Here is a 56,972-nt window from a genome sequence, read left to right on the forward strand (position 1 = left end):
GTCACCCCGGTGGCCCGGGGTGCGGCGGCGCTGGTCCCGCCGCCGGCCACCACCGACCTGCCCTGAGTCAAGAACGGCCCCGGCCCACGAGCCGCGCTGACCCGCCGGCTCGGCTGGACGGGCCGACCCGCTTGAGGTCGAAGACCTGCTCGTCGGCGCCGGGGGTGGCCGGGGTCGCCGCGTCCAGGTAGGCGGTGGTCGGGCGCAGCGCCAGCAGCACGATCATCAGCACCGCGAGCACCACGATGGCGAGGCCGGTGCCGTACTGCAGGGGAGGGTAGAACGCGGGCAGCACGCCCTGGAAGTTGTCGCCCGAACCGCCGGCGAAGCCGAGCAGCTGGCCGCAGGCCGAAACCACCCAGCCGATCACGAGCCAGGTCTTGGCGTTGCGGCGCGGCCGAAGCAGCAGCCAGACCGACGCGGCGGCGACGACCAGGGCCACCGCGCCGAACACGGCGGTGATGACCGCAGCATCCCGCAGGTCTAGGCGGGGGTTGTGCGTGCCGGGGCCGACCACGATCGTCCCGATGGCGGACCGGGCGACCGGGTAGGTGACCAGCATGGCCAGCCCGGCGAGCCCGGCGACGGAGGCGGCGACCAGGGCCGCCAGCACGATGGGCGGGCGGCGCACGACGCCCCAGGGGGAGGTGGACACGCGGACACGATAGCGGAAACCGGCGCCCACCGGGGGTACCGTGTGTCGGTGACGGGATCCGTTGTGGCGAAACGGATCCCGCCAGATCATCCGGTGTGGACGGCGAGGGCGGCGGCGAACCACTCCCAGGCCGGGACCCGGGTCGGCACCGCCGGCCAGCCGTTGATGACCGCGAGCAACTGCCAGTACCGCTCGGCGCGGGCGTCGGTGCCGCCCCCGATCGAGGCGCGGATCCACGCCCGGTACTCGGGCGTGTCGGTGCGCTCGTCGTGCGCGGCGAACACGCCGACCAGCTCGGCCACCACCGGCGCCGCCGCGGCCGACGCCGGGTCGACACCGGCATCGAGCGCCGCCCCGGCCAGCGCGGCGACCCGTTCGGCCACCTCGGCCGAGGACCGGGAGTCCCGCCGGCCGGCCACCATCTGCTCGTCGGCCGAGTGCTGCTCGGCCATCTGCCTGACCCGCGCCCGGAAGTCGTTGTCGGCCAACAGATCCGCCAGTTCGATCCAGGCGTCGAGCTGCTCCGGCGTCGGATCGTCCGGCAGGTCGGGTCGAGCCCGGCGCATCAGCTGCTCGAACTGCGGGTCGACGCGCAGCCCGGCGAACACGTGGTCCAGGAACTCCTCGGAGATCCGGTGCCGCTCGGCGGCCGACGCGCGGGCGATGTCGTTCATTCGTTCCACCTCCGTGAGGTCGGGTTCGCGGACCGCGAGCGCGCGCAGCACCGAGCGGTGCAGCCGGAGGATCCGGATCTGCTGCTCCAGCGCGTCCGCGTGCGCCGCGGCGACGTCGGCGAGCGCGGCCTGCCGGTCCAGTACCCGGCGGATCGGCGCGAGGCCCAACCCCAGTTCGCGCAGGGTGCGGATCAGCGCCAGCCGGGCCGCCGCCGCCTCGTCGTACCGGCGGTACCCGGCGCTGGTGCGCCCGGCGACCGGCAGCAGGCCGAGGTCGGAGTAGTACCGGATGGTCTTGACCGGCAGCCCGGTGCGCCGCGACAACGCCCCGATGGACAGCGCCGCCGTACCGGTGCCCGGCTGGTCGTGCTCGCTCACGTCCTCGACCGTGCCCTCTCCCGTCGGTGGAGACTCCAGTGTGATCTTCGTCGTCGACGAATTGCCTGGTCGGGCCCGGGCCGGCCGGGTAGACAGTGCGCAGGTCCGGTGCGAGTGCGCTTCGGGCCCCGGCGAGAGGAGGTGTGGTGAGCGTGTCGAGTCTTCGCACCGCGCTTCCCGACATAGAGGCTGGAAGCGCACCCGGACAAGGAGCTTGTGGATGCATCCCGTAGTACGTCACATCACCGTCGACGCGGCGGACCCGTACCAGCTGGGCAGGTTCTGGTCGGCGCTGCTGGGCCGGCCGATGAGTGTCGAGGACCTGCCCGGTGACCCGGAGGCGCTGGTCGAGGCGCCGGACGGCGGCCCGGCGATCCTGTTCGTCACCGTGCCGGAGGGCAAGACGGTCAAGAACCGCGTGCACCTGGACCTGCAGCCGAGCGGCGGCCGCACCCGGGACCAGGAGGTCGACCGGGCGCTCGCGCTCGGTGCCACGCTGTTCGCCGACCACCGGCGGGAGGACGGGCGCGGCTTCGTCGTGCTCGCCGACCCGGAGGGCAACGAGTTCTGCGTGGAGCGCTCCGCGGCCGAGGTGGCCGCGACGCCCCGGCGGGACTGAGACGCCCCGGCGGGACTGACCGACCGGTTCGACCGACCGCCGGGCGGCCGGCCGGACCGCGTGACCGGGTCGGGCGGGGCGAGCGCGATCAGTCGTCCGTGCCCCGGCCGGTGGCCGGGTCGGGCGCCGGAGCGGCGCGGTGCCGGGTGGTGGTCGCCGGTCCCGGGCCGTCGGCGCCGGCGGCGAGTGCCAGCAGCAGCATGGCGTCGTGGTCCGGTGTCCCCGGCTCGGCCTGGTACGCGACGAGCCGCTGGCCGTCCGCGCGGGCAGGGGAGAGCACCTCGTAGTCCAGGCCGAAGCGGCCGACGTCCGGGTGCTCGTACTCCTTGCGGCCGGTCGCCTTGATCCGCACGTCGTAGCGGCGCCACATGGTGGCGAACTCGTCGGACTTGACGACGAGCTCGCCGACCAGTGCGGTCAGGTCGGGTGCGTCCGGGTCGGTACCGGCGACGGTGCGCAGGTGCGCGACGCTCTCCGCGGCGACCCGCTCCCACTGCGGGAACAGCGAACGTGCCGCCGGATGCAGGAACAGGTAGCGCACCGTGTTGCGCCGCTCGGCCGGCCACTCGGCCAGACCGGCGAACAGCCGCAGCGCGGGCGGGTTCGCCGCGAGGATGTCACTGGTGCGGCTCAGTACGTACGCCGGGGCCGGCAGCAGGCTGGTCAGCATCCGCCGCAGCACCGGCCGGACGGTACGCGCCGGGGTCGGCTGCGGCGCCGCCGTCGAGTGCCGGGCCGCCTGCTCGGCGAGCGCGTGCAGGTGCGCCTGCTCGTCGGTGTCCAGCCGCAGCGCCCGGGCCAGCGCGTCCAGCACCGCGGCGCTGGGCCGGGTCTCCTTGCCCTGCTCCAGCCGGATGTAGTAGTCGACGCTGACGCCGGCCACCGCGGCCAGCTCCTCGCGCCGCAGCCCGGGAGTGCGGCGCAGGCCGGGGCCCGGCGCGAGCCCGACCTCGGCCGGGGTCACCCGGGCCCGGCGGGCCCGCAGGAACTCCCCCAGCCCGGCGCGGTCCTGCGTTCGGCGACGGTTGTCGGCTGCCATACCGACCAGTCTGGCAGCGCCGCGCCGGCGGTGGGTGACCCTGCGGCACCCAGGAACGGCGTTGCTCGTCACGGTTCGCCCTGTCACCGGGCCGCGGGCCGGCGCAGAGTGGTGCCAGAACGCGGCGCTCGCCGCGATGGCAGGGTCGCGGCACCGGCCGTGACAGCAGGGAAGGACGTCCACGTGACTGCACAACCGACCCGCCAGCTCGGCACCGACGGCCCTCGGGTCCCGGTGGTCGGGCTCGGCCTGATGGGGATGAGCGAGTTCTACGGCAAGGGCGACGACGCGGCGTCCGAGCAGGTGATCAACGAGGCGCTGGACGCCGGCGTGCGGCTGCTCGACACCGCCGACATGTACGGCAGGGGGCACAACGAACGCCTGGTCGGCCGGGTGCTCGCGGACCGCCGCGACGACGCCGTGCTCGCCACGAAGTTCGCGATCGTGCGCGAGGGGGACACCCGGCGCATCGACACGTCGCCGGAGTACGTGCGGCGCGCGGTCGACGCGTCGCTGCACCGGCTCGGCATCGACCGGATCGACCTGTACTACATGCACCGCTGGGACGGCGTGACCCCGATCGAGGACACCGTCGGCGCGATGGCCGAACTGGTCGCCGCCGGCAAGGTGGCCCAGCTCGGCCTGTCCGAGATCGGCCCGGATCTGCTGCGCCGGGCGAACGCGGTGCATCCGATCGCCGCGGCGCAGATGGAGCTGTCGCTGTGGAGCCAGGACGTGCTGCACAACGGCCTGCTCGACACCGCCCGCGAGCTGGGCACCACGCTGGTGGCGTACTCGCCGCTCGGCCGCGGGTTCCTGACCGGCGCCATCGCCGGGCTGGACACCCTGGCGCCGGACGACTTCCGGCGCAGCAACCCGCGGTTCGCCGACGGTGCGCTGGACGCGAACCTGCCGCTGCTCGCCGAGGTACGCCGGGTGGCGCAGGCGCACGACGCGACGTCGGCGCAGGTCGCCCTCGCCTGGGTGCTGGCCCAGGGCGACAACGTCGTCGCGATCCCCGGTACGAAGCGGTCGAAGTACCTGCGCGACAACATCGGCGCCGCGCAGCTGCGGCTGACCGACGCCGAGCTGAGCGCGTTGACCGGCGCCTTCGACGGCAAGGCGACCGGCGAGCGCTACGTGCGGGCCGGCATGCCCAACCAGGGCTGACGCCGGCCCGACAGAGCCCGGCGGTGACCCCGGCCGACCTCAGCGGCTCGGCCGGGGTCGGCCGGCGGCCGCGGCGGTGAAGTCGGCGGCCGTGGGCGCCGCGACGGGTAGCGTGCGGGCGGACTCCGGTCGGAGACCGTCGAAGATCAGGTACAGGTAGCGCCGCCACAGGCCGGGCACCGCGGCGCCGAGGGGTGCGGCGGCCTGGGCCGCGGCGTTGAACAGCAACACGACGTCGTGCCCGGTGACGTCGGTACGGATGGCGCCCGCGTCGCGGGCCCGCCGGGTCAGCTCCTCGGCGGTCTCGGCCAGCCGGGCGCTCGCCGCCCGTACCCGGGTGTCGGTCCGCACGATCGAGGTGGCCGCCTCGCAGAACGAGCGGTCGTTGGCCTGCAACTCGATGCCGGCGGCCATGAACCGCAGCAGCGCGTCCGCCGGGTCGTCCGCGCCGCGCAGCCCGGCGCCGAGCGCGACCAGGCCGCCGATGCGGTCGGCGAAGATCTCCGCGACCAGGTCCTCCTTGGTGGGGAAGTGGTTGAACACGGTGCCTTTGGCCACGCCGGCCCGGGCCGCGATGCGGGCCATCGAGACGTCGAGTCCGTGGGCGGCGAGCTCTGCGGACGCCGCGCTCAGCACGGACTGTCGGTTGCGGGCGGCGTCGGCGCGGGGCATGCGCCCACCCTAGCGCAAGTTGACCGCGTGGTCATGTTCCGTGTTAGGGTCCGAAACAACATGACCGTGCGGTCAAGTTTCGGAGGAACAGATGAAGGCAGTGGTGGCTCACGGGTACGGCGGACCCGACGCGCTTTCCGTCGACGACGTCGCGGTGCCGCGGCCCGGCCCGGGGCAGATCCAGGTACGCATCGGGGCCACCGCGCTCAATCCCGCGGACCTGCGCACGCTCAGCGGGGTGCTCCGCGACCTGACACCGTTGCAGTTCCCGTACGTGCTGGGCAGCGACTTCGCCGGCGCGGTCACCGAACTCGGCCCCGGCGTCGACCGGTACGCGGTGGGGGAGCAGGTCTTCGGCGTCGGGCTGCCGCGCGCCACCGGCCGGATGGCCACCATGCTCGCCGATCCGCCGTCGCTGACCACCGGCACCATGGCCGAGTACGCCGTGTTCGAGGCGGACACCGCGGCGATCGCCCGGCGCCCGGCCGGGCTCGACCCGCAGCACGCCGCCACCCTGCCGATCGCCGGTCTCACCGCGCTCGCCATCCTGCGCGCCGCCGGCATCGAGCCGGTGTCCGCCGGCGACCCGGCCGGTGGTTCCGGCCCGGCCCGCCCGCGCGCCGGGCAGGACCGGACGGTACTGGTGATCGGTGCGGCCGGCGGCGTCGGCGGCGCGGTGGTGCCGCTGCTGGCGGCGGCCGGCGCGCGGGTGCTCGCCACCGGCGTCGCCGCCGACGAGGGGTACCTGCGCGCGCTCGGCGCGGCCGAGGTGATCGGCTACCGGGACGTCGACCTGGTCGCCGAGCTGCGGCGACGCCACCCGGAGGGCGTCGACGTGCTGGTCAACCTGGCGCTGCCCGGCTCGGCGCTGCCGGCCACGAGCCGGGTGCTGCGGGCCGGCGGCAGGGTGCTGAACGCGGCGTTCCCGAGCCCCGACCCGGCCGCGTTCGCCGGGATGGCGGTGCACGTCGACAACGTGTACGCCGCCGCCGGGCCGGGCGATCTGGACCTGCTCGCCCGGTACGCGGTGGACGGCACGCTGCCGTCCACCATCGGCCGGCGCTACCGGCTGTCGGAGGCGCCGCGCGCGTACGCCGACCTGGTCGGCACGCACGTGCGCGGCAAGCTCGTCGTCATGGCGTGACGGGCGCGCCGGCGGGGTCGGCGGAACGGTCGACCGGGTGCGCTCGGTCGGTCGTTTCGGCGCTGCGGGCTCGGTCGGTCGTTTCGGCGCTGCGGGCGCGGTCGGTCGTTTCGGCGCTGCGGGCTCGGTCGGCCGGGCCGGCGATGCCGGCCAGCATCATGTCGACCAGCCGCTCGGCCAGCCGTTCCTTGGGCAGGTGCGGATGCCAGCGCAGCGCGCTTTGCAGCGTCATCGGGCCGGTCAGCGCGGCGAGCGCCAGCTCGACATCCAGCTCCGGGTCGAGCTCGCCGGTGGCGATGCCGCGGCGCAGCACGTCCCGGATCACCTCGCGGCGCTTCTCCATCCAGTCCATGTACCGCTGGTAGAGGGCCGGATTGCGCTTGATCTCGGGCATCAGGCACGGCATGATCTTGCCGGCCCGGTTGTTCGCCCGGCCCACCAGCGTGAGCAGCGAGATCAGGTCGGTCCGGACCGATTCGCCCCGCGGCGTCGGGACGTCGCCCTTGAGGGCGACGATGGCGTCGGAGACCAGTGCCTCCTTGTTCGGCCAGCGGCGGTAGACGGTGGCCTTACCGACGCCGGCCCGAGCCGCGACCGCGTCCATGGAGAGCGCCTCGACCGTGGTGCCCTCGGCGATGAGATCGAGCACCGCGTCGACGATCGCCTCGTCGACGCGGGCGCTGCGCGGCCGCCCGGGCGGCCGCGCAGCGGTGCTCTCGCGCGTGCTCACGTCACTATTCTCGCCGGCTACCCGCCGTCTCGGCCACCCGGTCGGGTGCCGACCGCTGCGCGGGTACGTGCCGGTGCTGGGCGGTGTAGCGCCCGGGCAGCCAGCGCAGTACCACCACAGCGCCGAGTACCGCGACGATGGCCGAGCCGGCGGCCGCGGCGTGCATCGCGGACAGGAACGCCTGGTTGGCCGGTTCGATCAGGGCCCGGCCGGCCGGGCCCATCGCCGCGGCGACACCGTCGGTCGCCGGCAGCGACTCCGCCGCGGTGGCCCGGGCGGCGTCCGGCAGCCCGGTCAGGTGCGGGGTGATCTGACCGCGGTAGACCGAGGCCAGCACCGAGCCGAGGACCGCGACGCCGAGTGCGCCGCCGACCTGCCGGACGGTGTTGCCGATCGCCGAGCCGACGCCGGCGCGCTCCCGCGGCAGTACCGACATGATCGCCTCGGTGGCCGGTGGGGTCACGTTCGCCATCCCGACGCCCTGGACGAAGAACAGCACCTCCAGCACCCACAGCGGGGTGTCGGCGTCCAGCTGGGTGAACCCGGCGAGCGAGATCGCCACCAGCACCATGCCGATGCTGCAGACCAGCTTCGCCCCGCGCTGGGCGACCAGCCGGGAGCTCAGCGGCGCGAACACCACCTGGGCGGCGGCGAACGGCAGCATCAGCAGGCCGGCCTCGAGCGGTGTGAAGCCGCGGACGTTCTGGATGTAGAACACCGAGAAGAAGAACGTGCCCATCGCGGCGAAGAACATCAGGCCGGTGGCGCCGACCGCGGCGGAGAACCGCGGGTCGCGGAACAGCTTGACGTCCAGCGCCGGGTAACTGATCCGGCGTTCGTACGCGATGAAGGCGGCGAGGATCAGCACGCCGGCGGCGAGCGGACCCCAGACCGTCGGGCTGCCCCAGTCGCCGTGGTCACCGCCGTGCACCACGCCGTACACCAGGGCGACGAGGCCGACGATGGACATCAGCACGCCGATGATGTCGATCTTGCCCGGGTTCGGGTTGCGCGACTCCGGTACCAGCGTCACGATCGCGACCAGGCCGAGAGCCACGATCGGCACGTTGATCAGGAAGACCGAGCCCCACCAGAAGTGCTCCAGCAGGAAGCCGCCCAGGATCGGGCCGATCGCGATGGCGAGGCCGACCGAGCCACCCCAGATGCCGATGGCACGGGCGCGCTCGCGCGGATCGAACACGTTGGAGATGATCGACAGCGTCGCCGGCATGACGGCGGCGCCACCGAGACCCATCAGCGCTCGGGCGGCGATCAGCGCGCCGGGCGACGTCGCGTACGCCGAGACCAGCGACGCGAGGCCGAAGACCACCAGGCCGGCGATGAGGATGCGGCGCCGGCCGTGCCGGTCGCCGAGGATACCGAAGCTGAACAGCAGCCCGGCGAAGACGAGGGTGTAGGCGTTGATGGCCCACTCCAGCTGGCTCTGGGAGGCGCCCAGGCCGGCCTTGGGGTCGGCGATGACCTTCATCGCCACGTTCAGGACCGTGTTGTCGAGGACGACCACCAGCAGGCTGACGACCATGACCCCGAGGATCAGCCAGCGGCGGGGGTGCCCACTGTTCTCGGCCGTGTCCATGTCACTCCGATTCAGATACGAGACTGTGTCGTAACGAAATTAGACCGCCGAGCCAGATTACGAAACTGGTTTGTCTCGTAACCCACACCTGCGCCGGCGCGGGAATAGCCGTTCGGTCGATGCGTGACGACTATGTCGGCATTGACATACAGGTGTCGGCTGGACCATGCTGATCCGGTCGCGAGGTGCGATGTCCGTCGGGCGACGACGAGGGGGCGCACATGACCGCCGACAGACCTGGACGATGGCGCCGCGGCACCGGACACGCCGCGGTACTGGTGGCCGCCGCGCTGGTGGTGGCCGTCACTCCGGCGAGCGCCGCGCCGCCCGGACACCTGCCCGGCGCCAACGGTGGTGGCACCCCCGGCGCGGCCGGCATCGGCGACCCGCTGTTCCCGGACGAGGGCAATGGCGGCTTCGACGTCACGCACTACGACCTCGCGATGCGCTACCGGCCGGACGACCGTACGGTGACCGCCCGCGCCACCGTGTCCGCCCGCGCGACGCAGTCGCTGTCCCGGTTCGACCTGGACTTCGACGGCAACACGGTCACCGGCCTGACCGTCGACGGCCGGGCGGCCGGCTACCGGCGGGACGGCGACGAGCTGGTCGTCACCCCGGCCCGCTCGCTGCACCGCGGTCACCGCTTCCGGGTCACCGTCGACTACCGGGCCGACCCGGCCGCCACCCACCACTGCGCGCCGCCGAACAGCCCGATCACCTCGGGCTGGCTGCCCACCAGCGACGGGTTCGTCACCGCCGGCCAACCCAGCTGCGCCCGGTCGGTGTTTCCCGGCAGCGACCATCCCAGCGACAAGGCCGGCTACACGTTCCGGGTGACCGCGCCCGACGGGCTGACCGCCGTCGCCAACGGCGTGCCCGCCGGGCGCCACGAGCACGGCGGCGAGACCACCTGGACCTACCAGCAGCGGGTACCGATGGCCACCGAGCTGGTGCAGGTCGCGGTCGGCCACTACACGGTGCAGACCGCGCCCGGTCCGGACCACACCACGATCCGCAACGTGGTGCCGACCTCGATGGCCGGCACGCTGGGCAACGACCTGGCCGTGACCGGGCCGCAGCTGGCCTGGATGCGGCAACAGGCCGGCAGCTACCCGTTCGCCACCTACGGCGTGCTCGCGGCGCCGGCGAACTTCCGCTTCGCGCTGGAGTGCCAGACGCTGACGCTCACCTCGGCCGGGATGTTCGGTGCGCTGCCGCAGTCGTACTGGTCGCCGGTGCTCGCGCACGAGCTCGCCCACCAGTGGTACGGCGACTCGGTGGCCCCGGCGCGCTGGGCGGACGTCTGGCTCAACGAGGGCCATGCCAGTTACTACGAGGCGAGCTGGGCCGATCGCGAGGGCTACGCGAGCTTCGTCGACCGGATGCACACCGCGTACACGAAGGGCGACACCTGGCGCAGCCAGTACGGGCCCATCGCGCAACCGTCGGCGGCCAACCTGTTCAACGACAACGTGTACGACGGTGGCGCACTGGTGCTCTACGCGCTGCGGGAGAAGGTCGGCGCGGCCCGGTTCACCGCGATCGAACGCGCCTGGGCCGCCCGGTACGCCGGCGGCACCGGCAGCACCCGGCAGTTCATCGCGCTGGCCAGCTCGGTCGCGCACCGCGACCTGCACGGCTTCCTGACCGCCTGGCTGTACGGCACGCACACCCCGCCGATGCCCGGGCACCCGGACTGGACGACCGACCCGGTCGGCTGAGCCGGCCGCCGGAACCGACCGACCCGGGCCGGCTTGCCGGCAGGTGACACGGCCGGCGCTGCTGGCAGGCAGGATGTGGCGGGTGAACACGCTGGGATTCGCGATCCTCGGTCTGCTCGCCCGCCGCCCGCTCAGCGGCTACCGGGTGGCGCAGCTGATGCGGGAGCCGATCGGCTTCTTCTGGAACGCCGGTCACGCGCAGATCCACGGAACGCTGCGCAAGCTGGTCGAGGCGGGCTGGGCCGAGTACCGCACCGAGCCGGGCCCGGGGCCGCACGACAAGAAGCTGTACTCGGCGACCCCGGCCGGCCGGGCCGCGCTCGCCGAGTGGGCGGCGAGCCCGCTGCCGGCCCCGCAGCCGCACGACGAGCTGCTGCTGCGGGTGTACAACGGCTGGCTCGCCGATCCGGCGGCGCTGCGCGAGATGCTCACCGCCGAGCTCGAGCGGCGCGAGGCGTCGCTGGCGCACTACCTGGCGGTGCAGGCGGAGTTCGAGGCGGACGGCACGCCGGAAGACCCGACCAGCCAGCGGTTCGTCGACTACGCCACGGTGCTCAACGGCATCGGCTCCGAGCGGTACGTACTCGACTGGCTGCGCTGGCTGATCGGGCGGCTTCCGGACTGACCGGGACGGGTTGGTCGCTCCCGCGCCGACCACTGTCCACAAGGGATGGTTCCGCACCTTTCCGGGTGCCCTTACACTCCGGGCCATGCAAGATCCATTGACCGGCGTGGCGCTGGGTATCGACTACGGAACGTCGAACACCGTCGCCGTGCTGCGCTGGCCGGACGGCCGGGTTCGGCCGGTGCTGTTCGACGGCTCCCCGCTGCTGCCCTCCGCGGTGTACCGGGAGGCCGACGGCACGCTGCTCGCCGGCCGGGACGCCGTGCACAGCGCCCGGCTGGACCCGGCCCGCTACGAGCCGTCCCCGAAGAGCCGCGCCGCCGACGGCACGCTGCTGCTGGGCGACACCGAGGTACCGGTCGCCGAGGCGGTGGCGGCCACGCTGCGGCTGGTCGCCGGCGAGTCCCGGCGTTCGGCCGGCACGACCCCGGACCGGCTGATCCTCACCTACCCGGCCGCGTGGGCGGCGCCGCGCCGCGGGGTGTTGCACGAGGCCGCATCGCTGGCCGAGCTACCCGCGCCCCGGTTGGTCCCCGAGCCGGTCGCCGCCGCCGCGTACTTCACCTCGGTCCTGGGGCACCGGCTCGGACCGGGCCAGCAACTCGTCGTGTACGACCTGGGCGCCGGCACGTTCGACGTCTCGGCGGTGCGCCGCACCCCGGACGGCTACGAGGTGGTGGACGTGGACGGGCTCGCCACCCTCGGCGGGCTGGACCTGGACGAGGTGGTGGTGCAGCGGGTCGGCGCCGCCGTCTCGGCCGGCGATCCGGAGCTGTGGCGCCGGCTGACCGATCCGGCCAGCGCCGCCGACCGGCGCGCCTTCCGGACGCTGTGGGACGACGCCCGGGCGGCCAAGGAGATGCTGTCCCGGCGCAGCTCCGCCGGCCTGTTCGTGCCGCTGTTCGACCGGGACGTGCAGATCGCCCGGGAGGAGTTCGAGGCCGCGGCCGGCCCGAAGCTCGCCCAGGCGGCCGAGCTGACCGCCCGGCTGATCGAGCGGGTCGGCATCGGCCGCGCCGACCTGGCCGGGATCTTCCTGGTCGGCGGCTCGTCCCGGGTACCGCTGGCCGCCACCACCGTGCACCGCGCCACCCGGGTCGCCCCGGATGCCCTGGACCAGCCCGAAACCGTCGTCGCCGAAGGCGCCCTGCGCACCACCGCCGCCCGGCCCGAAGCCGACGCCGCCTGGCCGGAGGCCGACCGGGCCGCCTCGCCGGAGGCCGACCGCGGCGCCTGGCCGGGAGCCGACCGCGCCGCCCGTCCGGGGCCGGTCGTGGTGGCCGGTGACGGTGCCGCGGTGCCGGACACCGACGCGGTCGCGCCGTCCGGTGCGACGGCGGTACCGGCCGAGCACCCGCGGCGCGCCGTCGGCCCCGCGGCGACTGAGCCCCGGACGGATCCGGCCGCCGCGTTGCGGCTCGCCGGTGCAGCCGAGTCGACCGGGGTCGGTTCGGTCGCGACGGTCGGCACCCCGCCGAACACCGGGCGGACGGACGCGGCAGAGGACGTGCGGCTGCGGTGGCCGGCCTGGCGCTTCTACGCCGGCGCGATCGCGACCGCGCTCGGCATGCGGCTGTTGGAGCCACGGTTCGTGCTTCCGCTGTGGGTGCTCTACACGGCCACGTTCGGGGGTGTGCTGTCGCTGGCCGTCGCCGCCGCCGTGCGGTGGGTCCGGCCGTGGCTTCGCTGGCGCCCGCCGCCGGGTACCCCGAGGCCGGCGCGTGCGCAGCTGGTCGCCGGCGCGGTCGTGCTCTCGCTGTTCGGTGCGACCGGATCGCTCGCCACCGGGCTCCTGCTGCCGCTGCTGCGCCACGGGGTGCCGCCCTTCGTGGAGGATCCGGTGAGCACGGTGATCTGGCTGGGGTCGGCGGCGTTCGCGGCCGGCGCGATCGCGCTGGTGCAGCGGACGGTGGCGAACCTGCCGGCCGGGCCGGGTCGGCGGGCGTCGCGGCTGCCCGGGTGGGCGGGTCTGGGTTGGGCGCTGCTGCTCGGCACGATCCTGGAGCTGGCGTACCGCACGGACGACGGGTTCCCGCTTCCGGTCGAGATCGTGCTGATCCTGGCGGTGGTCGTTGCCGTGACGGTGCGGTTCGCCCGTCGGATGGGCGGCGACCCCTTCGCCCCCGAAGCCTCGGTACGACGATCGCCGGAGGGGCGCTGTTGGCGGTGTTCGGTACGGCGGCGGCGCTGTCCGGCGGGTTGCTGGCGGAGCAGATCCTGACCGGACTGATCAGTTACCGCCTGTGGGGGGAGCCGGTGCTGATCGTGCCGGTGACCGTGCCGGTGGCGGCCCTGGCGGTGTGGCTGGTCCGGCGCGGCGCCACCCCGGTCGCCGGCGGGCGCTGATCGCGCTGCCACGCCAGCGCGGCGCCCCGGTCGGTCGACCCGGGCGCCGCGCGACGTCGCGGCGTGGCTCAGGCGGGAAGGCTCGCCACGCCCCGAGGCTGGAAGCGCTTCCCGGTGACCTTCTCGCTGTAGCCGGTGCGGTCCAGGTACGGCGTGATGCCGCCCAGGTGGAACGGCCAGCCGGCGCCGAGGATCATGCACAGGTCGAGGTCGGCCGCCTCGGCGACGACACCCTCGTCCAGCATCAGCCGCGCCTCCTGGGCGAGCGCGGACAGGGCCCGGTCGCGTACCTGCTCGGCGGTCAGCACGGTGTCGCCGACCTTCAGCAGCTTGGCGAGATCCGGGTCGACCGACTGCCGCCCCTGCTCGTCCCACACGTACACGCCCGGCTTGCCGGCCTCGATCAGCCGGGCCAGGTTGTCCGACACCTTGAACCGGTCCGGGTACGCCGCGTGCAGCGTCTCGGAGACGTGGTGGGCGACCGGCATCCCGACGAACTGCAGCAGCACGAACGGGCTCATCGGCAGCCCGAGCGGCTCCAGCGCGGAGTCCGCCACCTCGACCGGGGTGCCCTCGTCCACGGTGGAGAACACCTCGCCGAGGAACCGGGTCAGCAGCCGGTTCACCACGAACGCCGGCGAGTCGGTGCACAGCACCGAGTTCTTCTTCAGCTGCTTGCTGACCGCGAAGGCGGTGGCCAGGGTCGCGTCGTCGGTGGTCTCGCCGCGGACGATCTCCAGCAGCGGCAGCACCGCCACCGGGTTGAAGAAGTGGAACCCGACGACCCGTTCCGGGTGCTTGAGGTCCGCGGCCATCTCGGTGATCGACAGCGACGAGGTGTTGGTGGCGAGGATCGCATCGGACTCGATCACCGATTCGATCTCGCTGAACAGCGCCTTCTTCACCGCCATGTCCTCGAACACGGCCTCGATCAGGAAGTCCGCGTCGGCGAACACCGACTTGTCGATCGAGCCGGTCACCGACGCCTTCAGCCGGTTCGCCTTGTCGGCGCTGATCCGGCCCTTGCCGAGCAGCTTGTCGACCTCGGTGTGCACGTACGCCACGCCCTTGTCGACCCGGGACTGGTCCAGGTCGGTGAGCACCACCGGCACCTCCAGCCGGCGGGCGAACAGCAGCGCGAGCTGGCTTGCCATCAGTCCGGCGCCGAGCACGCCGACCTTGGTCACCGGGCGGGCCAGCGACTTGTCCGGGGCACCGGCCGGCCGCTTCGCGCGCCGCTGCACCAGATCGAACGAGTACAGCCCGGCGCGGAACTCCTCGCTCATCAGCAGGTCGGCGTTGACCTCGTCCTCGGCCGCGGTGCCCTCGGCGAACGGCGCCGTCTCCGCCTTCGCCATCAGCTCCAGCGCCCGGTACGGCGCGGGTGCGCCGCCGTGCAGCCGCACGTCGGCGATCGCCCTGCCCTGGGCCAGCGCCGCCGCCCACGCCTCGCCGCGCTCGATCTCGCGCCGCTGCACCTGCGTCTGCCCGGCGACCACCGAGACGGCCCAGTCCAGCGACCGCTCGATGAAGTCGGCCGGCTCCAGCAGCAGGTCGGCGATGCCCAGCTGGTACGCCTGCTTGGCGCGCAGCATCCTGTTCTGGTTGAGCGGGTTCTCGATGATCACCTTGACCGCGTTGTCGGCGCCGATCAGGTTGGCCAGCAGCTGGGTGCCGCCCCAGGCCGGCACGATGCCGAGGAAGCACTCCGGGAACGCGATCGCCGGTACGCCCGACGACAGCGTGCGGTAGTCGCAGTGCAGCGCGAGCTCCAGCCCGCCGCCCATCGTCGCGCCGTTGACGAACGCGAACGTCGGGATCGCCGAGTCGCGGAACCGGGCGAACACCCGGTGGCCGTAGTTGGTGATCAGCTTGGCCTGCTCGCGGTCGCGCAGCAGGTGCATGCCGGTCACGTCGGCGCCGACGCAGAAGATGAACGGCTTGCCGGTCACCGCGATCAGCCGCACCGCGGGGGAGTGCGCCTCGATCTCGTCCATCGCGGCCTCGAGGTTGGCCAGGCCGGCCGGGCCGAGCGAGGTCGGCTTCTTGTGGTCGAACCCGTTGTCCAGCGTGATCAGCGCGGCCTCGCCGGACAGTGCCGGCACCGGCACGTAGCGCACGTGCGCCGAGGTCACGACCTCGTTGTCGAACACCGGAATGTCGCTCACTTGTTGCCCTCCCAAGCCGGGTTCTCCCAGATGACCGAGCCGCCCATGCCGATGCCGATGCACATCGCGGTCAGCCCGTAGCGCACCTCGGGGTGCTCGGCGAACTGGCGCGCCAGCTGGGTCATCAGCCGTACCCCGGAGGACGCGAGCGGGTGGCCCAGCGCGATCGCGCCGCCCCACTGGTTGACCCGCGGGTCGTCGTCGGCGACACCGAAGTGGTCGAGGAACGCGAGCACCTGCACCGCGAACGCCTCGTTCAGCTCGAACAGGCCGATGTCGTCGATGGACAGCCCGGCAAGCCGCAGCGCCTTCTCGGTCGACGGGATCGGCCCGACGCCCATCACCTCCGGCTCGACGCCGGCGAACCCGTAGCTGACCAGCCGCATCGCGGCTGGCAGCCCCAGCTCGGCGGCGACCTCCTCGGCCGCGACGATCGAGCAGGTCGCGCCGTCGTTGAGGCCCGCCGCGTTGCCCGCGGTGACCCGGCCGTGCGGTCGGAACGGGGTCTTGAGCCCGGCGAGCTTCTCCAGGCTGGTGTCGCGCGGTGCCTCGTCGCTGGTGGCGACGCCCCAGCCCTGCTCGACCGAGCGGGTGGCCATCGTGACCAGGTCGGGCTGCAGCTTGCCCTCGGCGTACGCCTTGGCCACCTTCTGCTGGCTGGCCAGCGCGAACGCGTCCGCGCGCTGCTTGGTGATGCCCGGCAGCCGGTCGTGCAGGTTCTCCGCGGTGGCGCCCATGATCAGCGCGGACGGGTCGACCAGCTTCTCGGCGATGATCCGCGGGTTCGGGTCGACGCCCTCGCCCATCGGGTGCCGGCCCATGTGCTCCACCCCGCCGGCGAGCGCCACGTCGTACGCGCCGAACGCGATGCCGGAGGCGACCGTGGTCACCGCGGTCATCGCGCCCGCGCACATCCGGTCGATCGCGTACCCGGGGACGGTCTTGGGCAGGCCGGCCAACAGCGCCGCGGTGCGGCCGATGGTCAGGCCCTGGTCTCCGATCTGGGTGGTCGCCGCGATGGCGACCTCGTCGATGCGCTCGGGCGGCAGTTCCGGGTGGCGGCGGATCAGTTCGCGGATGCACCGGATGACCAGGTCATCGGCGCGGGTCTCCGCGTACATGCCACCCGCCTTGCCGAACGGGGTGCGCACGCCGTCGACGAAGACGACGTCGCGGACGTTACGGGGCACGCGAGCCTCCTTGCAGGTACGGGCTTCCTACCCCGATGCTACTCGCCAGTAACGAACGATTTGCACGCAACCCCGACTGTGCAACCGGTCACAGCAATACCCGGGTTTGGCAGCGCCGACGGCCGGCGCAGGCGACCGGCGACCCGGCAGGTGAGAACGGGCCCGCCGTCGGCGGCTCGGCGCTCCGGCGGTGCGTGTGGTGTGTTGGGCTGGCAGCGGGCCAGCCGGCGACTCGGTGTCTGGCCGGTGGGCGGGCCGGCGTCACTCGTCGGTGAGCGACTCGGTCAACGCGTCCAGGGTCAGCCCGATCTGCCACTCTCGGGCACCGTGGTCGGCCAGGAACGCCTGCACCGCGGCCGCGTCCACCGGTTGCGGCGGGCTCCAGGCGAGCCGGCGCAGGGTGTCGGGGGTGAGCAGGTTCTCCGGCGGCACCGTGTGGTCCGCGGCGATGGCGCCGACCGCGGCGCGGGCGCGGGACAGCCGGGCCGCCGCGGCCGGGTCGCGCTCGGCCCACCGGTGCGTCGGCGGCGGGCCGTCCGGTGGCACGCTCACGGCCGGCAACTCGCCCGCCGGCAGCGCCTTGGCCTGCTGCAACGCGGTCAACCAGGTACCGCCGAGGCGGCGCGCGCCGCGGCCGGTGAAGCCGGGTACGGCGGTCAGTTCCCGCTCGTCGCCCGGGTCGGCCTGGGCGGCCGCGACGATGGCGGCGTCCGGCAGCACCCGGCCCGGCGCGGTGTCGCGGCGCCGGGCCACCTCGTCTCGCGCGGTCCACAGCGCGCGCACCCGGGCCAGGCCGCGGGCACCGCGGACCCGGTGGATACCGGAGGTGCGCCGCCACGGCTCCGGCCGCGGCCGGGTCGGCAGCCCGTGCACCAGCGCGGCGAACTCCTCGGCGGCCCACTGCGACTTGCCCTGCCGGTGCAGCTCGGCGTCCAGCGCGTCGCGCAGCTCCACCAGCAGCTCGACGTCCAGCGCGGCGTAGGCGAGCCAGCTCGCCGGCAGCGGCCGGGTGGACCAGTCGGCCGCCGAGTGCTGCTTCTCCAGGGCGAAACCGAGCAGCCGCTCGGTGATCGCCGCGAGCCCGACTCGCTCGAACCCGGCCAACCGGGCGGCGAGCTCGGTGTCGAACAGTTGTCGCGGGCGCAGGTTCAGCTCGGCCAGGCAGGCCAGATCCTGGCTGGCGGCGTGCAACACCCACTCGGTGTCGCTCAGCGCGGCCGACAGCGGAGACAGATCGCTACCCGCGTCGGTGATCGGGATCGGGTCGACCAGCGCCGTACCCGAGCCGGCCCGGCGCAGTTGGACCAGGTAGGCCCGCTGGCTGTAGCGGTAGCCGGAGGCGCGCTCGGCGTCCAGCGCGACCGGGCCGGTCCCGGCGGCGAACCGGGCCGCGAGCTCTGGCACCGCGGCGGCGTCGGCGATCGGCTCGGGGATGCCCTCGCGGGGCTCGCGCAGCAGCACCGGCGCCGGAGCGTCACCGACCGCTGTCTCCTGCGTGCTGTCCGCAGGCGCTGGGGCGGCGGCGTCCTGCGGTACCGGCGTTGATGCGTCGACCACCCGCCCACCGTACGGGCAAACCGTCGCCGATCGCCGGCCGCCCCGGCCGTGGCGGGCGTTTTTGTGCGACCCGACCCCGTTCGGGCGGGGCCGTTTCCGTCCGGTTCGCCACCACCCGCCCGCTGGTATCGGTCCCGGGCGACGTCGGGTACTCTCCGCCCGCCCGACCGGCTCTTCCCGGTACTGGCGGGCAGCGGCTACGGTGTGCCAGCGGGTGTGTCCGCGGCTCGGACGTGTGCCGCACGAGCCGGTGCCGGCCTCAGCCGGCACCACCCCACCCCGTTCGCCAGTCGCCCGGGGCAGCGCAGCGTGGAGGACCGCAGTCAGATGACCGACCCGTACTCGTCGGACGGCCGGACCGAGCCCACCCCGGGTGACCAGCCGGAAGTATCGAACCCCAGCTCGGCCGCGCCCGGCCCGCCGGCCGCGTCCCACTCGCCGGCTCCGCCGGCTGCATCCCACTCGCCGGCTCCGCCGGCCGTGGCGCCGCCGACCCCGCAGGCCGCTCCGGAACCCCTCCCGGCGGGCCCCGCCGCGACGCCGACCGCCGTGCCGGGCGCGGAGACTGCGGCAGGTGAGACCGGGCCGGGTGAGGCTGGGCCGGGTGAGGCCGGGCCGGGCGCAGCCACGCCCGCCGGCCCCCCGTCGTCGGAGCCGGTGGGGTACCCCGGCGGGTCGAGCCCCTACCTTGGCGCCCCCGGCGCGGAACCCGTCCCAGGCGCCGCGCCGTACTCGCCGTTGCCCGACGGCGGGCCGTACCCACCGGCCGCGGGTGGTGCGCCGTATCCAGGCCCCGCGCCGCAGCCGGCCGGGCCGTACCAGCAGATGCCCGGGCCGGGGCAGCAGCCGATGCCGGGCGGAGAGCCGCCGGCGGACGGCGTCGCCCGGTGGTCGGACGCCACCTCGTCCTGGTCGGTGCAGCCCCCGGCGGGCGGTCAGCCGCCGCTCGGTGGCGGGCCGGGTCAGCCGATGCCGGCCGGTGGGCCGGGCTGGCCGGCGCCGTCCCCGCAGCGCAGCCGGCTCGGCACCGTGGTCGCGGTGATCGCGGTCGTGCTGGTCGTGGTCACGGTCGTACAGACGGTGTTGCTGGTGGAGACCAACTCGGCGCTCGGCGATCAGAAGAAGGCGGCGGCGGCCGCGGAGAAGAAGAGCGACCGCCGGCTCGCCAAGCTGGAGGACCACGTCGACGGCCTGCAACAGCGGGTGAAGAAGTCGCTGGACTCCGCCGGCGTCGCGGCGAAGGTGCTGCCCAGCGTCTTCCAGGTGGACGCCGGTGAATATCTGGGCACCGGCTTCGTGGTCGGCGCCGCGCCCGGCGGTGGCACCTACCTGCTGACCAACCACCACGTCGTGGAGCACCTGCTGGACTCCGGCAGCAAGTCGGTGAAGCTGGAGCGTTCCGGCGGGTCGTACCGGGCGAAGGTGGTCAAGTACGACGCGGACAAGGACATCGCGCTGCTGGAGTGCGACGAGAGTTTCCACGTGCTTCAGGTGATCGACAAGCCGGTGCGCTCGGGCGAGCCGGTCGTGGCGGTCGGCTCCCCGTTGGGGCTGGGCGGATCGGTGACCACCGGGGTGGTCAGTTCGCCGGAGCGTGCGGTGCCGGGCACCGACGACAAGTTCATCCAGTTCGACGCGGCGATCAACCCCGGCAACTCGGGTGGTCCGGTGGTGAACGCGAACGGGCAGGTCGTCGGTATCGCCACCGAGAAGGCGAGGGACGCGGAGGGGATCGGCCTCGCGATCCCGATCTCCGTACCCTGCGACCAGTTCTCGGTGTGCGGGAAGTGATGCCGGCCCGGTTGCCCGGACCAGCGATGATCGTCACGTGGGGGTCGGTGGAAGGGCCCGCTGGTAGTCCCTCCACCGGGTCCGTTGAGGCAGGGGGCGACCGCCCCATGGAGGAGGAGTCACGATGAGCCAACCGGGCTACCCCGGTGGTCCGTTCCCGCCCGACAACAACCCGCAGCAGCCGGGTTGGGGCGCCGGAGCGCCGAACAACCAGCCGCCGCCCGACCCGTACGGGCAGCCACAGCCGATGGGCGGTTTCGGCGAGCAGCCGCCACAGGGTGGTCTGCCGCCGCAGGGCGGGTTCGGCGGCCCGCCCACGAGCGGGGTGCCGGGTACGCCGCCGACCAGCGGTCCCGGCGGCTTCGGCGAGCAGCCGACCAGTGGCCCCGGCGGGTACGGGCCGCCCCCCGGCCCGTACCCGCCGGAACAGCAGCTGCCGCCGGTCGGTGAGGGTCCGCAGCACACCATGGCGTTGCCGGCGATGGGCCCGGGTGGCCCGGTGGCATGCCGCCGGAGAACCGGTTCGCGCCGGTACCGAGCGAGCGCAAGAAGGGCCCGTGGCTGCCGGTTCTGGCCGCGGTCGCCGCGGTGTTCCTGATCCTGTCGGCGACCATGACCGTGCTGTACGTGTCGAAGAACGGCGACTACAACCAGCAGAAGAAGCTCGCCGCCTCGCGCCAGGAGACGATCGACACGCTGAACACCAAGGCCGACAAGCTCAACAAGGAGCTGACGTCGGTCAAGAAGCAGCGTGACGACGCCAAGTCGGACCTGTCCGATGCCAAGGACAAGAACGCCGACGTGACCAAGGAACGCGACACCATCGGCAAGTGCCTCACGCTGCTGGAGGATGCACTGGCCGCGGCGGCGAAGAACGACGACAAGAAGGTCAACAAGCTGCTCAAGCAGCTCGACGAGCCGTGCAACAAGGCGGACGCCTACCTCGGCAACTGACCGGGTGGCCCGCCGGGCGATCGCAGGTGATGGGGAGGAGACGACGTCTCCTCCCCATCACCGTCAGCGGGCGAGGTCGGCAACGCCGGGCGGTGGCAGCCCGGCGGTCGAGGACAGCAACGCGCACCAGGCTTCCAGGTGGACGCCCAGCTCGGTGGACAGCGGCGTCCAGGAGGCGCGGATCTCCAGATCGGCGGCGGCCGGTGGCCCGGCCAGTTCGCCGAACCGGGTGGACGTCGTCTGGGTGACGGTGCCGCCGATCGCGGTGTAGTCGGCGCCGTGTGCGTCCAGCGCGTCGATCAGCCAGCTCCACCCGACCGCCGGGAGCAGCGGGTCGGCCGCGAGTTCCGGCTCGATCTCGGCGGTGAGGTAACTGACCAGCCGCAGCGTCCCCTGCCAGGCCGGATGGCCCTGCGGGTCGTACAGCAGGACCAGCCGGCCGGTGGACACCTCGTCCTCGTCGCGCAGCACCGTGGCGCCGATCGCGTGCGCGAACGGCGCAAGCCGCTTCGGCGCCGGCAGCGGGTCGAGCGCGATCTCCGCCCGCGGCCGGACCGAGGTGAGCCCCTGCACGGCGCGCGTGAACGTCTCGGGGGGCAGCACGGTCGACGGCGCCATGCCACGAGACTAACGGGTGGGACGGCGATGACAGCCGGGCCACGCCGGCCCCGACCGCGGGTCGAACGCGTCGTCGGTCCGGGCCGTCGCACCCACTGATCGCCCGGATTGTGGGCAACCGCACCGGTTTCTCACCGCGGCGTTTCGCCGCCGTACGCCGCGGGCACCCGGCGGTGCCCGCCGGGCAGCGTGCGAGGATGGCCGCGATGAGCACGCCGACGAGTACCGAGTCCCCGTTCCTTGCCGCCTGCCGGCGCCGCCCGACCGGCCGCCGGCCGGTCTGGTTCATGCGTCAGGCCGGTCGCTCGCTGCCGGAGTACCGCGCGCTGCGCGAGGGCGTGCCGATGCTGACCGCCTGCCGTACGCCGGAGCTGATCACCGAGATCACCCTGCAGCCGGTGCGCCGGCTCGGCGTCGACGCCGCGGTCCTGTTCTCCGACATCGTGGTGCCGCTCGCCGCGGCGGGCATCGACGTGGACATCCAGCCGGGGGTCGGCCCGGTCGTCGCCGAGCCGGTCCGGGACGCTGCCGCGGTCGCCGCGATCCGGCCGCTCGCCCCCGACGATGTCGGGTACGTGCGCACCGCGGTGCGGGCGCTGGTCGCCGAGCTCGGTGACACCCCGCTGATCGGGTTCGCCGGGGCGCCGTTCACGCTGGCCAGCTACCTGATCGAGGGCGGACCGTCGCGCAGCCACGCCCGTACCAAGGCGTTGATGCACGGGCAGCCCGAGGTGTGGCACGAGCTGTGTTCCCGGCTCGCGGGGATCGCCGGTGAGTTCCTGAAGGTACAGGTGGCGGCCGGGGCGTCGGCGGTGCAGCTGTTCGACTCGTGGGCCGGTGCGCTCTCCGCCGCCGACTACGCCACGTTCGTCGCGCCGCACTCGGCGGCGGTGCTGCGTACCGTCGCGCAGGCCGCGCCGCAGGTGCCGCGGATCCACTTCGGCGTGGGTACCGGTCACCTGCTGCCGGCGATGGCCGCGGCCGGCGCGAACGTGGTCGGCGTCGACTGGCGTACCCCGCTGTCGGCCGCGGCCGAGGCGGTCGGCCCGGAGCGGGCGGTGCAGGGCAACCTGGACCCGGCGCTGCTGCTCGCGCCGTGGCCGGTGGTGGCCGACGAGGTACGGCGGATCTGCGCCGAGGGTGACCAGGCCGCCGGGCACGTGTTCAACCTCGGCCACGGGGTACTGCCGGAGACCGATCCGGACATGCTGGCCAGGGTGGTCGATCTGGTGCACCAGCTGCCCCCGGCGTAGCCGCCGGCGGCGCGCGGGCAATGATGGAGGCGTGCACGTAGCGGTCGTGGGTGCCGGGATCAGCGGCCTGAGCGCGGCGTGGCGACTGCGCCACCGCCTCGGCGCCGGTGTGGACATCACCCTGCTGGACCAGGCCGGCCGGTTCGGCGGCAAGCTCACCACCGGTGAGGTGGCCGGCGTCCGGGTCGAGCAGGGCGCCGAGTCGGTGCTGCTGCGCGATCCGGTGGTCGCCGAGCTGGCCGGTGCGCTCGGGCTCGGCGCGCTGGCGCAGCCGGCGCCGCTGCCGGCCGGCATCGTCGCGGCCGGCGCGACGCGACCGGTGCCGCGCGGTACCCTGCTCGGCATCCCGACCGATCCATCCACATTGGACAGTGCGGGCCCGGCGCGGGCGACGCCGGAGCCGCCGGGCGGCCCGGACCCGCTGCTGGCGGCCGGCGCCGACGTGTCGGTCGGTGCGCTGGTGCGCCCCCGGTACGGCGACGAGGTCGTCGACCGGCTGGTCGACCCGCTGCTCGGCGGGGTGTACGCGGGCCGCGCCGACGACCTGTCGCTCGCCGTCACGGTGCCCGCCCTGCACGCCGCCGCGCAGCACGAGCGGACCCTGTCCGCCGCGGTCCGCGCCGCGCAGGCCGCCGCGCCGAGGACGACCGGCCCGATGTTCGGTGTGCCCGCCGGCGGGCTGTCCGCGTTCGCCACCGCGCTGGCCGCGGCGAGCGGCGCGACCGCCCGGCTGGACGCGCCGGTCCGCGAGCTCGCGCCCACTCCGTCCGGCTGGCGGCTGACCGTCGGCTCCACCCGCGATCCGGAACACCTGACCGCCGACGCGGTGGTGCTCGCCGTACCGGCCCGGCCGGCCGCCCGGTTGCTGTCCGGGTTCGCGCCGGCCGTCGCGGCCGAGGTCGGCGTGCTCGACTACGCGAGCATCGCGCTGGTCACCCTGGTCCTGCCCGGTGACGTGCTGCCGGCCTCGTCCGGGTTCCTCGTCCCGGCGACCGAGGGGTACGCGATCAAGGCGGCCACGTTCGTCGGGCACAAGTGGCCGCACCTGGCCGCCCCGGACGTCTCGCTGGTGCGGCTCTCGCTCGGCCGGTACGGCGAGACCCGGGTGCTACAGTGCGCCGACGCCGACCTGGCCGAGCTGGCCCGCGCCGACCTCGCGGCGATCCTCGGTACCCGGCTGCCCGACCCGGTCGGGGTCCGGGTGCAGCGCTGGGGCGGCGCCCTCCCGCAGTACGGGCCGGGCCACCTGGACCGGATCGCCCGCGCCCGGGCCGGGCTCGCCGAGCACCCGACGCTGGCGCTGGCGGGCGCCGGCTACGACGGGGTGGGCATTCCGGTCTGCGTCCGTTCCGGCTTCGCCGCCGCCGACCGCCTTGCCGCCACGCCGGCCGCCGACCGCCTTGCCGCCGCCGCCCGCCTTGCCGCCGCACCGGCCGCCGACCGTCCCGCCGCGGCGGCGGCCGACCGTTCCGCGGCCGGGCCGGGAGTCGGCCGCCGCGCCGCAGCAGCCGATGTTGAACCCGCCGAGATCAGCACAGGAGATTGACGATGTCCGACGAGACCGCGAGCAACGCCGCCCGGATCCGGGAACTCAACGCGACCGTGCGGTACACCATGTGGTCGGTGTTCGCCGCGACCGCGCCGCTGCCGACGCTGCGCGACGAGCTGACCGGTGAGCTGACCGGGCTGCTGGAAGCGTTGCCGGACAAGGGCGTCGAGGTGCGCGGCACGTACGACGTGTCCGGACTGCGGGCCGGCGCCGATCTGATGATCTGGTGGCACTCCGCCGATCCGGACGCGTTGCAGGAGGCGTTCGGTGCGGTGCGCCGTACCCAGCTCGGCCGGTACCTGACGCCCACCTGGTCGTCGATGGCGGTGCACCGGCCGGCCGAGTTCAACAAGAGCCACCTGCCGGCGTTCCTGTCCGAGCAACCGCACGACTACGTCGCCGTCTACCCCTTCAACCGGTCGTACGAGTGGTACCTGCTGCCCGACGACGAGCGCCGCTTCATGCTCGCCGAGCACGGCAAGATGGCCCGCGCATACCCGGACGTGCGGGCCAACACGGTGCCCGCGTTCGCGCTCGGCGACTACGAGTGGATCCTCGCGTTCGAGGCGGACGAGCTGCACCGCATCGTGGACCTGATGCGCGAGCTGCGGGCCGCGACCGCGCGCCGGCACACCCGGTTGGAGATCCCGTTCCACACCGGCCGCCGGCGCGACATCGCCGAGATCATCGCCGCCCTGCCGTAGCCGGTCGAACGCCCGTGGTCGAGCCCATGCCGATCGTGACCGCACCGGCCGCCACCATCGCGGCCGGTGCCGGCTCGGCCGGCGTCTCCCCGGGTGCCGCCGGTTCGGGCGGCGTCGGCCCGGGTGCCGCCGGTTCGAGCGGCGTCGGCCCGGGTGCTGCGGGTTCGGGCGGCGCGAGCCCGACCACCGGGGACGAGATCCCGTACCGGCAGTGGCGGACCGCCGTACCCGGGGCCACGCTGTGGACCCGCCGGGTCGGACCGGCCGGCTCCACCGGCCGGGTCCTGCCGGACGGCTGCATGGATCTCATCGCCGTCGACGGCGAGCTGATCGTCGCCGGGCCGGACACCCACGCGCACCCGGCGGACAGCCCGCCCGGCATGCGGCTCGCGGCCGTACGGTTCGACCCCGGCGTCGGCCCCGCCGTGCTCGGTGTCCCCGCCCGCGAGCTGCGCGACAGCCGGGTACCGCTGTCCGCCCTGTGGCCGGCGCGCCGGGTGCGCGCGCTGGCCGACCGGCTCGCCGCCGCGCCCGACCCGGCCACCGAGCTCGCCCGGGCGCTGGCCGGACCGTTGTTCACCGCGAACGATCCGCGGCTGCGCCGGCTCGTCGCCGAGCTCGCCCGTGGTACCCCGGTCGGCACCGTCGCGGCCGACTCGTACCTCAGCGAGCGGCAGCTGCACCGGCGCTGCCGCGACGTCTTCGGGTACGGGCCGAAGACCCTGGCCCGGATCCTGCGGATGAACCGGGCGCTGGACGCGGCCCGGGGCGGGCGATCGCTGGTGGTGGTGGCGGCCGACTTCGGGTACGCCGACCAGGCCCACCTCAGCCGCGACGTGCGCGCCCTCACCGGCGTCCCCCCGACCGTCCTGCTGGCCGACTGAACCGCCTCCGGGTACCTGCGCCGGGCGGCCCGCGGCGGTCGTCACGGTTGCCGGATGCCTGCCGCCGGGTCGGTGGCGTCGGCGCTGGGGAGCAACCGCGCCTGGACGTCGTCGAGCGCGTAGCGGATGGCGCCGGTGACGACCGCGTCCCCGCCGAGGGCGGACAGCCGCAGCGGGGTGGGCGTGAGCACCAACCGTTGCAGGTGCTGGTCGACCGAGTCGAGGATGCGCGGGCCGGCCCGCGAGATCCCGCCGCCGATGACGAGGACGTCCGGGTCGAGCGTCAGCAGCAGCGGCGCGAGTCCGCGGGCGAGCCGTACGGCGATGGTGTCCACCACCTCCCGGGCGACGGGGTCGTCGCCGGCCGCCGCGAACACCTCCGGTACGTCCAGATCCGGCCGGTCGGCGAGCACCGACGCGCGGGCGGGGTCGGCCGCGAGGGTGCGGGCGAGGCGGAGGATCGCGCTGGCCCCGACCTCGCGCTCGAACGGCCCGCGGCCCTCGTCGTCGGGTTGCGCGCCGTCGTCGTCGCCGAGCACGGTGAGGTAGCCGATCTCTCCGGCGGCGTCGCCCTTGCCGCGGTGCAGCTGGCCACGGATGCAGATACCGGCGCCGACCCGTTCGCCCCACAGGACGAACACGACGGTGTCGGCGTCGCGGGCCACCCCGCGCCACCGCTCGCCGAGGACGGCCAGGTTGACGTCGTTGTCGACCAGGACCGGGCAGCGGAAGAAGCGCCGCAGTTGCTGCTTGAGGTCGAGCGTCGTCCATCCCGGCAGCCCGGGCGCCTGCACGACGGTGCCCGCGTCCCGGTCGATGATGCCGGGGCTGCCGACCGCCACCGACAGCACCGCATCGTGGGCGATCCCGGCCGCGCTCAGCGCCGTGTCGACCGCGGACCGGACGGCGGCGAGGAGCTGGTGCTGGTCCTGCGCCGAGGAGGTGATCCGGCGGGCCGATCCGACGGTGCGGCCGTCCAGGTCGGCGACCAGGACGGCGGTCTGGTGCGGTCCGATGTCGATGCCCAGCACGTAGCCGGCGTCGGCGCGGAAGCGCACCACCCGGGCGGGCCGGCCGAGCTGGCGTTGCGCGTCCGGCGCTCGGTCCAGGTAGTCGACCCAGCCGGCCTCGGACAGCTGGTCGATGACGTGGCTGACGGTGGGGCGGGACAGGCCGGAGAGCCGGGCCAGCTCGCCCACCCGCAGCGGCCCGCCGGCCCGCAGGACGGCCAGCACCTTGCCCTGGTTGATCAGTCGCAGCAGCGGCGGCCCCGTCGTACCGGACGTTCCTGGCGGCTCTTGACGACCTCGTGTCACCAGGGCATAGTACCGAAGCAAAGTTTCGAAAAGAGCTTACGTAAGTGGCACATTGGCGCAGGCGGTGGCCGACCGGTAGCGGTCGCGTACGGCAGGAGCTGTCACCATGCATTCGAAACGTCCCCGATCCCTCGTCCTGGCGGTCGCCCTTGCGCTGGTCGCCGCCGTCGCCGCGCAGGTGGTCGCGCCCACCGGCCCGGCGCTCGCCGCACCCGCCCCGGTCGACGGCTCCGCGCCCGGACCGACGCCCCTGGCCCCGGCGGTGCACAACCCGTACGGCAACCCGTACAACGACTTCCTGCGCACGCCGTACGGGGTGACCACCTCGCCGCAGCAGCAGGCGGCGCTGCCGCCCGTCTCCGACGACCCGAACGAGCCGTTCGACTGGTACCGCAACCCGGTGTCGGTGCTCGGTGTGTACGGCGGGCCGGAGGAGTCCGTCGTCACCGCGAAGGGCGACCTGCAGACCGCGTTCGGCACCCTGACCTTCGCCACCGGTGCCGACCGCACCCCGATCGACCAGCGGGTCAAGACCTGGCAGGACGGGTACCTGCCGATCCTGCGGGAGCGGTTCGATCGCGACGGTGTCCGCAACGAGATCCAGATGTACGCGGCGACGGTCCCGGACGTCACCCAGGTCGCGTACCGGGAGACCTACGGCAACCCGCAGCGGCGGCTCGACGCGCCGGTCGACAACATGGTCAACTTCGTCCGGGTGAACCTGACCAACACCGGCGACGCGACCACCACGTACCGGTTCTCGGTCGGGCTCGGCAACGACAAGGTCGCGGGTGCCGCCGGTACCACCGGCCCGGCCCGGCCCGCGAGCGCGGCCTGGGACGAGGCACGCAACGCCTACCTCGGCGACGGCAAGCTGCTGTTCACCGCCGACCAGAGCCCCGACCGGGCCAGCGGCGGGAACCTCGACTACGACGTGCGCCTGGCGGCGGGCCAGACCCGGTCGCTGGTGTTCAAGCTGCCGTACTTCGTCGCGCAGGAATCCGACCTCGCCGCGATCTCCGGCGCCTCGTACCAGGAGTATCTGACCGGGACCGCGGACTTCTGGCACCGCACCCTCGACCGCGCCGGAACCCGGATCGAGGTGCCCGGTACCGGGGTCGAGAGCAAGATCCTGGACACCTACAAGGCGAGCCTGGCGCTGTCGCTGCTCAGCTTCGACCGGGTCGACGGGAAGTACTTCTGGGACGCCAACCCCACCGTGTACGACGGCTACTGGCTGCGGGACGCCGCGTTCGACATGGACGGCATGCTCGACGCCGGGTTTCCCGACATCGTGCGCGGGGTCGACGTGGCGATGCTGGACTACCAGCACGACGACGGGCAGTTCAACTCGCAGAGCGGGCAGCTCGACGCGACCGGGCAGGCGCTCTGGGCGTTCGGCAACTACTACGCGGCCACCCACGACGCGGCGTTCGCCCGGCAGGTGTGGCCCGCGGTCCAGCGGGCGATGGCCTGGGAGTGGAAGTTCCGCGACGGCGGGCTGATGCCCGAGGCGGCGATGGACCACGACAACGAAGGGGTGCGCGGCCACCTGCTGACCTACGACCTGTGGAACATCGCGGGCGAGCAGGGCGCGGCGGCGATCGCGCGGGCGGTCGGGGACGACGCCACCGCCGGCGAGTGGACGCAGCGCCGGACGAAGTACGTCGACCTGTTGCGGGAGAAGGTGAAGCCGGCGGTGGACCAGCTCGGCTTCCTGCCCACCACGCTGGAGGGCGCGCAGGCCACCGGCGTGCGGACCGGCTGGTACGGCGCCGTGTACGGGATCGACTGGGGCAACCTGGAGGCGGTCTGGCCGACCGGCGCGCTCGACCCGCAGGACCCGTGGGTGACCGCCAGCATGAAGGCCTGGGAGCAGAAGACCTTCGAGGGCATCTTCGGCTACCCGGAGGGCGGCCTGGAGAACATGCTGCACAGCTACACGACGACCTCGATCGCGATCACCGACGTACGCCGGGGCGACCAGTGGGCGGCGCTGCGCTACCTGTACGGCCTGCTGCTGCACACCTCGTCCACGCACATGGCCGCCGAGGCGGTACGGGCGGTCGAGCGGTGGGGGCGGCACAACCCGCAGACCGACACGATGCCGCACGGCGAGTTCGCCGGCAAGTACCTGACGATGCTGCACGACATGCTCGCGTACGAGGGGCAGGACGACTCGCTGCACCTGGCCAACGTGTGGTCGCCGCAGTGGGCGCGGCCCGGCCAGCGCATCGCGTTCGCCGGCGACACCGACTTCGGGCACCTGGAGTACTCGATCGAGGTCGGCGACGCGGGCGCCACGATGCGGCTCGACCCGCCGACCCGGACCGCGCCGAAGAGCATCGTGATCAGCATCCCGCAGAACGACACCGTCACCTCGGTCACGGTGAACGGGCGTAGCGTGCGGACCTTCCACGCCAACCGCATCACGCTGCCCGCCCTGACCGACCCGGCCGACATCCGGATCGGCTGGCGGCAGCAGGAGGCGGCCCCCGCCTACTCGTTCGCCCGCGCGGTCTCGGACTACCAGGCGAACTACCGGAAGATGACCGGCGCGCCGCAGGTGGAGATCGCGGACACCGCGGTCGGGCACCCGAGCGTGCGGGCCGGGTACCCGCTGCAGGTCACCGCCGAGGTCGTCAACACCGGCGGCGCCGGCTACCTCGACGACCCGCGCGTCCGGCTCTACGTCGACGGCACGCCGGTGAGTACCGACGACCGGTCGCTGGCCAAGGGGATCGGCTTCACCACACCGAAGCAGGTGATCTCGTTCCAGCGGCACGACGAGGGCGTGGTACCGGTCGGGCTCGGTACCACGGTGTGCTCGCCGGGCCGGCACACCGTCGGCATCGGACTCGGTGACCAGCCACCGGCGAAGACCGTCGCGGTGACCGTACTGCCCATGGTGCCGACGCAGTCCGCCCCGGCGGCCACGCTGAGCCTCGACGCGACCGCGGCGTTCCTGGACGGCGACGGGCCGGCGACCGCCACCGCAACCATCACCAACCGGGGCTGCGCGCCACTGTCCGATGTGGACATCACCCTGGCGGCGCCGGACGGCTGGTCGGTGCAGCGCACCTCGCCGGCGACCGGCCCGGTGGCGCCGGGGGAGTCGGCGACCGTGCGCTGGCACGTCGCACCGGACGGGCACCCGGCCGACACCCAGCCGACGCTGACCGCCACCGCCGAGTACGGCTGGCGCACCGACCGGTGGGCCGGCCACACCACCGGCAGCGCCGACGCGACCACCACCATGGTGGTCTGTACCGGTGCGCCACCGCAGGTCGAGCCGGGCACCCGCGCGCAGTGGGACTTCGGCCGCGGGTGTGCAGCCGACCTGTCCGGCTCCGGGCACGACGGCCACGCCGGCTCCGGGGTGACGTTCAGCGACACCGGCGCGGTGTTCGACGGTACCGCCGACGGCGCGGTCACGGTGCCCTACGACGACCGGTACCAGCCGGAGTCGATCGGCGCCGGGCAGACCTGGACGCTGCGGCTGACCGGTGTCGTCCCGGGCAAGGTGGGCGGCGCCTACCAGGCGGTCGCGAACGCCCGCAGCCTGTCGTCGAGCTACTCGACCGGCTGGACGGTGTACCTCAACCCGGACGGCACGTTCACCTTCCGGATGTCGCAGGTCGACCACCCGGGATCGACCTACGCGATCGCCCAGTCCGGGGTGCACGCCGAGGCGGGCCAGCGGTACGACATCGCCGCCCGCTGGGACGGGACCCGGCTGTCGGTCACGGTGTCCGGGGCGGGCAGCGGTACCGGCTCGGCGACGCCGAACGGTGGCTACCTGCCGGTCGGCAACGGTCCGATGGATCTCGGCAAGGGCACCACCGGCACCGCCGACTCGTACTTCTTCACCGGGTCGATCGAGGCCGCCACGATCACCGTGGAGTGATCACGCCGGGCACCGGGGCCGGGCCGCGGGCCCGGCCCCGGTGCTCACCCGCCGGTGGTGCCGGCTTCGCCCCGGCCGGTGGTGCGGGCCGGGTGGTGCCAGCTGCGATGTCGGCTGGTGGCGCCGGCTGGTGGTGCCGGTTTCGCCGCGGTCAGGCGATCGCGGCGTAGAGGTCGACGCCGTTGCCGTCCGGGTCGAGCAGGCTCGCGTAGCGCTGGCCCCAGGGCGCGTCGAACGGCTCCGCCACCCCGGGCCGGCCGGCCGCGACCAGCCGCCGGTAGGTGGCGTCGACCTCGGCCGGATCGGCGCAGCGGAAGGCCAGCCCGACGCGCGGGCTGCCGCTCGGCGCCGTCCAGTCCGGGTGCATCGAGCGGACCACGTCCAGGGTGTCCCACATCAGCCGCATGCCCCCGGGCAGCGGCGCCTCCACGTGCGGCTGGGTCTCCGCGTCGGGCGCGATGTCGAGCCCGAGCGACCGGTAGAAGGCGAGCGAGGCGGCGAGGTCGGTGGTGACCAGGTCGATGCAGTCGAGTTGTGCAGTCATGCCGGCCACGCTAGCGGCGATGCCGGCGTCGACCCTTGACGAAATCGGACGCGTACCGAACGGACCGGCCGGGCACCCGTCGCGGTGACGGATGCCCGGCCGGCGGTGCGCGGTCAGCGGGCGAGGGCGCCCATCGGGTCCCAGGCCGGCAGCACGGTCGGCTCGCCGGACAGCGCCTCCTGCAGCTCCGCCGGCAGCAGGTCGGCACGGGCCGCGATCTCGAACACGTACTCGTCGAACCACGAGTCGGTCATGGTGAAGAAGCCCTCCTGGCCGAGGTCGGTCCCCCAGGAGTTCTCCACCCGCCAGCGCCGCGGCGTGCCATCGTCGGCGATGTCCACGCCGGTGAACAGCATCGCGTGCGACATCGCCGACTCGTGATAGGTGAGCCGGTCGGCCTTGCTCAGCGCGAACGTCGTCGAGTAGACCGACGGGTAGTCGAGCAGCTTCGCGTCCCACACGCCGAGCTTCTTGTCGAACTGCTGCGCCACGTCGCAGCCGAACCAGACCGGCTCGCCGCCGGTGATCGTCTTCGCCGCGACGTCCTTGAGCACCGCCATGTCCACGTTGAGGTAGACCACCGGGGCGCCACCCAGCACGTTGCCGAGGTACTCGACGGTGTAAGTGCGGCCGGTCGGGTTGCGCGGGTCGTGCACCAGGCAGACGTAGTCGGCCAGCGGCAGCTCGACGTAACGCTGCGCGAACTGCTGCGGGGTCAGCTCGCCGTCCCGGTGGTACTGCCGGTCGGCGTCGGTCCACTGCCACTCGAACCGCTCCGGCGGGTTGCCCAGGTGGATGGCGAGCACCCGGTACACCACGGTGAGGATCTCCCGCCGCTGCTCGTCGAGCTCGTCCTCGGTGGCACCGGCGGCCGCCGCGGTGCGCAGCGTGTACGCGCCTTCGCGCAGCACCTTCTGCAGGATCGAGTTCATCCGGGCGGTCTGCCCGGACGAGTCGGTCTCCGGCATCGCGCTCTTCGGCACCAGCCCGTGCTTGGCCACCAGCGCGACGAACATGTTCCACTGGCCGCCGTCCTCGGCGACGTGGCTGAGCAGGTGCGCGACGGTACGGTCGTCGACGTCGGCGCCGGCGGTCTCGATCACCGCGGTCAGGAAGTAGTTGGCGCGCTCCAGCTTGTCCCAGAACATCAGGTGGTTCTGGGAGAACTCGAAGTCCTTGAGGTTCAGCTTCCGCTTCGCACCGACCCGGAGCAGGTTGAGCCCGGCGAACAGCCAGCACCGGCCGCTCTTCTGCTGGTCGGTCGCCTTCCAGTCGTCGAGCAGGTGCGACACGGCATGGTCGATGCCGTTGCCCACCGACCGGTCCAGCGCCACCTGGTCGACCGGGGTCGCGGCCACGGCGTTCTGCGCGACCCGGTTCGCCGGGTTGGCGGCGAACTGCTTGCGCAGCAACTCCAGCTCGTCGGTACCGAGGGTGTTCCGGCTGCCAGCGTCCATGCCTGCTTCCTTTCCACCGGGCATCGCTGCACCGGCTGTCGGGCTGGGAGGTTCCGACCGCAGGGGGTGCCTCGTCCGCCGGAACCTCGTACGGCGCCGCGACCCGCCGATCGACCGGCGCCGATGCCGACCCTACGTGGCCGGAGGCTGTTCGTGCGAACGCACCATGGGTGTGTGCGGGATGCCATCTTCCAGGAACGACGCCCCGTCCGGGCGAAAGCCGTACCGGGCGTAGAAGCCGGTCAGATGGCTCTGCGCGCTGAGCGCGACGGTGCGTGGCCCGATGGCGACCAGCGCCTGGTCGAGCAACCGGCCGGCGAGGCCGCCGCCGCGCGCGTCCGCGGTGGTGCACACCCGGCCGATCCGGGCGGCGCCCCCCGGCTCGGCGAGGATGCGCAGGTACGAGGCGATCGCGCCGCCCCGCTCGTACCACAGGTGCACGGTGTCCGGTTCGGTGTCCCGGCCGTCCAGCTCCGGGTACGGACAGTCCTGTTCGACCACGAACACGTCCACCCGCAGCCGCAGGATCTCGTACAGATCGGCGCTGGTCAGCTGGGCGAACCGGGCCCGCCGCAAGGTCAGATCACTCACGGTGCCGAGCCTATTGTGCCGACCGCGACACCGGCCACGGACCTCCGGCGCTCGGCTCAGCGCGGCGGGGCGGCCGGAGGCGGGGCCACGGGCGGCTGACGTCGGGCGTCGAAGTAGCCGCGGGAGCTCGGCAGCGACAGCAGCACCACCGGCCCGACAGTGGTCACGATCAGCAGCACCGCGGCGAGCCCGCCGATGACGTTGACCGGGGCGAAGGTCACGACCGAACGCGCCACCGCGCCGAGGCAGCCGAGCACGCCGACCAGCCCGAACAGGCAGCCGAGCAGGTAGGTGCCGATCCGGCCAGCAGGGTGGCCCCGCAGCGTGAGGACGCCGCAGACCACCATCGCGGCGAGTACCAGCAGCACGACGGCGGCCCCGGCCAGCAGCTCGGCGGACGCGGCGGGCCGGATGTCGCCGCGCAGCGCGAGTCCCAGCAGCGCCAGCGTCGCGGCGATGATCAGCAGCGGCAGTGCGGCCACCAGGTCGCCGACCCCGGCCAGCGTGACGCTGGTCGGCCGCCGCCCCGGCCCCGCCGCCGCCCGTCCCGGCGGCACCGTGCTCACCGGCATCCCGGGCGGCACCGCGCTCACTGGCATCCCGGGCGGCACCGCGCTCACCGGCATCCCGGGCGGCACCGCGCTCACTGGCATCCCAGGGGGTGCACCGACGCTGGGTGTGGGCACTCCGGGACCGGGGGCGGGGGCGCCGGCGGCCGGTGGGCGGCGTGGTTCGGGCGGCTGCATCGGTACTCCTCGGTCTGCCGGCGGCGGTCGCAGCGGCGGACTGCGCGCTGGCGGGACCGTACTGGACCGACCGACGCTATCGAACGGCCACCAGCGTCCGGCGCCGGCTCCGGGCGGGTAGGCGTCATCCGCGCCGGACATCCGTCCGGATCGGACCGGGCGGCGGAGACCAGCCGACCGGGCAACGACGGTTACCCGGTCGACGCCCCGACTACCTACGGGGCAGTGTTTTCGCGCCCTGACAGGGTGCCATCTCGCCGGGTCAGGAGGCGGGTTCGCGCGGCTCCAGGGTCAGCGAGACGGAGTTGATGCAGTACCGCTGGTCGGTGGGGGTGTCGTAGCCCTCACCCTCGAACACGTGGCCGAGGTGCGAGTCGCAGGTGGCGCAGCGCACCTCGGTGCGGGTCATGCCGAGACTGGTGTCGGTGATCAGCCGCACGGCCTCCCCGGCCAGCGGGGTGTAGAACGACGGCCAGCCGCAGTGCGACTCGAACTTGGTGTCGCTGCGGAACAGCTCCGCCCCGCAGGCCCGGCACCGGTAGACACCCTCGGTGGTGGTGTTGACGTATTCGCCGGTGAACGGACGCTCGGTGGCCGCCTCCCGCAGCACCGCGAACTCCTCGGGGCTCAACCGCTCGCGCCACTCGTCCTCGGTGGCCGGCAGCGGCCGGCTGGTGCTCTGCTCAGTCATGCTTCAACGGTACGTCGCCTGCCCAGCCGCTCCGGTGCTCGCGTGGCCGCCGGCGCGATGCCGCCCTATCGTTCGAATCGAGCCCGACCGGCGGTACGGAGGAGTTGACTGGCGGCATGGCCTTGCAGGGGGAGTACGCACCGAGCCCGTCGCAGCATTCGCGCGACCAGGTGGAGCGGTACGAGAGTTCCGGCGGCACCGAGGGCACCACGATGCGCGGCATCCCGGTGGTGATTCTCACCAGCCGCGGTGCCCGCAGCGGCAAGATCCGCAAGACGCCGCTGATGCGGGTCGAGCACGACGGCGACTACGCGGTGGTCGCCTCGCTCGGCGGCGCGCCGAAACACCCGGTCTGGTACCACAACCTCGTTGCCGACCCACACGTCGAACTGCAGGACGGGCCGGTCAAACGGGCGATGGTGGCGCACGAGGCGACCGGCGCCGAGCGGGAGACCTGGTGGCGTCGGGCGGTCGAGGCCTACCCGGACTATGCGGACTACCAGACGAAGACCGACCGGATCATCCCGGTCTTCGTCCTCACCCCGACCGACTGACCGCGTCGCCGGGCCGCCTCCGCCACCGGTGCGCACCGCCCGGCGCCGCGTCTGGCGCGACACCGGACGGTACCTGGCTACGGCCGGACCCGGGCGATCTGCGGGTCGTGGTCGCTGGTCTGGTTGGCGAACTCGCTGTTGATGTGCACCACCTGGTAGTCGTGCCGCGGCAGCAGCGACGGCGAGACCATCAGGTGGTCCAGTACCTCCGAGTTGCCCTCGTAGTCGTAGGTGTAGCGGTCCCGCAGCGGCAGCGTGCCCGGCAGGTCGACGAGCGAGTGGTCGGCGGTCAGGGTGTGCGCCGTGTCGGAGAACTCGAAGTCGTTCAGGTCACCGAGTACCACGATCCTCGCGGCCGGGTCGATCGCCTGAAGCTGCCCGACGAACCGGTGCACCAGCACCGCCTGCTGGTCGCGCTGCGTCTCCGAGCCGCGCGCCGGCGGCTGGTAGCGGCCCATCAGCGGGTCGTCGCCGCCCTTGGACGCGAAGTGGTTGGCGAGCACGAACAGCGGCTTGCCGTGGTAGGAGAACTCGCCGGCGAGCGGCTTGCGCGAGTCCTGCCAGGCGTCGTCGGCCGGTGCCACCCGGCCCGGCGAGTGCGTCAGCTGCGGTACCCCGTGCACCGAGGTGACCGACTCCGGTGTGGTCGAGTCGCCGGGCGAGCGGTCCACGAAGGACAGCCCACGGTCGGTACGGAACAGGAAGCCGACCCGGATGTTGCCGCCGGGCTGCCCGCCGTCCTGGTCGTTCACCGGGTCGATCGAGCGCCACTGGTACTTCGGGCCGCCGGCCGCGGTGACGGCGTCGATCAGCTTGTTCCAGGTCACGTCCGCGGCGACCACGCCGTCGTCGGTGGCGCCGTCGTTGTCCTGGATCTCCTCCACCGCGACGATGTCCGGCGAGGACAGGTTGTGCACGATGCCGGTGGCGAGCTTGTCGAACTTGCTCTGCGGGTCGCCCGGCGCCAGGTTCTCCACGTTGTACGTGGCGATCGACAGCTCACCGGCCCGCTGCGGCCGGGTGGTGCCCGGCCGCAGGCCGCCGGAGACGACCGTCGGGCTCGCGGTCGGGTAGAGCATGTAGTTGCCGAACTGGTAGTCCAGCGGCCCGGACACGGTGCCGGTCAGCCGGTCGCCGGTGTTCGCGTCCGGCACCTTCGCCAGCGTCGAGGACAGGATCAGCCGGCCGGTGTTCGCGTTGTCGTAGCCGGTGTACTTGACGCCGCCGTTGCGGGTCCGCACGCCCGGGTCGCCGGCCGGCAGCACCGGCAGCTCGCCGTACGAGTTGGTCGGGCCGACGGCGGTGGCGTGCCGCACCGCGACGAGCATGCCCTCGACCGACTCGTACGTGTCGAGCGCGTTGTGCCGCGGGTCGAACGTGGCGCTCTTCTCCACGTCGCCGGGCGAGTCGGTGCGCACCGCGCGCGGGATCCGCAGGCCAGCGGGGCCGAGTACGACGGCCTTCGGCAGCCGCGCGTCGTGGCCGACGACGGTGACGGTCGGCCTGGTCAGCTCGGTGGTGGACAGGTTGGTGGCGCTGTTGCCCGGCCGGTACTCGCTGACCGTGCCGGCCACGGTCACGCTGTCGCCGCGGGCCACGGTCGGCTTGGCCGAGGTGAACACGTACAGGCCCTCGCTGGTGGCCGGGTCACGGTCCGGGTGCGGGTCCTGGAACCAGAAGCCCTGCGGGCCGACCGCGGTGACCACACCGGGTACCTCGGTGACCGGCTTGCCGGTCAGCGGCGAGTGGTGCGCGGCGCCCTGGATGTCGTGGATGCGGGCCGGCTCGCCGGTCGGCGGCGGGGTGCTGCCGGTACCGGCCGGATCCGGGTCACCGACGGTGAAGTCGGTGGCGTTGTCGTCGGAGTCGGCGGCGTCGCCGCGCAGCGCGGCGGTGGTGTTGGACAGCGCCGGTACCGGGCTGCCCTCGGCGTCGGTGACGTTCCCGTACCCGACGAAGTCGCGGACGCCGTCGGTGCCGGCGCAGGACGCGCCGCAGGCCAGCGCGGTACCGACGGTGACCAGGGCGACCCGGCCGGAGGTGGCGCTCATCGCGATCGAGCCGGTCACGTTCGGGTCGGTCAGCGGCGTGCTGCCGCCGGCACCGGCCGCCTCGGCGACCAGGTAGTCGGCGCCGGCCGGGATGGCGCCGGTCAGCTTCGTGACCTGCCAGCTGGTGCCGGTGGCGGACGCGTACTGCACGCTCCAGCCGGACACGTCGACGGCGCTGCCACCGCGGTTGTGCAGCTGGACGTAGTCGTTGGTGAGGGTGGCGCCGGAGTTGCCGCCACCGCCGTACACCTGGGTGATCACCACGTCGTCGGACGCGGCCTGCGCGGGCGTGACCGCGGCGAGGGTCAGGCCACCGGCCGTGGCGAGAGCGAGCGCGCCGCCGAGTACGGCGCGGCGCCGCCGTCTCGCCACGGCGGCCGTGATGCGGGACAACACGCTGGAGCCTCCTGGATCGGTCGTGGGGGACGGCCGGCGCCCCGAGCCTTGTCGGCAGTCCCGTCGGTACCTCTGCACCACCGGGCGTGGGCAGCCCTTCTGCCTACCACCCGGAGCCGGACAAGTCAGTAACGCCGCGGTATCGACCCCCTGAAGTCCACCCGACCGGCGGGCTCGGACGCTGCTTCAGGCGGGCGTCACTTCGTCGCGGTGTCGGTGGGCGAGGGCCACGTACAGCTGCCAGGAGGCGGCGATCGTCGCCGCTTCGGCGTCGCTCACCGGACGGCGGACCTTGCCCGGTACGCCGGCGACCAGCGAACCGGCCGGAACCTGCGCGCCGGGTGGTACCACCGCGCCGGCGGCGATCAGGCAGCCCGGCTCGATCCGGGCGCCGTTGAGCACGGTGGCGCGCATGCCGATCAGGCAGTCGTCGCCGACGGTCGCGCCGTGCACGACCGCGCCGTGGCCGATGGTGACCCGCGCACCGATGCTCGCCGGGAACCCGGGGTCGGCGTGCAGCACGGCGGTGTCCTGGACGTTGCTGGCGGCGCCGATCGACACCGGCGCGACGTCGCCGCGCAGCACCGCGCCGTACCAGACGCCGACGTCGTCGGCCAGGCTCACGTCGCCGACCACGGTTGCGCCGGGCAGGACCACGACGCCCGGAGCGAGGTGCGGTACGGCGCCGGGCAGGGCGAGGATGCGGGACATGCGAACCACCTCGGCGTTCGTCGGTGGCCGGGGCGGTCGCCCGGGCCACCGACGATCATGGCAGCCGCGCCGGGTCGTCGCCGCGTTCAGCTGGTGGGGAAGTGGTACTGCGGAGCCGCCGCACCGCGCGGCCAGCGTGCGGTGACCGCCTTGGCGCGGGTGTAGAACGCCACCCCCTCGGTGCCGTACACGTGCGTGTCGCCGAACAGCGAGTCCTTCCAGCCGCCGAACGCGTGGTAGGCCATCGGTACCGGGATCGGCACGTTGATGCCGACCATCCCCGCGGTCACCTCCCGGCCGAACCGGCGGGCGGCCGCGCCGCTGCCGGTGAAGATCGCCGCCCCGTTTCCGTACGGGTTCGCGTTGACCAGCGCGATCGCTTCGTCCAGGGTGGCCGCGCGCAGCACCGCGAGGACCGGCCCGAACACCTCGGTACGGTAGATCTCCTGGTCGACGCCGACGTGGTCGAGCAGGCACGGGCCGACGAAGAAGCCGTCACCGGGCTGCTCGCGCCGGTCCACCACCAGCGTCGCGCCGTCCGCGGTGGCCCGCTCGACGTGCCCGACGATGCGCTCCGCCGCCTGCGCGGTGATCACCGGACCCAGCTCGGTACCGGCGTCCCGGCCGGCGCCGACCCGGACCCCGCGGGCCAGCTCGGCCAGCGCGGCAACCAGGTCGTCGGCGCAGTCACCGACCGCCACCACCGCCGAGATCGCCATGCAGCGTTGGCCGGCCGAGCCGTACGCGGCGCCGGTGATCTGTCGGGCGGCATCGGCGAGGTCGGCGTCCGGCAGCACGACGGCGTGGTTCTTCGCGCCGCCGAGCGCCTGCACCCGCTTGCCGGCGGCGGTACCCCGCTGGTACACGTGCCGGGCGATCGGGGTGGAGCCGACGAACGACACCGCGGCCACGTCCGGGTGGTCGAGCAGCGCGTCGACCGCGACCGCGTCGCCGTGCAGCACCGTGAACACCCCGTCCGGCAGCCCGGCCCGCTGCCACAGCCGGGCCAGGATCAGCGCCGCGGACGGGTCCCGCTCGCTGGGCTTGAGCACGAACGTGTTGCCCGCGGCGATCGCGATCGGATGCATCCACAGCGGCACCATCGCCGGGAAGTTGAACGGGGTGATCCCGGCGCACACGCCGAGCGGCGCTCGCAGCGACCACGCGTCGACCCCGGTGGACACCTGGTCGGAGTACGCGCCCTTGAGCAGGTGGGCGATCCCGCAGGCGAAGTCGACGACCTCGCGGCCGCGGGCCACCTCGCCGCGGGCGTCGTCGAGGGTTTTGCCGTGCTCGTCGGTGATCACCCCGGCCAGCTCGTCGGTGTGCGCGGTGAGCAGCTCGCGGAACCGGAACAGGATCTCGGTGCGCTTGGCGAGTGACAGCTCGTGCCAGTCGTCGAACGCCGCCCGTGCGGACGCAACCGCGGTGTCCACATCGGACTTCTCGGCCAGCCGTACCCGCGACTGCACCTGGCCGGTCGCCGGGTTGTACACCGGTGCGCTGCGGGTGCCGTCGCCGGCGGTGCTCGTCCCGTCGATCCAGTGCTCGATCGTCTGCATCGTTCCGCTTCCCCTACAGATAGTGGCGTTGCGCCTGCTTGGCCTGCTCGTACTCGCGGCGCGCGGTGACGGTGGCGGCCAGTCCCGCCGTCTCGGCGACCGGCACGTCCCACCAGGCGGCCGAGTCCGGCGCCGGTACGAGTGGATCGGTGGCGATCCGGATCACGGTGGTGCGCTCGCCGCGGCGGGCGGCGGCCAGCGCCGAACGCAGTTCGTCCACAGTGGACACCTCGCATACCGCGGCGCCGAGGCTGGCGGCGTTGGCGGCGAGGTCGGTCGGCAGCACGTCGCCGGTCAGCCCGCCGCTCTCGTCCCGGTAGCGGTACCAGGTGCCGAAGCGCGGCGCACCGACCGTCTCGGACAGCGCGCCGATGGAGGCGAACCCGGCGTTGTCGACCAGTACCACGATCAGCTTGACGCCCTCGGCGACCGCGGTCACCAGCTCCTGCGCCATCATCAGGTACGAGCCGTCACCGACCAGGACGAACACCTCGCCCTCGGCGCCGATCGCGAGCTTGGCGCCGAGCCCGCCGGCGATCTCGTAGCCCATGCACGAGTACCCGTACTCCACGTGGTACTGCCGGGGCGCGCCGGCGCGCCACAGCTTGTGCAGGTCGCCGGGCATCGAACCGGCCGCGCACACCACGATGTCGGCGTCGGTGGCGGCCTCGTTCACCGCCCCGATCACCTCGCTCTGCGCCGGCAGCGGGGCGTGCCCCAACCGGTATGCACGATCCACAGTGGACGACCAGGCGGCGGCGAGGTCGGCCGCGCGCCGGCGGTACGCATCGGGTACCTGCCAGCCCGCGAGCGCGCCGGTGAGCTGCTCCAGCGCCCGGCGCGCGTCGGCGAGCACCGCGAGGCCGGACAGCCGTACCGCGTCCGCGGCGCACACGTTGACGTTGACGAACCGTACGTCCGGATCGGCGAACGCGGTGTGCGAGGCGGTGGTGAAGTCGGCGAACCGGGTACCGATGCCGAGCACCAGGTCGGCCTCGGCGGCCAGCGCGTTCGCCGCGGTGCTTCCGGTGGCGCCGATCGCGCCGACCGCGCCGGGGTGGTCGTGTCGCAGCGACCCCTTGCCGGCCTGCGTCTCGGCGACCGGGATGCCGGTCGCGGCGGCGAACCCGGCGAGCGCGCCGGTGGCGGCCGAGTACCGCACGCCGCCACCGGCGACGATCAGCGGCCGGTGGGCGGCCCGGATCGCCGCCACCGCCTCGGCCAGCGACTCCGGATCGGCCACCGCGCGGCGTACCGGCCAGACCCGGGGCGCGGTGAACGCGGCCGGCCAATCGTACGCCTCGGCCTGCACGTCCTGCGGCAGCGCCAGGGTGACCGCGCCGGTCGCGGCCGGGTCGGTCAGCGCCCGCATCGCCGCGGGTGCCGCGTCGAGCAGCTGCTCCGGCCGCATGATCCGGTCGAACCACACCGACACCGGGCGCAGGCAGTCGTTCACCGACACGTCCCCGGCGGACGAGGTCTGCAGCTGCTGCAGCACCGGGTCGGCCGGCCGGGTCGCGAACACGTCGCCGGGCAGCAGCAGTACCGGCAGCCGGTTGATGGTGGCGCCGGCCGCCCCGGTGACCATGTTCGTCGCGCCCGGCCCGATCGACGAGGTGCAGGCGAACGTCGACAGCCGGTCGCTGACCCGCGCGTACGCCGCCGCGGTGTGCACCATCGCCTGCTCGTTGCGGGCCTGGTAGTAACGCAGCTCGTCGCCCGCCTGCAGCAGCGCCTGGCCGATCCCGGCGATGTTGCCGTGCCCGAAGATGCCGAAGCAGCCGGCGAACAGCCGCCGCCGCACCCCGTCCCGCTCGGTGTACTGGTTCGCCAGGAAGCTCACCAGCGCCTGCGCCACCGTGGCCCGCGTCATGACGCCCCCTCCGTGTCGCCCATCGGCAGCCGCCCGTCGATCGGCGCACCGTCCCAGGTGGACCGTATCCAGGCGTGCGCCGGATCGTCGCGGATCCGCCAGGCCCGCTCCGGCCGCGGCCCGGCCATCACGTTCAGGTAGTACATCGGGTATCCCGGCGCGGCCATCGACGGCCCGTGCCAGCCGTACGGCACCAGCACCACGTCACCGGTGCGCACCTCGGCGAGCACGTCGATCGGCCGCTGCCCGGTGCCGTACACCCGGTGGTAGCCCGCGCCGTCGCCGCCGATCTCGAAGTAGTAGAGCTCCTCCAGCTCCGACTCGTCCGCGGAGTGCTCGTCGTGCTTGTGTGGCGGGTAGCTGGACCAGTTGCCGTCCGGGGTGAGCACCTCGACCACGATCAGCCGGTCGCACTCGAAACCGTCGGCCGAAGCGAGGTTGTTGACCTGCCGGCTGCACCGGCCCGCGCCGCGCAGCTCCACCGGCACCTGCCCGGCCGGCCCGTACCGGAAGGGAAGGTCGCGCTCGCACGGGCCGGCGGCGACGGCGAACCGGCCGCCCGCGGCCGAACCGACGGTGGCGCTCGATCGCCGTGGCAGGTAGGCGAAGTCGCTGCGACCGGCGAACACGTCGGCCCGGCCGGCCAGCTCGTACCGCTGCCCGCCGCACTCGACGTGCGCGGCGCCGGCCAGCGGGAGTACCAGCATCTCCTGCTCGCCGGTGTCGATCGTGGCGCTGCCACCGGGTGCCAGCGCCAGTACCGACAGCCCGGCGTACGACAGCCCGGTCCGGACCGTCCACGGTGGACTCGCGGTAGCGCCGAACGGTTGATACCAGTCCATTCCAGGTCCCCTCACAACAGTCCGACGGCGGTGTCGACGGCCGCGGCGACGTCGTCGTCCGGCGGGTACAGCAGGGCGCGGCCGACGACCAGGCCGCGCACCGACTCGTCGGTCAGCGCCCGCTGCCACGCCGCGTACGTCCGGTCCGGGTCGCCGTGCGGGTCGCCGCCGAGCAGCACCACCGGCAGCGTGGTCGCCGCCAGTACGCGCGGCATGTCGTCGACCACCGGCAGCTTCAGCCAGGTGTACGCCGACCGGCTGCCCAGCGCTTGCGCCACCGCGACGGACCGGATCACCGCGTCGGTGGACAGGTCGTTGACCCGCGCCCCGGCGGCGTCCCGGCGTACCCAGAAGGGCTCCACCATGGAGACCAGCTGGCGCGCCGCGAGCGCCGACACGGCCTGCGAGCAGCGCTCCAGCGCGCCCGCCGTGGCCGGGTCGTCCGGGTCGATGCGCAGCAGCATCTTGCCGGCGTCGAAGCGCATCGCGGTGATCGTGTCCGCGTCGTAGGCGGTGAACCGGTCGTCGATCTCGAACACCGTGCCGGGCACGCCGCCCCGGTTCATCGAGCCGACCACGATCTTGTTCGCCAGCGCGTCGAGCAGCAGCAGGTCCTCCAGGATGTCGGCGGTACCGAGCACTCCGGCGACTCCGGGCCGGGACAGCGCGACGAGCAGCCGGTCGAGCAGGTCGACCCGGTCGGCCATGGCGTTCGCCCGCCCCCGTACGGTCAGCGACGCGCGCGCCGGGTGGTCGGCGGCGATGAGCAGGAACCTGCCCCGCCGCGCCAGTTCCGGCCCGCGGGGGCGGTTCGCCGCGGCGGTGCACACCGCGTCCGGCGCGGTGGCGCGGGTACGCACCAGCCGGGCCCGCATGGTGTCAGGCATCCGGGGTCATCCGTTCCAGCAGCGCCGTCACCTCGGCGGGGTACGGCATGTCGACCGAGCAGGCGAGCCGCCCGGCGGCGAGCGCGCCGGCCGCGTTGGCGAACGCGATCGTGTCCGCGAGCGGCCACCCGGCCAGCAGGCCGTGGCACAGCGCGCCGCCGAACGCGTCGCCGGCGCCGAGCCCGTTCACCACCTCCACCGGCAGCGGCGGCAACTGCACCCGCTCGGTGGCGGTACGGGCCAGCACGCCGGCCGGGCCCTGCTTGACCACCGCGAGCCGGACCCCGGCGGCGAGCAGCGCCTCGGCCGCCGCCTCCGGGTCGCTCTCACCGACCGCGATCTCGCATTCGGCCAGGTTGCCCACCGCGACGTCGACGCGTCGCACCGCCGCACCGATCTCGCGCCGCGCGCTGTCCTCGTCCGGCCACAGCGTCGGCCGGTAGTCCAGGTCCAGCACCGTGTACGGCCGCCGGTCCCGCGTCGCGAGCATCGCGTGATGCGCGGCCCGGCTCGGCTGCGCGGACAGTCCGGTACCGGTCAGCCACAGCACCCGCGCCGCCCGTACCGCGTCGAGGTCGAGCTCGGCCGGTTCGATCTGCAGATCCGGTGCCGACGGATAGCGGTAGAACCAGATCGGAAAGGTGTCCGGCGGGAAGATCTCGCAGAACGTGATCGGCGTCGGCAGCCCGGCCACCGGCGTCACCCACCGGTCGTCCACCCCGAACCCGCGCAGCGCGCTGTGCAGGAACTCGCCGAACGGGTCCGCCCCGGTGCGCGAGACGAGCGCCACCCGGCGGCCGTGCCGGGCCGCGGCCACCGCCACGTTCCCCGCGGTACCGCCGAGGTAGCGGCCGAACTGCTCCACCTGCGCCAGCGGGGTGGCGATGCGCTGCGGGTACAGATCGACGCCGAGCCGGCCCACCGCCAGCACCTCGAATCCGGTCACGAGAGTACCTTTCGCAGGTGGTCCAGGCTGGTCGCGACGTCGCCGGCCGGGCCGGCGCCCGGTCCCGGTTCGGCGGCGAGCACCACGTCCTGCTCCAGCACGTACCAGCCGGTGTAGCCGGCGAGCGCGGCGACGATCGCCGGCACGTCCACGTCACCGGCGCCGAGCGGCCGGTACAGCCCGTCGCGTACCGCGGTGCTGTAGGGCACCGTGCCCGCGCGCACCGCCGCGGCGAGCGTGGCGTCCACGTCCTTGAGGTGCACGTGGGCGATGCGGTCGGCCGCCGATCGGCTCAACGCCACCGGATCCACCCCGCCGACCAGTAGGTGGCCGGTGTCCAGGCAGAGCCCGATCGTGCTGCCGTCGAGCACCCGGTCGACCTCGGCGGCGTTCTCCACCAGCGTGCCGACGTGCGGGTGCAGCGTCGCTGTCAGCCCGGTGTCGGTGGCGCGCGCCGCGATCGTGTCCAGGTTCGCCAGCAGCGTGCGCCACTGCTCGGCGGTCAGCCGCGGCCGGGTGTCGTACCCGTCGGTGCCGGTCGCCGCCGCCAGGACCAGGGTGTCCGCGCCGGCCGCGCGGAACGCCGGGAAGTGCGCCGTCGCGGTGGCGACCGCTTCGCCGGTGTGCAGGGGCACCGGCACGAACCCGCCGACCGCGACCATCCCGTACTCGGCGAGTACCGCGGCGCGCTCGGCCGGGGCCACCGGCAGGAAGCCGTCCGGCCCGAACTCGGTGGCGGTCAGCCCCAGCGCGGCCATCTCGGCCAGTACCCGGTCGGGCGCGAGCTGGTGCCCCCAGCCCGGTACCTCGCAGACGCCCCAGGAGATCGGGGCCGCGGCGATCCGCGTCACGCCGCCTCCTTCACCGCGACCGGCCGGTGTTCCCGCCGGGACCGTTCGGCGGCCTCGGCCACCAGCAGCGCGGCGAGCGCCTCGGTGCCGGTACAGGGCGACTCCCGCTCGCCCCGGACCAGCTCGACGAACGCGGCCAGCTCGGCGCAGTACGCGGCGGCGAACCGGTCGGCGAACCCCTGGTACGGCGCGGCCGGCACGGGTCCGCCCGGCTCGGCGGACGGCAGCGGCGCGCGCCCGTCCAGCCCGGCAACGAGCGTCCCGTCCCGGCCGCACGCCTCCAGCCGCACGTCGTAGCCGGCGCCGTTGTACCGGGTGGTGGTGCAGCTGGCCAGGCACCCGTCGGACAGCGTGAGGACGGCGATGGCGGTGTCCACGTCGCCGTACTCGGCGAAGTGCGGCTCGCCGGTGTTGCCGCCGACCGCGCTGACCTCCACCACCTCCTGCCCGGTGATCCACCGGACCGCGTCGAAATCGTGGACCGCGCAGTCCCGGAAGATGCCGCCGGAGTGGGCGAGGTAGTCCGGGCTCGGCGGGCGCGGGTCGCTGGTGCAGGCGCGGACGGTGTGCAGCGGGCCGAGTCGGCCGGCCCGGACCGCCTCGCGGACCGCGACGAAGCCGGCGTCGAACCGGCGCTGGAAGCCGACGTGCAGCGCGACCCCGGCCGCGGCGACGTGCGAGAGCACGGCCCGGGTCTCGGCGACGTCGGCGGCGACCGGCTTCTCGCAGAAGATCGGCAGGCCGGCGCCGGCAACCCGCCGGATCAGCTCCGGATGGGTCCCGGTCGGGGTCGCCACGACGACGCCGTCGGCGCGTTCGAGCAGTTCGGCCATCCGTACCGGGTGGGCCCCGGTGCCGGCGGCGACGGCTTCGAGACGGACCGGATCGGGGTCGGCGAGCAGGACCTCGTCGACGCTGTCCAGGTGGCTGAGGCTGTCGGCGTGACAGGCGCCGATACGGCCCGCCCCGACGAGTCCGATGCGCATGCGTTGCTGCCTTCCTGCGATGTGCCGCGAGCTCGCGGGCCCTGAGGGTGGCGGAGCGGCAGCCGGCCGGGCCGCTGCCGTTCCGCGACTGTTTGTATCCCGGCCGGAGCCGGCCCGTCAAGCATTTGTTAGGACATACGGACGTACTAATATTCTGTAATCCCGAACAGGTGGGAGGCGACGGTGCGAACCGCCGCGGACAGCAGGAGGAGCCCGACGTGACCCGCGTTACCGACCTGATCACGATCGACCGCAGCAGCCCGATCCCGCTCTACTTCCAGGTCGCGTCACGGTTGGAGGAGCTGATCGAGAACGGCGAGCTCGCCCCCGGCAGCCGGTTGGACAACGAGATCCAACTCGCCGACGAGCTCGGCCTGTCGCGCCCGACGATGCGCCAGGCCATCGCGCACCTGGTGGACCGCGGCATGCTCACCCGCAAGCGCGGCGTCGGTACCCAGGTGGTGCACGACCGGGTGCGCCGCCGGCTGGAGCTGACCAGCCTGTACGAGGACCTGGACGGCGCGCACCAGCAGCCCCGTACCGAGCTGCTCACGCTGGAGCGCCGCACCGCCGACGAGCAGGTCGCGGCCGCGCTGCGGATCGACCCCGGCGCCGAGGTGACCTACCTGGAGCGGCTGCGCTTCGCGGCCGGTGAGCCGCTCGCGCTGATGCGCAACCACCTGCCGGTGGCGGTGGCCGACCTGACCCGCAAGCAGCTCGTCACCGGCGGCCTGTACGCGGCCCTGCGGGCTGCGGGGATCCGGCTGCGGGTGGCCGACCAGACCATCGGCGCCCGGCGCGCCACCACCGCCGAGGCGCGGGTGCTGGACGAGCCGCGGGGCGCGCCGCTGCTCGCGATGACCCGGGTGGCCTACAACGCCGGCGGGGTGCCCGTCGAGTACGGCTCGCATCTCTACCGCGCCTCCCGGTACACCTTCGAGCTGACCCTGATGGCGCCCTGAGTCGCCGCGCGGGCCGGCCGCCGCGCGAGGGACGGCTCGCCGCGATGATCGGGGATCTGTTGTGGGACAGGGGGTTCCTCCATGTACGGGGCGTGTGACCGCTGGCTGGTCTCGGACCTGGACGGCACGCTCGTCGACCGCTCGCAACGGATCGCCGAGCGGGACGCCGCGGCGGTGGCGGAGTTCCGGGCGGCCGGCGGCGCGGGTATGCCCGGGCGAACGGAATCGCGCTGGCGCCGCCGCGACCGCCGGTCACCAAGCTGATGCTGGTCGCCACCTCGCCGGCGGAGCTGACCGGGCTGGAGCGGCGGGTGTCCGACATCGACCGTACGGTCGGGCTGGTCCGGTCCGAGCCAACCTACCTGGAGGTGCTGCCGGCCGGGGTCGACAAGGGCAGCGCGCTGCGCCACCTGGCCGATCGCTGCGGCGTACCGCTGGCCCGGGTCGCGGCGATCGGCGACAACCCGAACGACGTACCGCTGCTTCGGGCCGCCGGGCTCGGCGCGGCGGTCGGCGACGGCGACCCGGCCGCGCAGCGCGCCGCGGACGTCGTCGTCGGCCCCTGCGGTACCGCAATCGCCGAGCTGGTTGCGCTGCTGCTCGCCGAGCGGTCGGCCGGTACCGTCGACCCGCCGGTCGACGACGCCACGGCCACCGGCGGTCGGCCGGTCGACAACGCGACGGCCACTGGCGGTCGGCCGGTCAACGGTGCCACGGCCAGCGGCGGACCGGCTCCAGGTCGACCACCACGACGGTGACGTTGTCCGGGCCGCCGCCGGCGAGCGCCAGTTCGATCAGCCGGTCGGCGGCCCGGCGCGGCGACGGTTCGTCCCGCAGCACGTCGGCGATGTCGTCGGCGCTCGCCGCGTCCGACAGCCCGTCGCTGCACAGCAGGTACCGGTCGCCCGGCGTGGCGGGCAGCCGGGCGTGCCAGGCCGGTACCGGCCGGCCGTCGAGCACCCGGGTGACCACCGAGCGGTGCGGGTGGCGCGGGATGTCGGCCGCGGCCAGGTGGCCGCTCTCCACCAGCTGCTGGACGAACGTGTCGTCCCTGGTCAGCTGGGTCAGCTCGGCGTCGCGCAGCCGGTACGCGCGGGAGTCGCCGAGGTGCGCGAGCCGGACCGCGTCCCGCTCCGGCGCCAGCACGGTCAGGGTGGTGGCCATGCCGGCGTGGGCCGGTTCCGCGTCGACGGCGGCGGCGAGCCGGCGGCTGGCGTCGGCGACGAGCGCATCCAACCGTGGCGTACGGGTGTCGGCGGCGCGCACCGCCTCGATCGCGAGCGCGCTCGCCACCTCGCCCGCGGCCTCGCCGCCCACCCCGTCGGCGATCGCGAACAGCCGGCGGCCGGTGTACGCACAGTCTTCGTTGTGGTCGTACACCAGGCCGATGTGGCTCGCGGTCGCGGAACGCGTGGCAGGTCGCACCACCCCACCCTGCCGGCGGCCGCGCCCGGAGTCTGTACGTACTTCTACGTAGTACCGGTCGGCCCGGTGCCGCGGAACCGCTGCAGCAAGGCCTCCAGTACCTGCATCTCGGCGGCCAGGGCCCGCCGGCCGGCCGGGGTGATCACCGCCCAGGTGCGCGGCCGCCGTCCCTCGTACCCCTTGGTGAGCTCGACCAGCCCCTGCTTGGCGAGCACGTCGAGGTGCCGGCCGAGGTTCCCGTCCGTCAGCGCCAGGGTGCGCTTCAGGTAGGGGAAGTCGGCCCGCTCCGCCTCGTCGAGCACGGTGAGCAGGGCGAGCCGGGTCTTCTGGTGCACCGCGTCGTCGAGGTCGAGCGCCGGGTGCGGGCCCGGGTCGGTGCTCATCCGGCGGCGAGCTCTCGTCGCCGGGCCAGCGCGGCACCGCCGATCATGGCCATGCCGAGCAGCCCGTCGCCGAGCCACGCCAGCCACAGCCAGCCGGAGCCGGCGGTGGCGACCGCGAGAATCGCGGCGGTACCGCCGAGCACGCCGGTGACCGCCGCCCAGCGGCCGAGCTGCGCGTCGTGCTGCCACCAGCCGAGCGCGGCGAGCACCGCGGCCGGCCAGACCAGCGGGGCGAACACCCCGACGAACAGCACCGGCAGGAACAGCAGGACGACCAGCAGCAGCGCGATCAGGTACCGCCGGGTGGCATGCCGGTAGGTGCGGCGGCCCTCGCCGACGCCGTCGCGCCGGGCCCGGCGCCGGGCCGCCAACCACAGCGCGCCGAGGCCGACGGCCGTCGTGATCGGCCAGTACGCCAGCAGGGCGAGGTGCCGGCCGCCGGCCGCGAGCTGGCCCGTCAGCGGTCCGTCGAGCACCGGGTAGAGCAGGATGAGCACGCCGAACACCACCAGTGGTGCGGAGGTGGCTCGCTGGTCGGCGCGCACCCGGGCGCGCAGCCGGCCCAGCTCGGGGACGAGCTGGGCCGGGTCGGTGGTGCTCTCCATGGCTGCCCTTCTTCGCGTCGGCTTCTCGGTCTCGCAGATAACTCTGTAGTAGAGAGTACTCGCTGTACGCAAGTCGAGGCGAGACCGAGTACCGCGACCTCTGGGGCGGCCCGGTGGGCCTTCTAGAGTGGACGGGCGGAGGTGGGCCGGTGCTGCCGTTGGTCGGGCGTACGGACGAGATGCGGGCGGTGGCAGCCGCCTGGCGCTCGCTACGCAGCGAACCGACCCGCTGCCGGATCGTGGTGGTCACCGGCGGGATCGGTGTCGGCAAGAGCCGGCTCGCCGCCGAGGCGGTGACCGCGCTGGCGCCGCCGCCGGGCTCGGTGCTCACCGGCCAGGCCCGCGCCCACCGGCCCGCCCCGTACGATCTGACCGCGTCGGCGCTCAGCGGGCGCGCGGCGGGCGAACTCGGCATCTCGGACGATGCGCTCGCCTGGCTGACCCAGCGGGCGGAGCCGGCCACGCGCCGGTTCGCGCCGGAGGCGCTGCTGCGCACCGCGGTCGACGCGATCCGGGCGCTGCACCGCACCGGCCCCGGCGTCCTGGTGGTGGAGGATCTGCACGACCTCGACCCGGCCAGCCTGGAGGTGGTCGGCGAACTGGCCACCGCCCCCGACCTGCCGGTGCTGCTGCTCGTCACCGCCCGCACCTCGCGCGGGCTCGCCGGCCGGGTCCTGGCCCGGCTGTGCGGCACCGACCGCACCACCCGGCTGCACCTCGCGCCGCTGACGGTCCAGCAGGTCGCGGCGGCCCTGCCGGATCCGGCCGGGGCGGATCTCGCCGCCACCGTGTGGCGCCGGACCAGCGGAAACCCGTTCTGGTTGACCGAGCTGGTCGCCGCTGCCGACCTGACCGGCCCGCCCGGTGACCAGCTGATGGCGCTCGCCGCCGACCGGGTGCCGGCCGGTCTGGTCCGGCTCGCGCAGGCGGCGGCGCTGCTCGGCGAGCCGGTGGAGCCGGCGACGCTGGCCCGGTTCGTACCGGCTCACGACGCTCCGGCGGCAGCCGACACCGCCGTCGACCGGCTGGTCGAGAGCGGCGTCCTGCGCTCCGACGCGGACGGCGGGCTGCGGTTCGGGCAGCCGATCCTGGCCGAGTGCCTGGCCGCCGCCGCGCTGCCGTCGCTGCGCTCGGCGGTGGCCGCCGCCCGGGCCGCCGCGGCCGGCTCCGACCCCGACGACGACGCCGCCCGCCGGTGGGCGTCGCTCACCGCGCGGGAGCGCGACGTGGTGCGGCTGCTCGCCGACGGGATGACCAACCGCCAGCTGGCCCGCGCACTGGACATCTCGGTACGGACCGCCACCGTGCACGTGTCCAACGTGCTGCGCAAGACCGGCGCCGTCTCCCGTACCGAGGTGGCCCTGTTCGCCCTGCGGCACGGTGTCCTGGACGCCACCTGAGGCTCGCCGGTACGCGTCGATCGACCGGCCGCCGGCGGGTTGCGGTGGTCGTTCAGGTCGATGTGGCAGGGTTGACCAGATGTCGACGAGGACCGACGAGACGCCGATGCACCGGGCCGCTCGGGTGTCGGACTCGATGCGTGCACTCGCCGAGCGTCGCCTCCGGCAGCGCGGTTGGCGCACGATGATCGTGCCCTACGCCGGCTACGGTGCGCCGGGCTGGGCCCGGGTGATCTGCCGGGTGCTGCTTCGCCCGCCGGACCCCCGCCCGCCGCGGCCCCGCACCAAGCACCGCAAGGTACGCGGCTGGCGCAGCTTCACGTCGGTCCCGGCGCAGGGCGTGCCGGTGACGATCGTGGCGGGTCAGCGGCGGGTCGAGGCGCTCACCGACCGCGGCGGGTTCGTCGACCTGCGGGTCGACGCGGAGCTGACGCCCGGCTGGGACCAGGTGATGCTGGAGAGCGAGGGCACCGCCGCGGTGCCGGCGCCGGTCCGGGTCGTCGACCCGGACGTCCGGTTCGGCATCGTGTCCGACGTGGACGACACGGTGATGGTGACCGCGCTGCCCCGGCCGCTGCTCGCCGCCTGGAACACGTTCGTCCTGGACGAGCACGCGCGCGCCTCGGTGCCCGGGATGGCCGTGCTGTACGAGCGGCTCGCCACCGGCCATCCCGGCGCGCCGGTGTTCTACCTGTCCACCGGCGCCTGGAACGTGGCGCCGACACTGTCCCGATTCCTGTCCCGGCACCTGTTCCCGGCCGGCCCGCTGCTGCTGACCGACTGGGGCCCGACCACCGACTCGTGGTTTCGCAGCGGGCGCGAGCACAAGCGGGACACGCTGCGCCGGCTGACGACGGAGTTCCCGTCGATCCGGTGGCTGCTGATCGGCGACGACGGCCAGCACGACGAGCAGCTGTACGCGGAGTTCGCCGCCGAGTTCGGCGACCACGTGGCGGCGGTGGCGATCCGGCGGCTGTCGCCCACCCAGTCGCTGCTGGCCCGCGGCCTGCCCGCACCGCACGGCGCGCCGCACGGTCAGGACCTGACCTGGCTGTCCGCCCCGGACGGCGCCGGCCTGTCCACCCTGCTGCGCGAGGCCGGCCTGCTCCCCGACTGACCGCAGCAGATCGGGCCCTCGGCCCGGGGTCGCGCGCGCCATCGCCGGCGGGCGGCCGTCCATGCGACCCGGTCGCGCGGGGTGGCAGGCCGTCCGCCGGTCACCTCCGGCGCGGGTTGGTACGGCGAGTCGCCGGTGCGGTGGTCGGGTCCGCCGGCCACGGGTGCCGCGGGTAGCGTCCGCGTAGCTCGGCCCGTACCGCCGGATAGCCGGTTCGCCAGAAGGACGCCAGGTCGCTCGTCACCGCGGTCGGGCGGCCGGCGGGGGACAGCAGGTGCAGCGTCAGCGGTACCCGCCCGGCAGCGATGCGCGGGGTCTCCGCCGCGCCGAACATCTCCTGTACCTTCACCGCGAGTACCGGCGCGGCCGGATCGGTGTAGTCGACCCGGATCGCCGAGCCGCTGGGCACCGCGACCCGCTCCGGCGCGAGCCGGTCCAGCTCGGCGGTCTGGCGCCAGTCGAGCAGCCGGCGCAGCGCGGCACCGGCGTCGACGCGGGCCAGGTCGGCCCGGCGGCGGGCCCGAGCCAGTTCGGGACCCAGCCACCGGTCCGGGTCGGCGACCAGCCCGGCGTCCGAGACGTCCGGCCACGGCGCGCCGAACACGGTGCGGCAGAAGGCGATCCGGTCCCGCAGCGCGGTGCCTCCCGGGCCGAACCGGAGCAGTTGCGGTCCCTCTGCGCGCAGGCCGGCGAGCAGCGCGTCGTGCACGGCGGTGGGGTCCGGGTGCCGGATCGGCCGGACCGACAGCGGGATGGCGCCGAGCCGCTCGGTCCGTTCGGCGCGCACATCGCCGTCGTACCAGCCGATCCGCTGTTCGGTGTGTCGCAGCGCGGCGCCGATCTCGGCGGCGGTGTCCGCGTCGATCGCCGCGGCGAGGCGGATCCGGGCGGCGGCCCGGCCGACCGGGCGGTCCGCGACGGCGATCGCCAGCCACTCGGCGCCGTGCAGTCCCGAGCCCGGCGACAGCTGCGCCTCGGTACCGCCGGCCATCAGGTAGCTGCCCGTCTCGCCGTCTCGTCGCCGGGCGATCCGTTCCGGGAACGCCAGTGCCGCAACGACTCCGGCCGCGGCCTCGGCGCTGACGCCGGTGTCCGGGTGGCGCGGCGCGGCCCGCTGCAACCGGTGCGCCTCGGCCCGCCAGCCGGACGCGCGCCGGTCCCGCTCGACCGCTCGGCGGGCGGCGGCCAGGTCGTCGCCTCCGGCGCTGTCCGGCTCGGCCAGCAGCGCCACCAGCTCCGCGGTACGCCGGCTGCCCAGTCGCGGCGCGCCGTCGAGCAGCGCCCGGGCCAGCCGCGGGTGGGTACCGGCGGCGGCGAGCGCACGGCCCCGGTCGGTCACCCGGCCCTGCGGGTCGACGGCGCCGAGCGCGAGGAGCGTCTCGGTGGCCACCGCCATCGCACCGGCCGGTGGCGGCTCGGGCAGCGCCAGGCCGGTCCCGTCCGGCCGCCCCCAGCAGGCCAGGTCCAGCGCGAACGAGGTGAGATCGGCGACCGCGATCTCCGGCTCCGGCCGGGCCGGCAGCCGCTCGTGCTGCGCCGCCGACCAGCACCGGTAGACGGTACCCGGGCCCTGGCGCCCGGCCCGGCCCGCCCGCTGCTCGGCGGCGGCGCGAGACACCGGTACGGTCGCGAGCGAGCCGAGGCCGCGGGCCAGGTCCACCCGGGGCACCCGGGCCAGGCCGGCGTCGACGACGACCCGTACCCCCGGGACGGTCAGGCTGCTCTCGGCGACCGAGGTGGTGAGCACCACGCGACGGTGGCCGGAACCACCCCGCAGCACCGCATCCTGGGCCGCCGCCGGGAGCCGCCCGTGCAGCTCCGCCACCTCGGCATCCACAGTGGACAGTGCGGAGTGGACGGTGCGGATCTCACCGGTACCGGGCAGGAACACCAGCACGTCGCCGGTGGTCTCGGCCAGCGCCCGGCGCACCGTGGCCGCCACGTGCGAGAGCAGGGCCGGATCGACCCGCAGCCCGAGCGGCGGCCGGACCGGTGCCGGCGGCGGGCACCATACCGGGGTCACCGGATGCAGCGCCGCCGACGCGGTCACCACCGGTGCGGACAGCGCCGAGCGCAGCGCCGGTACGTCCGCGGTGGCCGAGGTGGCGAGCAGCCACAGATCCTCGCGCAGCACGGCCCGCACGTCGGTGGTGAACGCCAGCGCCAGGTCCGAATCGACGGCCCGTTCGTGGCACTCGTCCAGGATCACCGCGGCGACGCCGGGCAGCTCCTCGTCGCGCAGCAGCCGGCGTACCAGCAGGCCGGTGGTGACCACCTCGACCCGGGTCCGAGCCGAGACCCGGCGCTCGCCGCGCACCGCGTACCCGATCCGATCGCCGACCGGCTCGCCCAGCAGGTCGGCCATCCGCCGGGCCGCGGCCCGGGTCGCCACCCGGCGCGGTTCGGCCACCACGACCCGACCCTCGAGAGCGTCCGCCAGCGCCAGCGGCGCCAGCGTGGTCTTGCCGGTGCCGGGCGGCGCCACCAGCACCGCGCTCCCGGCCGCTCGCAGCGTGTCGGTCAGCTCGCGAAGCACCGACCGGATCGGCAGGTCGGGCTCGGCGGGCAGCATCCGGCCAGTCTGCCGCACCGCCCGCCGGACAGGCGGGGTCGGGGGCCGGCGCGAGGTTTGCCCCCGGCGCTCTCGGGAACCATCAAGGTATGACGCGGCCACGGGGCGATCTGCCGTTCGGGCCGCCGGCACACAGTGCCTTGAACCTGCGCCTGGCGTTGGCGCTGTTCGGGTTCGTCGTCGCCGGTGGCGCGGCGGTCGCCGCCTTCGTACTGGGCCGGGTACTGCCCGGCGTGGTCCTCGCCGCCGTCGCGGTCGTTGCCCTCGGCAACGCCGCCTGGGTGCAGTACCGGCGCCGCCAGCGCCGCCGCGCCGAGCACGGCAAGCGCCACTCGCTGTTCGAGTAACCGAGCCTGGCGCGATCAGGCCAGCGGCACGTGCGCGCCGAGCGCGTTCACCGCGGCGCCGATCCGGTCGTACTCGCGCTGGTAGACCGAGCGTCGCGCGGCCGGCGGGTGACCGGCCAGCGCGGTGGACAGGGTGACCAGCCGGATCTTCGGGGAGATGTCCACCCAGGTCGGCACCGCGTCGACGTGGCTGACCCGCCAGTGACCGTCGGCCGACTCGGTGAACGTCAGCCGCGGCATCACACCCTCCCGGCTGGCCGCGATCGGGTCCTCGTGCCGGGCGATCTCGTTGCCCATCCCGTACACGACCCACTTGCCGCCGATGCGCTGGAACGGTTGCACCACATGGGCGTGGCAGCCGAGGATCGCGTCCACGTCGGGCGAGGCGAGCAGGGTACGGGCCTGGGCGCGCTGCTCGTCGGTCGGCTGCTGCCGGTACTCGGTGCCCCAGTGCAGCGACAGCAGCACGATGTCGGCGCCGGCGGCCCGGGCGGCGTGCGCGGCGGTCAGGATCCGGTGCACGTCGGTGATGTTCACCAACCACGGCTGTCCGGCCGGTAGCGACAGGCCGGTGTTGAGCCCGAACGTGTACGACAGGTCCGCGATGCGCACCCCGGGCACGTCGATCAGGTCGGTGCGGGCGGCCTCCCGGGCGCTGCGTGCGGTACCGGCGTGGTGCAGGTGCGCGGCGTCCAGTGCGGCGAGCGTGTCGCGCACGCCCGCGCTGCCCTGGTCGTACGAGTGGTTCGAGGCGGTGGAGCAGTCGTCGAACCCGGTGGCCCGTACCGCGTCGAGCACCTGCGGCGGGGCGGCGAACCGGGGCCAGCCCCGCGGCGCGGCGCCGGGGCCGGCGAGCGGCGTCTCCAGGTGGCAGATCGCGAGATCCGCCCCGGACACGGCCGGGCGTACCCCGGCGAAGATGTCGCGGAAGTCCATCCGGCCGTGCCCGTCGGCGCGGGCCTGCTGCCACACCGGCGGGTGGACCAGCACGTCACCGGCGCCGAGCACGGTGACCTGGCGCGGGCCGGAGGGAGAGGGCTGCGCGGCGGAGCGTGCCGGTGAGGAGGCGGCGGGGGAGACCGTCCGCGGCCCGTCCGCCGCGCAACCCGCGGCGGCGATGACCACCACCGCCGCCGCAGCAGCGACGATCGTGCAGCTGCGCTGCCAGGTCCGGCGCGCCCGGCTGGCCCCGGTCGGGACCGCACCCCG

At 74.2% G+C, this 56,972-nt stretch carries 50 protein-coding genes and 1 pseudogene (2 of these 51 cut by a window edge); 21 read left to right on the forward strand and 30 right to left on the reverse strand.

What is annotated here, in order from left to right:
* On the forward strand, positions 1–66 hold the 3' end of the coding sequence (locus tag Asera_RS20010) for a sensor histidine kinase (protein ID WP_084130942.1). It extends 1,227 nt beyond the left edge of the window; 66 of the gene's 1,293 nt are visible here — the last part of the coding sequence; its start codon lies off the left edge, out of view; it ends in the stop codon at positions 64–66.
* Between the two features lies 1 nt (position 67).
* Here Asera_RS20010 and Asera_RS20015 read toward each other — a convergent pair whose 3' ends face one another.
* Positions 68–655 (reverse strand): hypothetical protein, encoded by a 588-nt coding sequence (locus tag Asera_RS20015; RefSeq protein WP_157034631.1) that lies wholly within the window; start codon positions 653–655, stop codon positions 68–70.
* An 86-nt stretch (positions 656–741) separates the two neighbouring features.
* The gene (locus tag Asera_RS20020; RefSeq protein ID WP_244843958.1) at positions 742–1,707 is read right to left on the reverse strand and encodes a MerR family transcriptional regulator; all 966 of its coding nucleotides are present in this window, start codon (positions 1,705–1,707) and stop codon (positions 742–744) included.
* Positions 1,708–1,927: 220 nt separating this feature from the next.
* On the opposite strand from Asera_RS20020, the gene Asera_RS20025 reads away from it, so the two are divergent.
* Positions 1,928–2,326: a VOC family protein gene (locus tag Asera_RS20025; protein ID WP_030444692.1), complete on the forward strand. Its 399-nt coding sequence runs from the start codon at positions 1,928–1,930 to the stop codon at positions 2,324–2,326.
* 88 nt (positions 2,327–2,414) lie between these two features.
* On the opposite strand, the gene Asera_RS20030 is transcribed toward Asera_RS20025, so the two are convergent.
* Positions 2,415–3,365: a helix-turn-helix domain-containing protein gene (locus Asera_RS20030; RefSeq protein ID WP_035295412.1), complete on the reverse strand. Its 951-nt coding sequence runs from the start codon at positions 3,363–3,365 to the stop codon at positions 2,415–2,417.
* A 183-nt stretch (positions 3,366–3,548) separates the two neighbouring features.
* Between Asera_RS20030 and Asera_RS20035 the strand changes: the two genes are divergently transcribed.
* Positions 3,549–4,535, forward strand: coding sequence for an aldo/keto reductase (locus Asera_RS20035; RefSeq protein ID WP_030444690.1), 987 nt, complete (start codon positions 3,549–3,551; stop codon positions 4,533–4,535).
* A 39-nt stretch (positions 4,536–4,574) separates the two neighbouring features.
* Here the strand turns inward: Asera_RS20035 and Asera_RS20040 are convergent, their stop codons facing one another.
* On the reverse strand, positions 4,575–5,207 hold the full coding sequence (locus tag Asera_RS20040) for a TetR/AcrR family transcriptional regulator (protein ID WP_051801718.1): 633 nt from the start codon (positions 5,205–5,207) through the stop codon (positions 4,575–4,577).
* A gap of 91 nt (positions 5,208–5,298) precedes the next feature.
* Between Asera_RS20040 and Asera_RS20045 the strand changes: the two genes are divergently transcribed.
* Positions 5,299–6,351 carry an NADP-dependent oxidoreductase gene (locus Asera_RS20045; RefSeq protein WP_030444688.1) on the forward strand — a complete coding sequence of 351 codons (1,053 nt, stop codon included), beginning with the start codon at positions 5,299–5,301 and terminating at the stop codon, positions 6,349–6,351.
* Here the strand turns inward: Asera_RS20045 and Asera_RS20050 are convergent.
* Positions 6,341–7,081 carry a TetR/AcrR family transcriptional regulator gene (locus Asera_RS20050; RefSeq protein WP_084130941.1) on the reverse strand — a complete coding sequence of 247 codons (741 nt, stop codon included), beginning with the start codon at positions 7,079–7,081 and terminating at the stop codon, positions 6,341–6,343. The two genes, Asera_RS20045 and Asera_RS20050, sit on opposite strands and share 11 nt — an antisense overlap.
* A 4-nt stretch (positions 7,082–7,085) precedes the next feature.
* On the reverse strand, positions 7,086–8,678 hold the full coding sequence (locus Asera_RS20055; protein WP_030444686.1) for an MFS transporter: 1,593 nt from the start codon (positions 8,676–8,678) through the stop codon (positions 7,086–7,088).
* 221 nt (positions 8,679–8,899) lie between these two features.
* On the opposite strand from Asera_RS20055, the gene Asera_RS20060 reads away from it, so the two are divergent.
* The 4 genes from Asera_RS20060 to Asera_RS20075 all read left to right on the forward strand — a co-directional run bounded on the left by Asera_RS20060 (position 8,900) and on the right by Asera_RS20075 (position 13,373).
* Entirely contained in the window at positions 8,900–10,402 is a 1,503-nt protein-coding gene (locus tag Asera_RS20060) for a M1 family metallopeptidase (protein ID WP_030444685.1), read from the forward strand.
* Between the two features lie 82 nt (positions 10,403–10,484).
* Positions 10,485–11,027, forward strand: a complete 543-nt coding sequence (locus Asera_RS20065) for a PadR family transcriptional regulator (RefSeq protein WP_169745799.1) — start codon at positions 10,485–10,487, stop codon at positions 11,025–11,027.
* 85 nt (positions 11,028–11,112) lie between these two features.
* On the forward strand, positions 11,113–13,248 hold the full coding sequence (locus Asera_RS20070; RefSeq protein WP_212804687.1) for an Hsp70 family protein: 2,136 nt from the start codon (positions 11,113–11,115) through the stop codon (positions 13,246–13,248).
* Complete coding sequence (locus Asera_RS20075; RefSeq protein WP_212804689.1) at positions 13,194–13,373, forward strand: hypothetical protein; 180 nt, start codon at positions 13,194–13,196, stop codon at positions 13,371–13,373. Before Asera_RS20070 ends, Asera_RS20075 begins: the two co-directional genes overlap by 55 nt.
* A gap of 68 nt (positions 13,374–13,441) precedes the next feature.
* On the opposite strand, the gene Asera_RS20080 is transcribed toward Asera_RS20075, so the two are convergent.
* The 3 genes from Asera_RS20080 to Asera_RS20090 all read right to left on the reverse strand — a co-directional run bounded on the left by Asera_RS20080 (position 13,442) and on the right by Asera_RS20090 (position 18,288).
* On the reverse strand, positions 13,442–15,532 hold the full coding sequence (locus Asera_RS20080) for a 3-hydroxyacyl-CoA dehydrogenase NAD-binding domain-containing protein (protein WP_051801772.1): 2,091 nt from the start codon (positions 15,530–15,532) through the stop codon (positions 13,442–13,444).
* Positions 15,533–15,537: 5 nt separating this feature from the next.
* Positions 15,538–16,731, reverse strand: coding sequence for a thiolase family protein (locus Asera_RS20085; protein ID WP_030444681.1), 1,194 nt, complete (start codon positions 16,729–16,731; stop codon positions 15,538–15,540).
* Between the two features lie 261 nt (positions 16,732–16,992).
* On the reverse strand, positions 16,993–18,288 hold the full coding sequence (locus tag Asera_RS20090; protein WP_084130939.1) for an HRDC domain-containing protein: 1,296 nt from the start codon (positions 18,286–18,288) through the stop codon (positions 16,993–16,995).
* An 849-nt stretch (positions 18,289–19,137) separates the two neighbouring features.
* Between Asera_RS20090 and Asera_RS20095 the strand changes: the two genes are divergently transcribed.
* Together Asera_RS20095 and Asera_RS20100 are read left to right on the forward strand one after the other, a co-directional pair.
* Positions 19,138–20,079, forward strand: coding sequence for a S1C family serine protease (locus tag Asera_RS20095; RefSeq protein WP_169745798.1), 942 nt, complete (start codon positions 19,138–19,140; stop codon positions 20,077–20,079).
* Between the two features lie 504 nt (positions 20,080–20,583).
* Positions 20,584–21,033, forward strand: a complete 450-nt coding sequence (locus tag Asera_RS20100) for a hypothetical protein (RefSeq protein WP_212804691.1) — start codon at positions 20,584–20,586, stop codon at positions 21,031–21,033.
* 63 nt (positions 21,034–21,096) lie between these two features.
* Here Asera_RS20100 and Asera_RS20105 read toward each other — a convergent pair whose 3' ends face one another.
* Positions 21,097–21,651: a DUF3000 domain-containing protein gene (locus Asera_RS20105; RefSeq protein ID WP_030444677.1), complete on the reverse strand. Its 555-nt coding sequence runs from the start codon at positions 21,649–21,651 to the stop codon at positions 21,097–21,099.
* Between the two features lie 197 nt (positions 21,652–21,848).
* Between Asera_RS20105 and hemE the strand changes: the two genes are divergently transcribed.
* From hemE to Asera_RS20125, 4 genes and pseudogenes are all read left to right on the forward strand, one after another.
* Entirely contained in the window at positions 21,849–22,904 is a 1,056-nt protein-coding gene (hemE, locus tag Asera_RS20110; RefSeq protein WP_030444676.1) for a uroporphyrinogen decarboxylase, read from the forward strand.
* A gap of 31 nt (positions 22,905–22,935) precedes the next feature.
* Positions 22,936–24,279, forward strand: a pseudogene (hemG, locus tag Asera_RS20115) (protoporphyrinogen oxidase); the annotation flags it as partial.
* Between the two features lie 173 nt (positions 24,280–24,452).
* Positions 24,453–25,157, forward strand: coding sequence for a hydrogen peroxide-dependent heme synthase (hemQ, locus tag Asera_RS20120; RefSeq protein WP_030444674.1), 705 nt, complete (start codon positions 24,453–24,455; stop codon positions 25,155–25,157).
* A gap of 197 nt (positions 25,158–25,354) precedes the next feature.
* Positions 25,355–26,041, forward strand: a complete 687-nt coding sequence (locus Asera_RS20125) for a helix-turn-helix domain-containing protein (RefSeq protein ID WP_030444673.1) — start codon at positions 25,355–25,357, stop codon at positions 26,039–26,041.
* Positions 26,042–26,082: 41 nt separating this feature from the next.
* On the opposite strand, the gene Asera_RS20130 is transcribed toward Asera_RS20125, so the two are convergent.
* Positions 26,083–27,357: an ROK family transcriptional regulator gene (locus Asera_RS20130; protein ID WP_169745797.1), complete on the reverse strand. Its 1,275-nt coding sequence runs from the start codon at positions 27,355–27,357 to the stop codon at positions 26,083–26,085.
* 106 nt (positions 27,358–27,463) lie between these two features.
* On the opposite strand from Asera_RS20130, the gene Asera_RS20135 reads away from it, so the two are divergent.
* Positions 27,464–31,264 carry an NEW3 domain-containing protein gene (locus Asera_RS20135; RefSeq protein WP_035295409.1) on the forward strand — a complete coding sequence of 1,267 codons (3,801 nt, stop codon included), beginning with the start codon at positions 27,464–27,466 and terminating at the stop codon, positions 31,262–31,264.
* 151 nt (positions 31,265–31,415) lie between these two features.
* Here the strand turns inward: Asera_RS20135 and Asera_RS20140 are convergent, their stop codons facing one another.
* The 5 genes from Asera_RS20140 to msrB all read right to left on the reverse strand — a co-directional run bounded on the left by Asera_RS20140 (position 31,416) and on the right by msrB (position 35,293).
* Positions 31,416–31,808, reverse strand: a complete 393-nt coding sequence (locus tag Asera_RS20140; protein WP_030444671.1) for a VOC family protein — start codon at positions 31,806–31,808, stop codon at positions 31,416–31,418.
* A 113-nt stretch (positions 31,809–31,921) separates the two neighbouring features.
* The gene (locus Asera_RS20145; protein ID WP_030444670.1) at positions 31,922–33,265 is read right to left on the reverse strand and encodes a C1 family peptidase; all 1,344 of its coding nucleotides are present in this window, start codon (positions 33,263–33,265) and stop codon (positions 31,922–31,924) included.
* Positions 33,266–33,397: 132 nt separating this feature from the next.
* Entirely contained in the window at positions 33,398–33,856 is a 459-nt protein-coding gene (locus Asera_RS20150) for a GNAT family N-acetyltransferase (protein WP_030444669.1), read from the reverse strand.
* 56 nt (positions 33,857–33,912) lie between these two features.
* Positions 33,913–34,455 (reverse strand): hypothetical protein, encoded by a 543-nt coding sequence (locus Asera_RS20155; protein WP_157034630.1) that lies wholly within the window; start codon positions 34,453–34,455, stop codon positions 33,913–33,915.
* A gap of 409 nt (positions 34,456–34,864) precedes the next feature.
* Positions 34,865–35,293: a peptide-methionine (R)-S-oxide reductase MsrB gene (msrB, locus tag Asera_RS20160; protein WP_030444667.1), complete on the reverse strand. Its 429-nt coding sequence runs from the start codon at positions 35,291–35,293 to the stop codon at positions 34,865–34,867.
* Between the two features lie 116 nt (positions 35,294–35,409).
* On the opposite strand from msrB, the gene Asera_RS20165 reads away from it, so the two are divergent.
* Positions 35,410–35,847: a nitroreductase family deazaflavin-dependent oxidoreductase gene (locus tag Asera_RS20165; RefSeq protein WP_030444666.1), complete on the forward strand. Its 438-nt coding sequence runs from the start codon at positions 35,410–35,412 to the stop codon at positions 35,845–35,847.
* A gap of 77 nt (positions 35,848–35,924) precedes the next feature.
* On the opposite strand, the gene Asera_RS20170 is transcribed toward Asera_RS20165, so the two are convergent.
* The 9 genes from Asera_RS20170 to Asera_RS20210 all read right to left on the reverse strand — a co-directional run bounded on the left by Asera_RS20170 (position 35,925) and on the right by Asera_RS20210 (position 46,952).
* Entirely contained in the window at positions 35,925–38,270 is a 2,346-nt protein-coding gene (locus Asera_RS20170; protein ID WP_211255480.1) for a lamin tail domain-containing protein, read from the reverse strand.
* A gap of 210 nt (positions 38,271–38,480) precedes the next feature.
* Positions 38,481–39,005: a gamma carbonic anhydrase family protein gene (locus Asera_RS20175; RefSeq protein ID WP_030444664.1), complete on the reverse strand. Its 525-nt coding sequence runs from the start codon at positions 39,003–39,005 to the stop codon at positions 38,481–38,483.
* Between the two features lie 86 nt (positions 39,006–39,091).
* The gene (locus Asera_RS20180) at positions 39,092–40,567 is read right to left on the reverse strand and encodes a CoA-acylating methylmalonate-semialdehyde dehydrogenase (RefSeq protein ID WP_030444663.1); all 1,476 of its coding nucleotides are present in this window, start codon (positions 40,565–40,567) and stop codon (positions 39,092–39,094) included.
* A 13-nt stretch (positions 40,568–40,580) separates the two neighbouring features.
* Entirely contained in the window at positions 40,581–42,440 is a 1,860-nt protein-coding gene (gene iolD, locus Asera_RS20185) for a 3D-(3,5/4)-trihydroxycyclohexane-1,2-dione acylhydrolase (decyclizing) (RefSeq protein ID WP_030444662.1), read from the reverse strand.
* Entirely contained in the window at positions 42,437–43,282 is an 846-nt protein-coding gene (gene iolB / locus Asera_RS20190) for a 5-deoxy-glucuronate isomerase (RefSeq protein WP_030444661.1), read from the reverse strand. The genes iolD and iolB overlap by 4 nt, the downstream gene beginning before the upstream one ends.
* Before the next feature lie 11 nt (positions 43,283–43,293).
* The gene (locus tag Asera_RS20195; RefSeq protein ID WP_030444660.1) at positions 43,294–44,169 is read right to left on the reverse strand and encodes a Cgl0159 family (beta/alpha)8-fold protein; all 876 of its coding nucleotides are present in this window, start codon (positions 44,167–44,169) and stop codon (positions 43,294–43,296) included.
* Complete coding sequence (gene iolC / locus Asera_RS20200; protein ID WP_211255479.1) at positions 44,162–45,115, reverse strand: 5-dehydro-2-deoxygluconokinase; 954 nt, start codon at positions 45,113–45,115, stop codon at positions 44,162–44,164. The genes Asera_RS20195 and iolC overlap by 8 nt, the downstream gene beginning before the upstream one ends.
* Positions 45,112–45,966, reverse strand: a complete 855-nt coding sequence (locus Asera_RS20205; protein WP_030444658.1) for a TIM barrel protein — start codon at positions 45,964–45,966, stop codon at positions 45,112–45,114. The genes iolC and Asera_RS20205 overlap by 4 nt, the downstream gene beginning before the upstream one ends.
* A complete protein-coding gene (locus Asera_RS20210; RefSeq protein ID WP_030444657.1) occupies positions 45,963–46,952 on the reverse strand; it encodes a Gfo/Idh/MocA family protein in 990 nt (329 codons plus the stop codon). The genes Asera_RS20205 and Asera_RS20210 overlap by 4 nt, the downstream gene beginning before the upstream one ends.
* Positions 46,953–47,170: 218 nt before the next feature.
* Here Asera_RS20210 and Asera_RS20215 point away from each other — a divergent pair, with 218 nt between their 5' ends.
* A complete protein-coding gene (locus Asera_RS20215) occupies positions 47,171–47,914 on the forward strand; it encodes a GntR family transcriptional regulator (protein ID WP_030444656.1) in 744 nt (247 codons plus the stop codon).
* 260 nt (positions 47,915–48,174) lie between these two features.
* Positions 48,175–48,672, forward strand: a complete 498-nt coding sequence (locus tag Asera_RS20220; RefSeq protein WP_280529766.1) for an HAD family hydrolase — start codon at positions 48,175–48,177, stop codon at positions 48,670–48,672.
* Here Asera_RS20220 and Asera_RS20225 read toward each other — a convergent pair.
* The 3 genes from Asera_RS20225 to Asera_RS20235 are packed head-to-tail and all read right to left on the reverse strand — an operon-like array spanning position 48,617 to position 50,327.
* Positions 48,617–49,339 carry a PP2C family protein-serine/threonine phosphatase gene (locus Asera_RS20225; protein WP_030444653.1) on the reverse strand — a complete coding sequence of 241 codons (723 nt, stop codon included), beginning with the start codon at positions 49,337–49,339 and terminating at the stop codon, positions 48,617–48,619. The genes Asera_RS20220 and Asera_RS20225 overlap by 56 nt on opposite strands.
* 44 nt (positions 49,340–49,383) lie before the next feature.
* A complete protein-coding gene (locus tag Asera_RS20230) occupies positions 49,384–49,722 on the reverse strand; it encodes a transcriptional regulator (protein WP_030444652.1) in 339 nt (112 codons plus the stop codon).
* A complete protein-coding gene (locus Asera_RS20235) occupies positions 49,719–50,327 on the reverse strand; it encodes a hypothetical protein (protein WP_030444651.1) in 609 nt (202 codons plus the stop codon). The genes Asera_RS20230 and Asera_RS20235 overlap by 4 nt, the downstream gene beginning before the upstream one ends.
* 149 nt (positions 50,328–50,476) lie before the next feature.
* Here Asera_RS20235 and Asera_RS20240 point away from each other — a divergent pair, with 149 nt between their 5' ends.
* Complete coding sequence (locus Asera_RS20240; RefSeq protein ID WP_051801707.1) at positions 50,477–51,727, forward strand: helix-turn-helix transcriptional regulator; 1,251 nt, start codon at positions 50,477–50,479, stop codon at positions 51,725–51,727.
* 79 nt (positions 51,728–51,806) lie between these two features.
* Positions 51,807–52,844 carry an App1 family protein phosphatidate phosphatase gene (locus tag Asera_RS20245; protein WP_035295402.1) on the forward strand — a complete coding sequence of 346 codons (1,038 nt, stop codon included), beginning with the start codon at positions 51,807–51,809 and terminating at the stop codon, positions 52,842–52,844.
* Between the two features lie 100 nt (positions 52,845–52,944).
* On the opposite strand, the gene hrpB is transcribed toward Asera_RS20245, so the two are convergent.
* The gene (gene hrpB, locus Asera_RS20250) at positions 52,945–55,416 is read right to left on the reverse strand and encodes an ATP-dependent helicase HrpB (RefSeq protein ID WP_030444648.1); all 2,472 of its coding nucleotides are present in this window, start codon (positions 55,414–55,416) and stop codon (positions 52,945–52,947) included.
* 89 nt (positions 55,417–55,505) lie between these two features.
* Here hrpB and Asera_RS20255 point away from each other — a divergent pair, with 89 nt between their 5' ends.
* Positions 55,506–55,763 carry a hypothetical protein gene (locus Asera_RS20255; protein WP_051801706.1) on the forward strand — a complete coding sequence of 86 codons (258 nt, stop codon included), beginning with the start codon at positions 55,506–55,508 and terminating at the stop codon, positions 55,761–55,763.
* A gap of 15 nt (positions 55,764–55,778) precedes the next feature.
* Here Asera_RS20255 and Asera_RS20260 read toward each other — a convergent pair whose 3' ends face one another.
* Positions 55,779–56,972, reverse strand: partial view of a CapA family protein gene (locus Asera_RS20260; protein WP_084130935.1) — the 3' portion only. 30 nt of this gene lie beyond the right edge of the window; only the last 1,194 of its 1,224 coding nucleotides appear in the window; its start codon lies off the right edge, out of view; it ends in the stop codon at positions 55,779–55,781.

This window comes from Actinocatenispora sera (assembly GCF_018324685.1).
Classification (GTDB): domain Bacteria; phylum Actinomycetota; class Actinomycetes; order Mycobacteriales; family Micromonosporaceae; genus Actinocatenispora; species Actinocatenispora sera.

Coding starts and splice junctions, on each gene's coding strand:
- Asera_RS20025 (WP_030444692.1), top strand. CDS start 1,928: ATGCATCCCGTAGTACGTCACATCACCGTCGACGCGGCGGACCCGTAC.
- Asera_RS20030 (WP_035295412.1), bottom strand. CDS start 3,365: ATGGCAGCCGACAACCGTCGCCGAACGCAGGACCGCGCCGGGCTGGGG.
- Asera_RS20040 (WP_051801718.1), bottom strand. CDS start 5,207: ATGCCCCGCGCCGACGCCGCCCGCAACCGACAGTCCGTGCTGAGCGCG.
- Asera_RS20045 (WP_030444688.1), top strand. CDS start 5,299: ATGAAGGCAGTGGTGGCTCACGGGTACGGCGGACCCGACGCGCTTTCC.
- Asera_RS20055 (WP_030444686.1), bottom strand. CDS start 8,678: ATGGACACGGCCGAGAACAGTGGGCACCCCCGCCGCTGGCTGATCCTC.
- Asera_RS20060 (WP_030444685.1), top strand. CDS start 8,900: ATGACCGCCGACAGACCTGGACGATGGCGCCGCGGCACCGGACACGCC.
- Asera_RS20070 (WP_212804687.1), top strand. CDS start 11,113: ATGCAAGATCCATTGACCGGCGTGGCGCTGGGTATCGACTACGGAACG.
- Asera_RS20095 (WP_169745798.1), top strand. CDS start 19,138: ATGCCGGGCGGAGAGCCGCCGGCGGACGGCGTCGCCCGGTGGTCGGAC.
- Asera_RS20100 (WP_212804691.1), top strand. CDS start 20,584: ATGCCGCCGGAGAACCGGTTCGCGCCGGTACCGAGCGAGCGCAAGAAG.
- Asera_RS20105 (WP_030444677.1), bottom strand. CDS start 21,651: ATGGCGCCGTCGACCGTGCTGCCCCCCGAGACGTTCACGCGCGCCGTG.
- hemE (WP_030444676.1), top strand. CDS start 21,849: ATGGCCGCGATGAGCACGCCGACGAGTACCGAGTCCCCGTTCCTTGCC.
- hemQ (WP_030444674.1), top strand. CDS start 24,453: ATGTCCGACGAGACCGCGAGCAACGCCGCCCGGATCCGGGAACTCAAC.
- Asera_RS20135 (WP_035295409.1), top strand. CDS start 27,464: ATGCATTCGAAACGTCCCCGATCCCTCGTCCTGGCGGTCGCCCTTGCG.
- Asera_RS20140 (WP_030444671.1), bottom strand. CDS start 31,808: ATGACTGCACAACTCGACTGCATCGACCTGGTCACCACCGACCTCGCC.
- Asera_RS20145 (WP_030444670.1), bottom strand. CDS start 33,265: ATGGACGCTGGCAGCCGGAACACCCTCGGTACCGACGAGCTGGAGTTG.
- Asera_RS20155 (WP_157034630.1), bottom strand. CDS start 34,455: ATGCCAGTGAGCGCGGTGCCGCCCGGGATGCCGGTGAGCACGGTGCCG.
- msrB (WP_030444667.1), bottom strand. CDS start 35,293: ATGACTGAGCAGAGCACCAGCCGGCCGCTGCCGGCCACCGAGGACGAG.
- Asera_RS20165 (WP_030444666.1), top strand. CDS start 35,410: ATGGCCTTGCAGGGGGAGTACGCACCGAGCCCGTCGCAGCATTCGCGC.
- Asera_RS20175 (WP_030444664.1), bottom strand. CDS start 39,005: ATGTCCCGCATCCTCGCCCTGCCCGGCGCCGTACCGCACCTCGCTCCG.
- Asera_RS20180 (WP_030444663.1), bottom strand. CDS start 40,567: ATGCAGACGATCGAGCACTGGATCGACGGGACGAGCACCGCCGGCGAC.
- iolD (WP_030444662.1), bottom strand. CDS start 42,440: ATGACGCGGGCCACGGTGGCGCAGGCGCTGGTGAGCTTCCTGGCGAAC.
- iolB (WP_030444661.1), bottom strand. CDS start 43,282: ATGGACTGGTATCAACCGTTCGGCGCTACCGCGAGTCCACCGTGGACG.
- Asera_RS20195 (WP_030444660.1), bottom strand. CDS start 44,169: ATGCCTGACACCATGCGGGCCCGGCTGGTGCGTACCCGCGCCACCGCG.
- Asera_RS20210 (WP_030444657.1), bottom strand. CDS start 46,952: ATGCGCATCGGACTCGTCGGGGCGGGCCGTATCGGCGCCTGTCACGCC.
- Asera_RS20230 (WP_030444652.1), bottom strand. CDS start 49,722: ATGAGCACCGACCCGGGCCCGCACCCGGCGCTCGACCTCGACGACGCG.
- Asera_RS20235 (WP_030444651.1), bottom strand. CDS start 50,327: ATGGAGAGCACCACCGACCCGGCCCAGCTCGTCCCCGAGCTGGGCCGG.
- Asera_RS20245 (WP_035295402.1), top strand. CDS start 51,807: ATGTCGACGAGGACCGACGAGACGCCGATGCACCGGGCCGCTCGGGTG.
- hrpB (WP_030444648.1), bottom strand. CDS start 55,416: ATGCTGCCCGCCGAGCCCGACCTGCCGATCCGGTCGGTGCTTCGCGAG.
- Asera_RS20255 (WP_051801706.1), top strand. CDS start 55,506: ATGACGCGGCCACGGGGCGATCTGCCGTTCGGGCCGCCGGCACACAGT.